This is a genomic window from Rhodococcus sp. GQ147, from assembly GCF_059759155.1.
In genome coordinates this window covers 173015-229261 of the sequence record NZ_JCAXDU010000004.1, presented here as the reverse complement: position 1 = coordinate 229261, position 56247 = coordinate 173015, and the positions used below count along the sequence as shown (strand labels likewise).

54 protein-coding genes, 1 tRNA gene, 1 other RNA gene and 2 pseudogenes (2 of these 58 only partly in view) are annotated in these 56247 nt (G+C 68.7%); 24 read left to right on the top strand and 34 right to left on the bottom strand.

What is annotated here, in order from left to right:
- Positions 1-462 carry the 3' end of a helix-turn-helix transcriptional regulator gene (locus tag AC6CID_RS07070; protein WP_064061327.1) on the top strand. 504 nt of this gene lie to the left of the window's left edge, so 462 of the gene's 966 nt are visible here — the last part of the coding sequence; the start codon falls outside the window, past its left edge; the stop codon is at positions 460-462.
- A gap of 40 nt (positions 463-502) precedes the next feature.
- On the top strand, positions 503-1468 hold the full coding sequence (locus AC6CID_RS07065; protein WP_064061326.1) for an endonuclease/exonuclease/phosphatase family protein: 966 nt from the start codon (positions 503-505) through the stop codon (positions 1466-1468).
- Between the two features lie 68 nt (positions 1469-1536).
- Here the strand turns inward: AC6CID_RS07065 and AC6CID_RS07060 are convergent, their stop codons facing one another.
- The 5 genes and pseudogenes from AC6CID_RS07060 to AC6CID_RS07040 form a co-directional block, all read right to left on the bottom strand.
- Positions 1537-1815: an alpha/beta hydrolase gene (locus AC6CID_RS07060; RefSeq protein ID WP_230810182.1), complete on the bottom strand. Its 279-nt coding sequence runs from the start codon at positions 1813-1815 to the stop codon at positions 1537-1539.
- Positions 1745-2575: an alpha/beta hydrolase gene (locus AC6CID_RS07055; protein WP_248846271.1), complete on the bottom strand. Its 831-nt coding sequence runs from the start codon at positions 2573-2575 to the stop codon at positions 1745-1747. Before AC6CID_RS07055 ends, AC6CID_RS07060 begins: the two co-directional genes overlap by 71 nt.
- A gap of 201 nt (positions 2576-2776) precedes the next feature.
- Positions 2777-3616 (bottom strand): annotated as a pseudogene (locus AC6CID_RS07050) (thiolase family protein); the annotation flags it as partial.
- 37 nt (positions 3617-3653) lie between these two features.
- Positions 3654-3858, bottom strand: a pseudogene (locus AC6CID_RS07045) (Zn-ribbon domain-containing OB-fold protein); the annotation flags it as partial.
- Between the two features lie 66 nt (positions 3859-3924).
- A complete protein-coding gene (locus tag AC6CID_RS07040; protein WP_064061324.1) occupies positions 3925-5577 on the bottom strand; it encodes an MBL fold metallo-hydrolase in 1653 nt (550 codons plus the stop codon).
- 167 nt (positions 5578-5744) lie between these two features.
- On the opposite strand from AC6CID_RS07040, the gene AC6CID_RS07035 reads away from it, so the two are divergent.
- The 3 genes from AC6CID_RS07035 to AC6CID_RS07025 all read left to right on the top strand — a co-directional run bounded on the left by AC6CID_RS07035 (position 5745) and on the right by AC6CID_RS07025 (position 8367).
- Positions 5745-6872 (top strand): NDMA-dependent alcohol dehydrogenase, encoded by a 1128-nt coding sequence (locus AC6CID_RS07035; protein WP_019289833.1) that lies wholly within the window; start codon positions 5745-5747, stop codon positions 6870-6872.
- A 52-nt stretch (positions 6873-6924) separates the two neighbouring features.
- Positions 6925-7737: a serine hydrolase domain-containing protein gene (locus tag AC6CID_RS07030; protein ID WP_064061323.1), complete on the top strand. Its 813-nt coding sequence runs from the start codon at positions 6925-6927 to the stop codon at positions 7735-7737.
- A gap of 123 nt (positions 7738-7860) precedes the next feature.
- A complete protein-coding gene (locus tag AC6CID_RS07025; RefSeq protein WP_006554444.1) occupies positions 7861-8367 on the top strand; it encodes a DUF3145 domain-containing protein in 507 nt (168 codons plus the stop codon).
- Between the two features lie 112 nt (positions 8368-8479).
- On the opposite strand, the gene AC6CID_RS07020 is transcribed toward AC6CID_RS07025, so the two are convergent.
- From AC6CID_RS07020 to aceE, 6 genes are all read right to left on the bottom strand, one after another.
- Entirely contained in the window at positions 8480-9913 is a 1434-nt protein-coding gene (locus AC6CID_RS07020; protein WP_064061322.1) for an acyl-CoA carboxylase subunit beta, read from the bottom strand.
- A 91-nt stretch (positions 9914-10004) separates the two neighbouring features.
- Complete coding sequence (locus AC6CID_RS07015) at positions 10005-11261, bottom strand: KasA/KasB family beta-ketoacyl-ACP synthase (RefSeq protein ID WP_162836414.1); 1257 nt, start codon at positions 11259-11261, stop codon at positions 10005-10007.
- Positions 11258-11536: a meromycolate extension acyl carrier protein AcpM gene (gene acpM / locus AC6CID_RS07010; RefSeq protein WP_006554441.1), complete on the bottom strand. Its 279-nt coding sequence runs from the start codon at positions 11534-11536 to the stop codon at positions 11258-11260. Before acpM ends, AC6CID_RS07015 begins: the two co-directional genes overlap by 4 nt.
- Positions 11537-11656: 120 nt before the next feature.
- On the bottom strand, positions 11657-12574 hold the full coding sequence (locus tag AC6CID_RS07005; protein WP_024101330.1) for an ACP S-malonyltransferase: 918 nt from the start codon (positions 12572-12574) through the stop codon (positions 11657-11659).
- Between the two features lie 128 nt (positions 12575-12702).
- The gene (locus AC6CID_RS07000) at positions 12703-14016 is read right to left on the bottom strand and encodes a PucR family transcriptional regulator (RefSeq protein WP_006554439.1); all 1314 of its coding nucleotides are present in this window, start codon (positions 14014-14016) and stop codon (positions 12703-12705) included.
- Positions 14017-14082: 66 nt separating this feature from the next.
- On the bottom strand, positions 14083-16932 hold the full coding sequence (gene aceE / locus AC6CID_RS06995) for a pyruvate dehydrogenase (acetyl-transferring), homodimeric type (RefSeq protein ID WP_033097778.1): 2850 nt from the start codon (positions 16930-16932) through the stop codon (positions 14083-14085).
- Between the two features lie 325 nt (positions 16933-17257).
- On the opposite strand from aceE, the gene AC6CID_RS06990 reads away from it, so the two are divergent.
- From AC6CID_RS06990 to AC6CID_RS06980, 3 genes are all read left to right on the top strand, one after another.
- Positions 17258-17680: a DUF3052 domain-containing protein gene (locus AC6CID_RS06990; protein WP_006554437.1), complete on the top strand. Its 423-nt coding sequence runs from the start codon at positions 17258-17260 to the stop codon at positions 17678-17680.
- Between the two features lie 31 nt (positions 17681-17711).
- Complete coding sequence (locus AC6CID_RS06985) at positions 17712-18176, top strand: peroxiredoxin (RefSeq protein ID WP_006554436.1); 465 nt, start codon at positions 17712-17714, stop codon at positions 18174-18176.
- Between the two features lie 32 nt (positions 18177-18208).
- Positions 18209-18283, top strand: a tRNA-Val gene (locus AC6CID_RS06980).
- Between the two features lie 58 nt (positions 18284-18341).
- Here the strand turns inward: AC6CID_RS06980 and AC6CID_RS06975 are convergent.
- The 5 genes from AC6CID_RS06975 to AC6CID_RS06955 are packed head-to-tail and all read right to left on the bottom strand — an operon-like array spanning position 18342 to position 21370.
- Positions 18342-19070, bottom strand: a complete 729-nt coding sequence (locus tag AC6CID_RS06975; RefSeq protein WP_120283343.1) for a CBS domain-containing protein — start codon at positions 19068-19070, stop codon at positions 18342-18344.
- A 34-nt stretch (positions 19071-19104) separates the two neighbouring features.
- Entirely contained in the window at positions 19105-19506 is a 402-nt protein-coding gene (locus AC6CID_RS06970) for a DUF5655 domain-containing protein (RefSeq protein ID WP_006554434.1), read from the bottom strand.
- The gene (locus tag AC6CID_RS06965) at positions 19503-20339 is read right to left on the bottom strand and encodes an SURF1 family cytochrome oxidase biogenesis protein (RefSeq protein ID WP_037216851.1); all 837 of its coding nucleotides are present in this window, start codon (positions 20337-20339) and stop codon (positions 19503-19505) included. The genes AC6CID_RS06970 and AC6CID_RS06965 overlap by 4 nt, the downstream gene beginning before the upstream one ends.
- A gap of 28 nt (positions 20340-20367) precedes the next feature.
- Positions 20368-20682 carry an arsenate reductase/protein-tyrosine-phosphatase family protein gene (locus tag AC6CID_RS06960; protein WP_064061320.1) on the bottom strand — a complete coding sequence of 105 codons (315 nt, stop codon included), beginning with the start codon at positions 20680-20682 and terminating at the stop codon, positions 20368-20370.
- Positions 20672-21370 carry an HAD hydrolase-like protein gene (locus AC6CID_RS06955; protein WP_498353727.1) on the bottom strand — a complete coding sequence of 233 codons (699 nt, stop codon included), beginning with the start codon at positions 21368-21370 and terminating at the stop codon, positions 20672-20674. The genes AC6CID_RS06960 and AC6CID_RS06955 overlap by 11 nt, the downstream gene beginning before the upstream one ends.
- 75 nt (positions 21371-21445) lie before the next feature.
- Between AC6CID_RS06955 and AC6CID_RS06950 the strand changes: the two genes are divergently transcribed.
- The 3 genes from AC6CID_RS06950 (at position 21446) to AC6CID_RS06940 (ending at position 24563) form a co-directional block, all read left to right on the top strand.
- Positions 21446-22594, top strand: a complete 1149-nt coding sequence (locus AC6CID_RS06950; protein ID WP_064061318.1) for a Nif3-like dinuclear metal center hexameric protein — start codon at positions 21446-21448, stop codon at positions 22592-22594.
- 74 nt (positions 22595-22668) lie between these two features.
- Positions 22669-23406, top strand: a complete 738-nt coding sequence (locus AC6CID_RS06945; protein WP_006554428.1) for a zinc ribbon domain-containing protein — start codon at positions 22669-22671, stop codon at positions 23404-23406.
- A complete protein-coding gene (locus AC6CID_RS06940) occupies positions 23403-24563 on the top strand; it encodes a bifunctional RNase H/acid phosphatase (RefSeq protein ID WP_064061317.1) in 1161 nt (386 codons plus the stop codon). Before AC6CID_RS06945 ends, AC6CID_RS06940 begins: the two co-directional genes overlap by 4 nt.
- A gap of 133 nt (positions 24564-24696) precedes the next feature.
- Here the strand turns inward: AC6CID_RS06940 and AC6CID_RS06935 are convergent, their stop codons facing one another.
- The 3 genes from AC6CID_RS06935 to AC6CID_RS06925 form a co-directional block, all read right to left on the bottom strand.
- On the bottom strand, positions 24697-24930 hold the full coding sequence (locus AC6CID_RS06935; protein ID WP_498353726.1) for a hypothetical protein: 234 nt from the start codon (positions 24928-24930) through the stop codon (positions 24697-24699).
- A complete protein-coding gene (locus tag AC6CID_RS06930; protein ID WP_259443689.1) occupies positions 24900-25448 on the bottom strand; it encodes a lipase family protein in 549 nt (182 codons plus the stop codon). The genes AC6CID_RS06935 and AC6CID_RS06930 overlap by 31 nt, the downstream gene beginning before the upstream one ends.
- Before the next feature lie 84 nt (positions 25449-25532).
- Positions 25533-26054 carry a DUF1697 domain-containing protein gene (locus AC6CID_RS06925; RefSeq protein WP_019289801.1) on the bottom strand — a complete coding sequence of 174 codons (522 nt, stop codon included), beginning with the start codon at positions 26052-26054 and terminating at the stop codon, positions 25533-25535.
- Between the two features lie 55 nt (positions 26055-26109).
- On the opposite strand from AC6CID_RS06925, the gene rnpB reads away from it, so the two are divergent.
- From rnpB to AC6CID_RS06905, 4 genes are all read left to right on the top strand, one after another.
- An RNA gene (gene rnpB, locus AC6CID_RS06920) (RNase P RNA component class A) lies at positions 26110-26517 on the top strand.
- A 245-nt stretch (positions 26518-26762) separates the two neighbouring features.
- Positions 26763-26945: a hypothetical protein gene (locus AC6CID_RS06915; RefSeq protein ID WP_006554424.1), complete on the top strand. Its 183-nt coding sequence runs from the start codon at positions 26763-26765 to the stop codon at positions 26943-26945.
- 43 nt (positions 26946-26988) lie between these two features.
- A complete protein-coding gene (locus AC6CID_RS06910) occupies positions 26989-28398 on the top strand; it encodes an RNB domain-containing ribonuclease (RefSeq protein ID WP_498353725.1) in 1410 nt (469 codons plus the stop codon).
- Positions 28388-28993 (top strand): CHAP domain-containing protein, encoded by a 606-nt coding sequence (locus tag AC6CID_RS06905; protein WP_006554422.1) that lies wholly within the window; start codon positions 28388-28390, stop codon positions 28991-28993. Before AC6CID_RS06910 ends, AC6CID_RS06905 begins: the two co-directional genes overlap by 11 nt.
- 6 nt (positions 28994-28999) lie before the next feature.
- Here AC6CID_RS06905 and pip read toward each other — a convergent pair whose 3' ends face one another.
- From pip to panB, 3 genes are all read right to left on the bottom strand, one after another.
- Entirely contained in the window at positions 29000-29911 is a 912-nt protein-coding gene (gene pip, locus AC6CID_RS06900) for a prolyl aminopeptidase (RefSeq protein WP_498353744.1), read from the bottom strand.
- A gap of 51 nt (positions 29912-29962) precedes the next feature.
- A complete protein-coding gene (locus AC6CID_RS06895) occupies positions 29963-30421 on the bottom strand; it encodes a hypothetical protein (RefSeq protein WP_019289796.1) in 459 nt (152 codons plus the stop codon).
- 119 nt (positions 30422-30540) lie between these two features.
- Complete coding sequence (panB, locus tag AC6CID_RS06890) at positions 30541-31401, bottom strand: 3-methyl-2-oxobutanoate hydroxymethyltransferase (protein ID WP_033097787.1); 861 nt, start codon at positions 31399-31401, stop codon at positions 30541-30543.
- Between the two features lie 185 nt (positions 31402-31586).
- Here panB and AC6CID_RS06885 point away from each other — a divergent pair, with 185 nt between their 5' ends.
- The 3 genes from AC6CID_RS06885 to AC6CID_RS06875 all read left to right on the top strand — a co-directional run bounded on the left by AC6CID_RS06885 (position 31587) and on the right by AC6CID_RS06875 (position 37586).
- A complete protein-coding gene (locus AC6CID_RS06885; protein ID WP_094980374.1) occupies positions 31587-33137 on the top strand; it encodes an alpha/beta hydrolase in 1551 nt (516 codons plus the stop codon).
- 85 nt (positions 33138-33222) lie between these two features.
- Positions 33223-34560: a type I glutamate--ammonia ligase gene (gene glnA, locus AC6CID_RS06880; protein WP_006554416.1), complete on the top strand. Its 1338-nt coding sequence runs from the start codon at positions 33223-33225 to the stop codon at positions 34558-34560.
- A gap of 14 nt (positions 34561-34574) precedes the next feature.
- Positions 34575-37586, top strand: a complete 3012-nt coding sequence (locus tag AC6CID_RS06875; protein WP_498353724.1) for a bifunctional [glutamine synthetase] adenylyltransferase/[glutamine synthetase]-adenylyl-L-tyrosine phosphorylase — start codon at positions 34575-34577, stop codon at positions 37584-37586.
- Between the two features lie 7 nt (positions 37587-37593).
- Here AC6CID_RS06875 and AC6CID_RS06870 read toward each other — a convergent pair whose 3' ends face one another.
- The 4 genes from AC6CID_RS06870 to glnA (AC6CID_RS06855) form a co-directional block, all read right to left on the bottom strand.
- Positions 37594-37929 (bottom strand): hypothetical protein, encoded by a 336-nt coding sequence (locus AC6CID_RS06870; RefSeq protein WP_033097790.1) that lies wholly within the window; start codon positions 37927-37929, stop codon positions 37594-37596.
- Positions 37930-38176: 247 nt separating this feature from the next.
- A complete protein-coding gene (gene katG / locus AC6CID_RS06865; protein WP_498353723.1) occupies positions 38177-40360 on the bottom strand; it encodes a catalase/peroxidase HPI in 2184 nt (727 codons plus the stop codon).
- 37 nt (positions 40361-40397) lie between these two features.
- Positions 40398-40838, bottom strand: coding sequence for a Fur family transcriptional regulator (locus AC6CID_RS06860; protein WP_052040105.1), 441 nt, complete (start codon positions 40836-40838; stop codon positions 40398-40400).
- Between the two features lie 222 nt (positions 40839-41060).
- The gene (gene glnA, locus AC6CID_RS06855) at positions 41061-42497 is read right to left on the bottom strand and encodes a type I glutamate--ammonia ligase (protein WP_006554411.1); all 1437 of its coding nucleotides are present in this window, start codon (positions 42495-42497) and stop codon (positions 41061-41063) included.
- Positions 42498-42707: 210 nt separating this feature from the next.
- Here glnA (AC6CID_RS06855) and AC6CID_RS06850 point away from each other — a divergent pair, with 210 nt between their 5' ends.
- Positions 42708-43184 (top strand): RDD family protein, encoded by a 477-nt coding sequence (locus AC6CID_RS06850; RefSeq protein ID WP_033097791.1) that lies wholly within the window; start codon positions 42708-42710, stop codon positions 43182-43184.
- 87 nt (positions 43185-43271) lie between these two features.
- Here the strand turns inward: AC6CID_RS06850 and AC6CID_RS06845 are convergent, their stop codons facing one another.
- From AC6CID_RS06845 to AC6CID_RS06825, 5 genes are all read right to left on the bottom strand, one after another.
- Entirely contained in the window at positions 43272-44012 is a 741-nt protein-coding gene (locus AC6CID_RS06845) for a DUF4191 domain-containing protein (RefSeq protein ID WP_006554409.1), read from the bottom strand.
- 83 nt (positions 44013-44095) lie between these two features.
- Positions 44096-45106 (bottom strand): lipoyl synthase, encoded by a 1011-nt coding sequence (lipA, locus tag AC6CID_RS06840; protein ID WP_024101310.1) that lies wholly within the window; start codon positions 45104-45106, stop codon positions 44096-44098.
- A gap of 54 nt (positions 45107-45160) precedes the next feature.
- The gene (gene lipB, locus AC6CID_RS06835) at positions 45161-45940 is read right to left on the bottom strand and encodes a lipoyl(octanoyl) transferase LipB (RefSeq protein ID WP_064061308.1); all 780 of its coding nucleotides are present in this window, start codon (positions 45938-45940) and stop codon (positions 45161-45163) included.
- A 127-nt stretch (positions 45941-46067) separates the two neighbouring features.
- Positions 46068-48194, bottom strand: coding sequence for a 2-oxoglutarate dehydrogenase, E2 component, dihydrolipoamide succinyltransferase (gene sucB / locus AC6CID_RS06830; RefSeq protein WP_498353722.1), 2127 nt, complete (start codon positions 48192-48194; stop codon positions 46068-46070).
- Between the two features lie 298 nt (positions 48195-48492).
- Positions 48493-50004: a leucyl aminopeptidase gene (locus AC6CID_RS06825; RefSeq protein WP_033097581.1), complete on the bottom strand. Its 1512-nt coding sequence runs from the start codon at positions 50002-50004 to the stop codon at positions 48493-48495.
- 155 nt (positions 50005-50159) lie between these two features.
- On the opposite strand from AC6CID_RS06825, the gene gcvT reads away from it, so the two are divergent.
- Both gcvT and AC6CID_RS06815 read left to right on the top strand, forming a co-directional pair.
- Positions 50160-51260, top strand: coding sequence for a glycine cleavage system aminomethyltransferase GcvT (gcvT, locus tag AC6CID_RS06820; protein WP_064061307.1), 1101 nt, complete (start codon positions 50160-50162; stop codon positions 51258-51260).
- Positions 51261-51292: 32 nt separating this feature from the next.
- Complete coding sequence (locus AC6CID_RS06815; protein WP_498353721.1) at positions 51293-52399, top strand: branched-chain amino acid aminotransferase; 1107 nt, start codon at positions 51293-51295, stop codon at positions 52397-52399.
- A gap of 76 nt (positions 52400-52475) precedes the next feature.
- On the opposite strand, the gene AC6CID_RS06810 is transcribed toward AC6CID_RS06815, so the two are convergent.
- Together AC6CID_RS06810 and cobT are read right to left on the bottom strand one after the other, a co-directional pair.
- Entirely contained in the window at positions 52476-53240 is a 765-nt protein-coding gene (locus AC6CID_RS06810; RefSeq protein ID WP_064061305.1) for an adenosylcobinamide-GDP ribazoletransferase, read from the bottom strand.
- Positions 53240-54331 carry a nicotinate-nucleotide--dimethylbenzimidazole phosphoribosyltransferase gene (gene cobT, locus AC6CID_RS06805; RefSeq protein WP_064061304.1) on the bottom strand — a complete coding sequence of 364 codons (1092 nt, stop codon included), beginning with the start codon at positions 54329-54331 and terminating at the stop codon, positions 53240-53242. Before cobT ends, AC6CID_RS06810 begins: the two co-directional genes overlap by 1 nt.
- Positions 54332-54454: 123 nt before the next feature.
- Between cobT and AC6CID_RS06800 the strand changes: the two genes are divergently transcribed.
- Complete coding sequence (locus AC6CID_RS06800) at positions 54455-54688, top strand: hypothetical protein (protein WP_121209167.1); 234 nt, start codon at positions 54455-54457, stop codon at positions 54686-54688.
- Positions 54689-54702: 14 nt separating this feature from the next.
- Here the strand turns inward: AC6CID_RS06800 and AC6CID_RS06795 are convergent, their stop codons facing one another.
- Complete coding sequence (locus AC6CID_RS06795; RefSeq protein ID WP_024101301.1) at positions 54703-55377, bottom strand: DUF3043 domain-containing protein; 675 nt, start codon at positions 55375-55377, stop codon at positions 54703-54705.
- Between the two features lie 141 nt (positions 55378-55518).
- On the opposite strand from AC6CID_RS06795, the gene AC6CID_RS06790 reads away from it, so the two are divergent.
- Both AC6CID_RS06790 and AC6CID_RS06785 read left to right on the top strand, forming a co-directional pair.
- Positions 55519-55869: a HesB/IscA family protein gene (locus tag AC6CID_RS06790; RefSeq protein WP_006554400.1), complete on the top strand. Its 351-nt coding sequence runs from the start codon at positions 55519-55521 to the stop codon at positions 55867-55869.
- Between the two features lie 134 nt (positions 55870-56003).
- A protein-coding gene (locus AC6CID_RS06785) for a carbohydrate kinase family protein (RefSeq protein ID WP_033097585.1) crosses the window boundary here: on the top strand, positions 56004-56247 show its start. It continues 731 nt past the right edge of the window; only the first 244 of its 975 coding nucleotides appear in the window; its start codon is at positions 56004-56006; its stop codon lies off the right edge, out of view.

The window sequence follows — 56247 nt, the reverse complement described above, 5'->3', positions numbered from 1 at the left end:
GACGAGCGCACCGTCGAACCGGTGCGGATGGTCGCTGCCGGACAGCGCTGGTACCTCATGGCATGGGACGTCGATCGCGACGACTGGCGCACCTTCCGGCTCGACCGGATGCGCGACGTGACACCCACGACGTGGCGGTTCCGGCCGCGGCAGCATCCCGATCCGGTGTCGTACGTCCAGCGGTCCGTGACGGAGTCGCCCTACCGGTACATCGCGCGGATCCGCCTGCGGGCGGACGCCGACCAGGTGCGCGACATGGTGCCGCCGCAGGTCGGGCGGGTCGAGGACGACGAGGACGGGTGGTGCGTGCTCGTCGTCGGCGCGGACGACCCGGACTGGGTCGTGATGCACGTCGCGCGAATGGGTTTCGAGGCGGTCGTCCTCGAGCCACCGGAACTTCGGGCGGCCGCGGACCGGCTCGCGACGCACCTCGCCGCGATCGCCTCCCGCTCCGATCGGTGACGGGTCCTCGCGCACGCGACCTGCGGCATGGTTGTGTGGCGTGGTGACGGCGAAGTGGCTCCGGCTCGGATCGGACGTTCTCGGGTGGACGGCAACCGCGACAGGCGCGGTCGGTCTCGCGCTCCACTTCGGTAGGTGGTCGGCCCAACCCTTGGTGCTCGCAGCGTCCGGCGCGTCGTATCTGATGGCCGGTGCGGTGATCGGGCTGATCGCCTTTGCCGTCCGTCGACGCCTATTCGGGGCCCTCGTTGCGGGTGCGATTGCTGCGACTGCGGTCTGGACCCAGGCGCCTCTCCACGTCGCGACGGCTGCGGCCGGTGCGGGTCCCGATATCACCGTGATGCACGCGAACATTCTGTTCGACAGGGGTGCCGATCCCGAGGTCGTCGTGTCCCGGGTCCGGGACCGCGACGTCGACCTGCTCACGGTGAACGAACTCACCTCTGCGGGGGTCGATGGACTCACCCGTGCCGGTCTCGACGAGCTGTTACCCCATCGGTATCTCGTCCCCGGAGAGTTGGCGTCGGGAACGGGGATCTGGAGCCGATTTCCGCTGTCGGACACCGTCGAACACGACGGATTCGTCTTCCGTCAACTCTCTGCGCTCGCGGACGTACCGGGAGCGGGACCGGTCGCGGTCCACGCGTTCCACCCGGTCCCACCGGTGTTCGACGCGCAGGACTGGGCTGCCGAACTGTCACGGTTGCAGAACATCCTCGATCGATCTCCGGCCGACGTCCCCGCAGTCGTGGGTGGCGATTTCAACGCCACCTACGACCATGCGCAGTTCCGCGCGTTGCTCTCGGGGCGTTTCGCCGATGCCGCGGAGCAGGCGGGAGCGGGGGCGGTGCGTACCTATCCGACCGACAAACCCGGCCCGCCGCTGGTGGCGATCGATCACATCCTCGTCGGGAACGGGACGGCCGTCGCGTTCGACTCCGACGACCTTCCCAGGGCGGATCACCGTTCGGTGGTCGCCCGGATCCGGTTGGACCCCGGCGAGTGACGCCTCGGGATCAGGCCCCCCGCGAGCGAAGCCTCGCGATCAGGCCCCCCGCGAGCGAAGCCTCGCGATCAGGCCTCAGCGCCCATCGACTCGGCGAGGATCGGCCACGCCTTGCGCGGGTCGTCCTCCCAGTAACCCCACGAATGCGTTCCGTCGGCATCGAGTTCGGCCGTGACCGGGATGTCGAGCGCTTCGAGCCGGTCCACCAGCTGGTGCGTGCAGGCATTCGTGGCGGCCTCGATCGCTCCGCCTGCGACGATCTGCGTGGCGAACGATTCACCCGCCGCGCGTTCCTGACCGGGGACGTCGTACGTGCCGGGCAGACCGTTGCGGCTCGACAGGTACAAGGCCTTGCCGCGCAAGCCTTCCGCATTGAGGTAGACGTCGTGCTCGGCCCAGCGCGGACCCGTCGGCCGGACCCCACATGCTCTCGACGTCGCCCTTGCCGCGGCGCTCGACGACGAGCCTCACGTACAGCTGACCGACCGGATCACTGGTGCGCACGCATCCGCTGAGGGATGCGACGCCGGAGTACAGGTCGCCGCTCCGGATCGCGAGGTCCAGCGCGGAGCCGGCACTCATGGACATCCCGATGATCGACTGCTTGCCGTCGGTGTCGAGCAGTTCGTCGACGACGGGCGGCAGTTCCTCGAGGAGGAAGGTCTGCCACTGGTTGCGACCGAGAACCGGATCGTCGAGATCCCAGTCGGTGAAGTAGCCGAAGTTGCCGGTGGCGGGGATGACCACGTTGACATTCTTGTCCGAGAAGAACTCGGCGATGTCGCTGCTCTCCATCCACCCGGTGCCGTCGATCACCCCGACACCCGCGCCGCCGAGGGCGTAGACGACCGGCCGCGGCTCGCGCGGATCGGCCGGACGCAGGACGTCCAGGGGGATCACGGTATCCACGGCCGGGGAATAGACGCGGACCGTCCAGTGCTGGTCGGTCACCTCGTCGACGCCCTCGACGTAGGCGGTGGCGGGCTCGGCGTCGGGTTGCTCGGGATCGGCGTGCGCGGTGGCGGTGCCGAACACGAGCGACGAGAGGCCTGCGAGACCGACCGCAAGGCTGCGGAAGCCACGACGGGACACGACGGATCGACGCACGGATGAACGCCTCGACTCGAAGTGATGCCGAGAGTCGTTCCCCGCGTTCGACTCGCTGAGCTGGACAGTACCTTCCTCCGGTTGCGAAAAGTGCCTCGGGGTGCTGTGATTCCGGCCTCGCGGTGTCCCTGAGACGAGTTCGGCCACCGCACTCGGGATCTCGTGCGGCGACCGAACTTTCGTGCGGTTACGTGGTGCTCGGAGTGACAGGATCGATGCGGCTGCGGTGCCGGGGCACCGTGGACTTGGGCGAGGCCCACCTTCGGCTCGCCCGGAATCTGCCGCTCGCCGGCCGGACCGCGCAGCTGCAACACCAGTTCGTGGACCTGGCGGATGCCGGAGACGTCGACGGGTTCACCGTTGACGATGAGACCACCCGTCGGTGTTCGCAGGGAGGGATCCGCCGATCGCGGTGGCTCCCTCGACGCCCTCGGGGCCGATGCCGACGCCCTCGGGGCTGGTGCCGACGCCCTCGAAGGCGGCCTTGGCTGCGTAGACGGTGGGGGAGACGTCCTCCTCGACCGACGCCCACGTCACACGGACCTCGTACGCGCCGTAGGTGCGCGTGCGAATCGCGTTGGAGCGCAGGTAGACCGGCGTTTCGGTAGTGTGCTTCGACACCAGATCGCCGCAGCACATGATCACCGCTGCGGCAGTCTCGTCCGGCGCGCAGAACATCTTCGCCGTGAGCGGGTAGTTGAGCATCGGCGACGACAGAATGTCGTCGATGTTGAACTCCGTGCGGCGGAAGGCATTCGGGTTGAGGCCGCCGTTGCGGTAGTTCTTCGCCGCGACCCGTGCGAGCGTCTTGTGCGAGATGTTGTGGTCGATGGCGTAGCGGTTCGCCTTCATGCCGAAGAACTTGGTGGTGACGAACTGTCCGTTCTCGGCGTACCAGGCGGGCAGACCGAGCATGGCGGGATCGGCGGTGAAGCGGACGTCGCGCACGTGTTGAACACGTTGGTGAAGGGAATGCCGGTTGGCGCCGAATCTACCGAACGGGTGAAGGCCCACCCCGATGATGGCAACGTCGTTCACGATGTCGGGAACTCCTCGATGGGATGTGTGCGGATCAGATCGGCACGAAGCCCTGCGTGGTCCATGCCACGAGCGTGCCGCGACGCGGCAGCAGCAGCTCCGAGAAGTTCGCCCCGCTGCACCGGGGGGCAACGCGGCTGGGTGGGCCATGTGGTCGCGGAGCAGTCGTCGCAGCGGCTGCCGATGAGCTGCGGGTTCTCTGCCGGCCACGTGGATACGTCGGGCGCGAGCGCCTTCGTCGTCATGGTTCGTCCTCCGTTGTCCGATGCCGATGCGGCGGCCCTCGCCGCGGTCGAACATGAGGATCACGCTCAGAAACGGCGCCTCCGGCGGGGCGGAGGCTTGCGCCGGCCCGGCCTCGAGTGGCGCCGGTGCTCCTCCGGGGTCTGGGCACCCGTGCGGTATTCGTCGAGCACCTTCCGCATCGCAGCGATCGCGCGCTCCCGGGTGCGCGGGTCGTCGATCTCGAGCAGCTGGTCGCGCAGACCGGTAGCGAACTCGGCGTACTCGTTCTGCCAGTCGCGGCCGACGTGCACCGGCGCCGGGGGTGCGACCGTGGCGATGTGCTCGGGCGGACCGCCCGCCACGAGCCGGTATCGGGCGCCGATCTCCGGGACGACCACGTTCAGTCCGGCATCGAGGTCGTGCAGCGCCGCCGTGAAGGCGGCGAGCGCATCGGGTTCTCCGTGGTCGAGGAAGACTGCACCGGAGATCGGCGCGCGTTGCCCGACCCAGCGCACCAACTCGCCGCGATCGGCGTGCGCGGAGTAGCTGTCGATCCGCCGGATCCGTGCCCGGACATCGATGTCCTCACCCGAGATCCGGACCTTCGAGGCACCCTCGAGGATCACCCTGCCGAGCGTGCCTTGCGCCTGATAGCCGACGAAGAGCACCGTCGAGTCGGGGCGGGCGAGGTTGTTCCGCAGGTGGTGCCGAACCCGTCCCGCCTCGCACATCCCGGAGGCCGCGATGATGATCGCGCGATCGTAGCTGTCGATCCGCATCGATTCCTCGGCCTCGGCGGTGTACCGGATGCCCGGATGGCGGAAGACGTTCCGGCCGTCGAGATCCTCGAGTTCTCCGGCATGTGCGGCGAAGACGTCGGTCGCGCGGATCGCCAGCGGGGAGTCGACGAATACCGGCACCCCCGGAATACGCTCGTCATCGAGCAGATATCCGATGTCGAGCAACAACTCCTGGGTGCGTTCGAGCGCGAACGACGGCACGATCAGGTTGCCGCCCCGCCCGAGCGCCTCGTTCACCTCCCGGGCGAGGAGGTCGCGGCGCTCGGCGATCGTGAGTCGAGGGCGTGAGCGGTCCCCGTAGGTGGATTCGCAGACGACGTAGTCGAGTCCGGTCGGACCTTCCGGATCGGCGTGGAAGGCCTTCTGTTCCGGCCCGAGATCCCCCGAGAACAACATCCGCACACCGCCGGCCTCGATCTCCGCCGAGGCCGATCCCAGGATGTGTCCGGCATTCCACAGGCGGACCCGGAAACCGGGCGCCGGTTCGAACCACTCCTCGAGCGGTATCGGCCGGGCGCGCGAGGCGGCGAGCCGGGCGTCCTCCTCGATGTAGATCGGGTGGAATTCGGCGCGGTTCGCGCGGTCGCGTCGCCGATTGCGGCGCTGGGCCTCGAACTCCTGGATGTGAGCCGAGTCGGCAAGCATGAACGAGAGCAATTCCGCTGTGGGGGCCGTGCAGAAGATCGGGCCGTCGAAGCCGCGGGCGACGAGCTTGGGGAGCAGGCCGCAATGGTCGATGTGGGCGTGGGTGAGGATCACGGCGTCGACCGACTCCGGGGGGAACGGGAACTCTGCGACGTTCAGGTTCTCGAGGCTGCGGGAGCCCTGGAACAGTCCGCAGTCGATCAGGATCCGTGCGTCGCCGAGTTCGACCGTCGCGCACGAACCGGTGACGGTTCTCGCCGCCCCGTGGAAAGTGAGTTCCGGATTGTCGGACACGGCATCTCCTCGGACGCTCGGGCGGTGGTGACCCGCGGGACTGCCTCTCACCGTATCGAGCGCGGGTGTCCCACCGGACCGGGAAAGGATGTAGAACCTGTTCCAATTCTGTGCGATTGTGGCTATCGTCACGTGCACAACCGGCAATGCGATGGAAGGCGAGCCAGATGAAGACCAAGGGTGCAGTGCTGTGGGGCATCGACGAACCGTGGTCCGTCGAGGAGATCGACCTCGGCGATCCCGTCGCGGGCGAAGTGCAGATCCGCATGGAAGCCGCCGGCATGTGCCATTCCGACCATCACATCGTCACGGGCGCAACCCCGATGCCGTCCTTCCCCGCCATGGGTGGTCACGAGGGCTCGGGCGTGATCACCAAGGTCGGTGAGGGTGTGGTGGGTCTCGAGGTGGGCGACCACGTCGTGCTGTCCTTCATCCCTGCGTGCGGACGGTGTCCGTCCTGTTCCTCGGGGCACTCGAATCTGTGCGACCTCGGGGCGGGACTGCTCGGCGGCCAGGCGATCTCCGACGGCACCTACCGCATCCAGGCCCGCGGCGAGAACGTGATCGCGATGTGCCTCCTCGGCACCTTCTCGCCGTACATGACGGTCAACCAGAGCCAGGTCGTCAAGATCGACAAGGACGTACCCTTCGAGCTCGCGGCGCTGGTCGGCTGCGGCGTGCCCACCGGCTGGGGTTCGGCGACGAACATCGCCGAGGTCAAGGCCGGCGACTCGGTCGCCATCATCGGCGTCGGCGGTGTCGGCATGAGCGCTCTGCAGGGCGCCGTCGCCTCGGGTGCGCGCCACGTGTTCGCGATCGACCCGGAGCCGTGGAAGCGGGAGCAGGCGCTCAAGTTCGGTGCCACCCACACCTACGCCTCCATCGAGGAGGCCATCGTGCCCATCATGGAGATCACGTGGGGCCGCATGTGCCACTCGACGATCATCACCGTGGGCGAGATGAAGGGCGAGCTGGTCGATCCGGCACTGACACTCACGGCCAAGGGCGGCCGGTGCGTCGTCACGGCGATGGGCTACATGTCCGACATGGACGTCAAGCTCAACTCGTTCCTGCTCTCGATGCTGCAGAAGGACCTCAAGGGCAACATCTTCGGTGGCTGCAACGCGCGGGTGGACATCCCCAACCTGCTCGACCTGTACAAGTCCGGTCAACTGAACCTGGCCGACATGGTCACGCGTACCTACACCCTCGAGCAGATCAACGACGGATACCGGGACATGCTCGAGGGCAGGAACATCCGCGGCGTCATCCGCTACACCGAAGCCGACTGGTGACCGGTACCGACCGGTGACCCCGCGCCGCCGGGGCGTCTCGTAGGCTGATCGCGTGCACAGCCTCGATCTGCTCAGCGACTGGCCTGTCGACCGTTCCGCCGCCGCGGTGGTGACCCGCGACGGCGGAACGGTCGCGTCCAGGGGAGACCTCGACGAGGTCTTCCCACTCGCATCCGTGACGAAGCCGCTCGTGGCGTACGCCGCGCTGGTGGCCGTCGAGGAGGGCGCGATCGAGCTCGACCAGCCCGCGGGCCCCGCGGGGTCGACGGTGCGCCACCTGCTCGCCCACGCCTCCGGTCTGGCGTTCGGTGAGCGCACCGTGCAGACCGAACCCGAACGCAAGCGGATCTACTCGAGTGCGGGCTTCGAAGTGCTTGCCGAACTCGTCGAGACGGAAACCGGTATCGAGTTCCCGGAATACCTCCGGCAAGCGGTCTTCGAGCCGCTCGGCATGCCGTCCTCGTCCCTGCCGGGGCCGGCGGGTCACGGGGCGCAGTCGTCGGTCGCCGATCTCGCGTTGTTCGCGCGCGAGCTGCTCGACCCCGTGCTGGTCTCGCGCGAAACCCTCACCGAGGCGACCAGCGTGCAGTTTCCGGGTCTGAACGGACTCGTGCCCGGCTACGGGATGTTCAAGCCCAACGACTGGGGTCTCGGATTCGAGATCCGGGGCGAAAAGAACCCGCATTGGACCGCTCCCGGTAATTCACCGCGTACTTTCGGTCATTTCGGTCAATCGGGCACATTCATTTGGGTAGATCCCGAAATTTCCGTCGCCGCTGTGGTACTTACTGATCGTGCGTTCGGAGACTGGGCCAAACCGCTCTGGCCTGCCCTCGGAGACGCGATCATCACCGAATTCACATGAACCTCTCTGGTTCGCTGGCGAAACACACGCCACACGGGCACACTTGTACGCAGCCTGCATGGAGAAGCCTTGGTCGACGAAGGTCGTTGGGGAAGACGTCCTGGTCGAACCGGAGGTGAATGTATGCGCGCATCCAACCAATTCGCGGATGCCACGGCGGGGGTGATCTATGTCCACTCCTCACCGGCGGCGGTGTGCCCGCACATCGAGTGGGCACTGGCCGACATCCTCGACTGCCGGCCCGATCTCTCGTGGACGGGCCAGCCCGCCGCACCGGGGCTGCTGCGCACCTGCGTCGACTGGGTCGGGCCCGTGGGCACGGCCGCGCGACTGGCCGACGTGCTGCGGTCGTGGCCGATGCTCCGCTTCGAGATCACCGAGAATCCCAGCGAGGGCGTCGACGGCGAACGTTTCAGCTACGCCCCCCGACTGGGTCTGTGGCGCGGGTGCACCAGCGCCAACGGCGACATCGTCGTCGGAGAGATGCGTCTGCGCGCCATGCTGTCCTCCGCCGATGTCACGAGCGAACTGCACCGCGCCCTCGGAACGGCATGGGACGAAGAGCTCGAGCCGTACCGCAGCGGCGACGAAGGCGCGCAGGTGACGTGGCTCCGCCGGGACGTCGGCTGACCGCGGTCCGCCGCCCCGGCGACGCGACCGGAACGCACCCCACATCTTCCTGATACGAGAACACCGGCACCGCTCCGAGGAGCGGTGCCGGTGTTCTCGTGCTGTGTCCGGATCAGAGCGGAATATTCTTGTGCCGTCCGCGAACCGCGGGTGCGGCGGCGAGCGCGGCGGCCAGGGTGCTGCGCGTGGTGGCGGGATCGATCATCTCGTCGACCACACCGATGGCCATCGCACGACCGACGCCACCGGCGATCGCCTCGTGTTCGGCGGCGAGACGGTCGTGCAGCGCCTCACGCTCTTCCTCGGGAGCCGCGGCGAGGGCCTTCTTGTGGAGGATGCCCACAGCGGCCTTCGCGCCCATCACGGCCACCTCGGACTCCGGCCACGCGTAGACGGCGGTGGCCCCGAGCGCCCGGGAGTTCATCGCGATGTACGCGCCGCCGTAGATCTTGCGCGTCACCAGCGTGACACGGGGAACCTTCGCCTCGGCGAACGCGTGGAGCAGCTTGGCGCCGCGTCGCACGACACCCTCCCACTCCTGGCTCACACCGGGAAGGTAACCGGGAACGTCGACGATGACGACGAGCGGAACACCGAAGGCGTTGCACATCCGCACGAAACGCGCTGACTTCTCGGCGCTCTCGGAGTTGAGGCAGCCGCCGAGGCGCAGCGGGTTGTTGGCGATGACCCCGACCGTGCGGCCGCCGAGACGGCCGAAGCCGGTGACGATGCTGCGGGCCCAGCCGGCCTGCAGTTCCTCGAAGGAGGACTCGCCGTCGACGTTGTCGAGCAACTGGTGGACGATCGGCCGCACGTCGTATGCGCGTCGCGGCGAGGCGGGCATCAGCGCCCGCAGGTCGGTGTCGCCGAGTGTCGCTGCGACGACGTCGAATTCGCCCTGCTCGGCCAGCATCGACACCAGGCGGCGGGCCCGGTGCAGGGCGTCGGCCTCGTCGTGCGCGGCGATGTGCGCGACACCGGACTTCTTGGTGTGCGTGTCGGGGCCGCCGAGCGACTCCATGTCGACCTGCTCACCGGTGACGCTGCGGACCACGTCCGGTCCGGTGACGAAGACACGGCCCTCGGGGGCCATGATGACGATGTCGGTCAGGGCCGGGCCGTAGGCGGCACCGCCGGCCGCGAAGCCGAGAACGACGGAGATCTGGGGGATCAGACCGGACGCGCGGACCATGGCCTCGAAGACCAGGCCGACGGCGTGGAGGGCTTCGACGCCCTCGGCCAGACGCGCGCCACCGGAGTGGAAGATGCCGACCACGGGGATCTCGTGGTCGATGGCGTGGTCGATGGCGGAGACGATGTGCTTGCATCCCTCGACGCCCATGGCTCCGCCCATGACGGTGGCATCGGAGCAGTATGCGACGGTGCGGATGCCGTCGACCTCGCCGACGGCGGCGAGGACGCCCGACTTGTCGCGGGTGTGCAGCAGTTCCAGGCTGCCCGGGTCGAACAGTTTCTCGAGACGGGCCAACGGATCTCTCGGGTCCACCGTCGTCTCACGCAGGGTGGCTGGATCCAGGATGGTCATCGGGTGCTCCTCGGGCAGACGCGGTGGTGGTGGGCTGCGGTGGAGGCTCCGGGTGGAGCCTCCACCGCATGGGGCGCAGCGGCGTCGACGGTCAGGCGCGACCGAATGCGAGCGCCACGTTGTGCCCACCGAAACCGAACGAGTTGTTCAGCGCGAAATCGATCCGGCCGGAACGTGGTTCGCCCTTGACCACGTCGAGATCGATCTCTGGATCCTGGTTCTCGAGATTCAGCGTGGGCGGGATGACCCCGTCACGCAGAGCCAGGACCGTGAGTACTGCTTCGAGTGCACCCACCGCACCGATCGAATGACCGAGCGCGGACTTGGGGGCGTAGATCGCGGCGTGGTTGCCCACGGCCGCGTTGATGGCCTTGGCTTCGGCCACGTCGCCGATCGGGGTGGCCGTCGCGTGCGCGTTGACGTGCCCGATGTCGGCCTTGGTGAGCCCGGCGGTCTCGATCGCTCGCCGCATGGCCCGAGCCGCTCCCGTACCTTCCGGATCGGGGGCGACGATGTGGTAACCGTCGGAGGTGATGCCGGCGCCGAGGATACGAGCGTGGATGGTCGCTCCGCGTGCCTTGGCGTGCTCCTCGCTCTCGAGGACCATCAGTGCGCCGGCCTCGCCGAAGACGAAACCGTCGCGGTCCTTGTCGAACGGACGCGAGGCGCCCTTCGGGTCCTCGTTGCGGGTGCTCAGCGCCCGCATCATCGCGAAGCCCGCGGTGGCGACCGCGTCCAGCTGACCCTCGACACCACCGGTGACGACGATGTCGGCGTCGCCGAAGGCGATCATGCGGAACGCGTTGGCGATCGCCTCGGATCCGGACGAGCACGCCGAGACCGGGGTGATGACCCCTGCGCGAGCACCGAGTTCGAGCCCGACGGTGGCCGACGGTCCGTTCGGCATGATCATCTGCACCGCGAAGGGCGAGACCTTGCGGTAGCCGCCGGCACGGAGCTTGTCGACGGCGTCGATGAGCGACTCGCCGCCACCGAGGCCCGTACCGATGACCACACCGAGACGGTCCTGGTCGACTTCGGGGCTGCCGGCGTTCTGCCAGACGGTGCGCCCGAGGGTGAGCGCGAGGCGCTCGACGAAGCTCATGCGACGGAGTTCCACCCGGGACAGTCCCTCGTCGGGGCTGACCTTCAGGGTTCCGCCGATGCGCACCGGGAGGTCGAACTCGTCGACGAATCCGCCGTCGATGGTGCCGATCCCGCTCTCACCGGCCAGCAGTGCTTTCCAGGTGGCGTCCACGTCGCCGGCGATCGACGTCGTAGCCGCGAGGCTGGTGACGACGACGTTGCGGAGTGCCCGAGGAGAAGGGGAGGTCACAGCAGAACTCATTCGTTGTCGTTCGTGGCCTGAACGCCTGCGGCCTCGAGCTTCTGGATGTAGTTCACGGCGTCACCGACGGTGCGCAGACCGGCGAGATCCTCGTCAGGGATCTTCACGCCGTACTTGTCCTCGGTCTGGACGGCGATCTCGACCATGGACAGCGAGTCGATGTCGAGGTCGTCGACGAAGGACTTGTCGACGGTCACCTCGGAGGGCTCGATGCCGGTGACCTCTTCGATGATCTCCGCGAGACCGGCGATGATTTCTTCCTGGGTGGCGGCCACGATGTGGCTCCCTTCTCGATCTGTCGACTATGTCGTTCGAAACCGGCCGGATGTTTCCGGTCGGGGGTCCGGGGAGGTCCCGGTGAGGTGCCCGTGCTGTGCGACGGCGCGCGCAGCAACCTAACCGAGTTGAAGACTTTCGGCCAGAGCGGAGATCTCCGCGGGGGTCTTGAGGGCGACGGTGGGCGTGCCGCGCATCTCGCGCTTGGCGATGCCCACCAGCGTGCCGGCGGGGGGAAGCTCGACGATCCGGCTCACCTGCGCCGCGCGCAGGTAGGCGGTGCACAGGTCCCACCGGACGGGCCGGGTGACCTGAGCTGCGAGACGTTCGAGGGCGTCGGCTCCGGAGGTGACGGGCTTGCCGTCGTAGTTCGACAGCAGCGTGTGCGTCGGATCCGATGGTGTGATCTTCGCCGCGGCGGCAGCCACGGCGTCCTGGGCGGGTGCCATGAATCGGGTGTGGAAGGCACCGGCGACCGGCAGGGCGCGGACGCGGGCCTTCTCGGGCGGGTTCGCAGCGAGTTCCTCGAGCGCACTCAGGCGCCCGGCTGCGACGATCTGACCGGCCGCATTCATGTTTGCGGGGGCCAGATCCAACTCGGCGAGGCGCGCGAGCACCTCGTCCTCGGCGCCGCCGAGGACGGCGGACATTCCGGTGGGTTCGAGGGCGCAGGCGCGGGCCATCTCGGCTCCGCGGACGGCGGCGAGGGCGACGGCGTCGTCGGCGCTGATGACACCCGCGATGGCGGCCGCTGCGAGTTCGCCGACGGAGTGGCCGGCGACGATCGTGTCGGCGGGCACGAGGCCGCGACGGTCGAGATCCTCGAAGGCGAGCAGGGCGGAGGCCACCACGAGCGGCTGGGTCACCGCGGTGTCGGTGATCTCCTCGGCGGTGGCAGTGGTGCCGAGACGCGCGAGATCCAGTCCCGCCGTCTGCGACCACCGGTCGATCCGGTCGCGCGCTCCGGACTGCTCGAGCCACGGGGCGAGCATTCCGGGTGTCTGAGACCCCTGGCCGGGGGCAAGCAGCGAAATCACGATCACCAGGGAACACCGCGAACGGGTGCCTGCGAGATGTCGGTAGCGATGAAAGGTTGCCCCTCGATTTGTAGGGTTCCCACAAATCTGCACGTCGGTGCTCGCTATCGGTGGAAAGGCCGGGGACGTTACGTGTCCGATTCGCGAATTGTGAATCGTGTGACAGGTGGTGCAGGCGATCTCAATTCGTTATGGCTTCGTGCCAGGCGGCCTACCGTGGCAGCGATTCGAAGCACGTACGCATCGCGAGGATTTGTGGGATCCCGACCCGTTACTTCTGTGATCCGCTTCAATCGATACCGCACGGTATTTGGATGAACAAACAGCTTCCGGGCGCAAGTCTCGACAGCGCCCCCACTGTCGAGGTATGCGTCCAGCGTGTCCGCGAGGGACGGCCCGGCGGCTGCGAGCGGGGCGACGACGAAGTCCTCGAGCGCGGCGATCGCGCCGGGATCACCGAGCAGCGCACGTTCGGGCAACAGCTCGGCGGCGTGCACCGGCCGGGGAGCCCCCGGCCACCCCACGACCGCCTCCATGCCGGCGAGCGCTTCGACGGCGGAGACGTGTGCGGTCGCCAGCGTCGGTGTCGTCGGACCGATCACCACCGGATCGTCGGAGAACGCGCGCATCAACTCGGAGCGGAAGTCCGCCGCGTCGACCGTCCCGTGCAGTTCACCGCTGACCACCATCACCAGGCGTTCGCCCTGCACCACCGCGAGAGCCGCGCGACCGTGCTCCTGGGCGACGGTGTGCACGGTGGTGATCACCGAGACGCCCTGGTCGGGCGGGGGAGTACCGACGATCACCGTCGCCGGGGCGGTCGCGTCCCAGTTGAGGGTCGCGGCCCGCGACTGCATGTCGGGCCCGGTGTCCCCACGCACCACGGCGTCGACGACGAGGGCCTCGAGCCGCGTGTCCCAGGCGCCCCGCGACTCGGCCGCCCCCGCGTACACCGCCGCGGCAGCGAAACCGAGCTCGCGCCCGTACCGCAGGATCGCCTCGGTGAGCGCCACGAGCTGTTCCTCGTTGCGGGCGAGGGCCGGCAGCCACTGCTCGAAGAACTCCATCGCCGCGCGGACCATGTCCACCGTCTGGCGCAGCGTCAGTCGCCGGGCGAGATCCTGCGGGATCATCTGGAAGGCGTCGAGGCTGAAGCGCAGGTCGCTGTCGGGATTGCGCACCCACTCGAGGAAGTCGACCACCGACGTCTGGATCACCAGCTGCACGGTCGACCGCTGCGACGCGTCGAGATCGGCGAAGAAGGGCAACTGCTCCTGCATGACGTGTACCGCTTCGGTGGACAGTCGCCCCGAGAACTGCTTGACCCGACGGAGCAGCGCGTCGGGCAGCGGTGCCCGCTCGGGACGGGACGGCGGTACCGGGCGTTCCCTGTGAACGCCCGGTACCTGCCCGGTCCGGCGGGGTTGCGGCTCGTCGACCATGGGACGAAAGTACCCGGCGCCCGCGACCCGGCCGGTCACGCCACTCGGACGTGACCGGCGGACGGATCAGGCGACGCCCGGATCCGCCATCGAGACCGGGGCGGCCGTCACGTCGTCGATCTTGTAGGTGCGGGCCGCCTCGACGGCCTTCTCACGATCGATCGCGCCTTCGCGGCCGAGTGCCGAGAGCACCGCGACCACCGTGGACTCGGCGTCGATGTTGAACACGCGGCGGGCGGCGCCACGGGTGTCGGAGAAGCCGAAGCCGTCGGCGCCGAGCACCGTGTAGTCGCCCGGAACCCACTTGCGGATCTGATCGGGCACCGCGCGCATCCAGTCGGACACCGCGACGAACGGACCCGCCGCGTCGTTGAGCACCGACGCGACGTACGGCACCGAGGCTTCCTCACCGGGGTTCAGCAGCGCCTGGCGGTCGCACTCGACGCCGTCGCGGCGCAGCTCGCCCCACGAAGTGACGGACCAGACGTCCGCAGACACTCCCCATTCGTCGGCGAGCATCTTCTGCGCACGCAGCGCCTCGGGCATCATCACGCCCGAGACCAGGATCTGCGCCTTCGGACCCGACTCCGGTCCCCGCTTGTACAGGTAGATGCCCTTGAGAAGGCCCTCGACGTCGAGATCCTCCGGCTCGGCCGGCTGCGAGTACGGCTCGTTGTAGATGGTGATGTAGTAGAAGACGTCCTCACCGCCGAAGCCGTCGACACCCTCCGTGCCGCCGTACATCCGCCGCAGACCGTCGCGGAAGATGTGGGCGATCTCGTAGGAGAACGCCGGGTCGTAGGTGACCGCGGCCGGGTTGGTCGACGCGAGCAGCAGCGAGTGCCCGTCGGCGTGCTGCAGGCCCTCACCGGTCAGCGTGGTGCGACCGGCCGTCGCGCCGAGGGCGAACCCGCGTGCCATCTGGTCGGCCGCCGCCCACAGGCCGTCGCCCGTGCGCTGGAAACCGAACATCGAGTAGAAGATGTACACGGGGATCATCGGCTCGCCCTGCGTTGCGTAGGACGTCCCGACCGCCGTGAACGACGCCGTCGAACCGGCCTCGTTGATGCCCTCGTGCAGGATCTGCCCGACTTCGCTCTCCTTGTAGGCAAGCATCAGATCGGCGTCGACCGAGGTGTACAGCTGACCGTTGCGGTTGTAGATCTTCAGCGACGGGAACCACGAGTCCATACCGAAGGTGCGGGCCTCGTCCGGGATGATCGGCACGATGCGCTTGCCGATCTCCTTGTCGCGCAACAGTTCCTTGAGCACACGGACCGTCGCCATGGTGGTGGCGACCTCCTGCTTGCCCGAACCCTTGCGGACGACGTCGTAGGTCTTCTCCGCGGGCAGCGCCAACGGCTTCGCGGTGGTGCGGCGCTCCGGAAGGAAACCGCCGAGGGCCCGGCGACGCTCGAGCATGTACTGGATCTCGGGCGACTCGAAGCCGGGGTGGTAGTACGGCGGCATCTTCGGATCCTTCTCGAGCTCTTCGTCCGAGATCGGGATCCGCTGGATGTCGCGGAAGTACTTGAGGTCCTCGAGGGTGAGCTTCTTCATCTGGTGGGTCGCGTTGCGGCCCTCGAAGTGCTTACCGAGCGTGTAGCCCTTGATGGTGTGCGCGAGGATCACCGTCGGCTGACCCTTGTGCTCCATCGCCGCCTTGTAGGCCGCGTAGATCTTGCGGTAGTCGTGGCCACCGCGCTTGAGGTTCCAGATCTGCTGGTCGGACAGGTCCTTGACCAGTTCCTTCGTCCGCGGGTCGCGGCCGAAGAAGTGCTCGCGCACGAACGCGCCGTCGTTGGCCTTGTAGGTCTGGTAGTCGCCGTCGGGGGTGGCGTTCATGAGATTGACCAGTGCGCCGTCCTTGTCGGCGTGCAGCAGGGCGTCCCACTCGCGGCCCCACACGACCTTGATGACGTTCCAGCCGGAGCCGCGGAAGAACGACTCCAGCTCCTGGATGATCTTGCCGTTGCCGCGCACCGGGCCGTCGAGACGCTGCAGGTTGCAGTTGACGACGAAGGTCAGGTTGTCGAGACCCTCGGTGGCCGCGACGTGCGCCAGACCGCGCGACTCCGGCTCGTCCATCTCGCCGTCGCCGAGGAACGCCCAGACGTGCTGATCGGAGGTGTCCTTGATGCCCCGGTCGTGCAGGTAGTGATTGAACCGTGCCTGGTAGATCGCGTTCATCGGGCCCAGGCCCATGGACACGGTCGGGAACTCCCAGAAGGTCGGGAGCAGGCGCGGGTGCGGGTACGAGGGCAGGCCGCCGCCGAGCGAGGCGTGGCTGTGCTCCTGACGGAAGCCGTCGAGCTGCTCCGTGCCGATGCGGCCCTCGAGGAAGGCTCGGGCGTAGATACCGGGGGAGGCGTGGCCCTGGATGAAGACCTGGTCGCCGCCGCCGGGATGGTCCTTGCCGCGGAAGAAGTGGTTGAAGCCGACCTCGTACAGGGCGGCGGACGACGCGTAGGTGGAGATGTGACCACCGACGCCGACACCCGGGCGCTGCGCGCGGGTGACCATGATCGCCGCGTTCCACCGGATGTACGCGCGGAAGCGACGCTCGACCTCCTCGTCACCGGGGAACCACGGTTCGCTCTCGGTGGGGATGGTGTTGACGTAGTCGGTGGAGGTCAGGGCGGGAAGGGAGACCTTGCGCTCGTTGGCACGCTCGAGCATGCGCAGCAGCAGGTAGCGCGCGCGGGTGGGGCCCGCGGCCTCGAGCATCCCGTCGAACGACTCGAGCCACTCTTCGGTCTCCGCCGGATCGATGTCCGGCAGATAGGAGGCCACACCCTCGCGGATCACCCGGACACGGTTGTCCTTGGTCGATGCCGGCTTGGCCGAGGAATCCGGTCCCGACGCGCCCGGTGCGGCGCCTTCTCGGGAGTCGGATCCGTGGATCAGGTCTGTCAACGTCTGCTCCTCATCGTGGTGGGCGCGTAGGTGGAGCGCCCTCTCCGTCGGCCGGCTCTTGTGGGAGCCGACGCAATCGACATCTGAACATGATGCACCCCTCATCTTCCCCCATCCGCGACGAAGGATCACGCCGTGGCCCGGCCAACAGGACGGAACGGACACCGTGCGAGGCGGTGCAATGGGTCCCTCTGGAAAGATTCTCCCGCTTTTCCCAGCGATTCGGGTTGCGTTGAGGCCCGCAACGATGTTCGCTTTGACCAATTGATCGTCACGCCGGTACGCGGATCCGATTCGCGCACCACAACCCTTAGGAGGAGCCACCGTGGTCGCCGCGGCGGATGCCAAGAACTATGTCTCCAAGCTCGGTATCACTCACGACCACGTGGTGCAGGAACTCGGTTGGGACGAGGACACCGACGACGAGTTGAGAGCTGCGATCGAAGAGGTCACCGGTACCGAGCTGCTCGACGAGGATTCCGACGAGGTCGTCGACGTCGTGCTGCTGTGGTGGCGCGACAGCGACGGCGACCTGGTCGACGCCCTCATGGACGCGATCGGCCCCCTCGCCGACGAGGGCGTCGTGTGGGTGCTCACCCCCAAGACCGGGCGCCCCGATCACGTCGAGCCCAGCGAGATCGCCGAGTCGGCCGCCACAGCCGGCCTCACCCAGACCACGGCCACCAACCTCGGTGACTGGATCGGCAGCCGCCTCGTCCAGCCCAAGGCCGGCCGTCCCCGCCGCTGAACCGGCTCCCGGAACGTAAGGATCCATACGCATGCCGATCGCCGTGGGCGCCGAAGCCCCCGATTTCACTCTCAAGGACCAGAACAACCAGGAGGTGACGCTGTCGAGCTTTCGGGGCAGCAAGAACGTGCTCCTGGTCTTCTACCCCCTCGCCTTCACCGGCGTCTGCCAGGGCGAGCTGTGCGCCGTCCGCGACGACCTGCCCACCTTCGAGAACGACGACACCGCCATCCTCGCGGTGTCGGTCGGCCCGTCGCCGAGCCACAAGATCTGGGCAGCCGAGCAGGGCTACACCTTCCCGCTGCTGTCCGACTTCTGGCCGCACGGCGAGGTCGCGCAGGCCTACGGTGTGTTCAACGAGAAGTTCGGTTTCGCCAACCGCGGCACGTTCGTCATCGACAAGGACGGCATCGTGCAGTTCGCGGAGGAGAACCAGCCCGGAGAGGCCCGTGACCAGGGAGCTTGGGCCAGAGCGCTCGCCGCGCTAAAGTCCTGATGCGAAGTCGGCGGCACCTGCCGCCGTCTTTCGGGCGTGTAGCTCAGTGGTAGAGCTCTGGTTTTACACACCAGCGGTCGGGGGTTCGAAACCCTCCGCGCCCACCATCCCATGTGCGATTCCGGTGGATCGAGCCCCGCTCAGCGGGGTCGGATCCACCCGGATCTAATGTCCCGTATTCACTGCCGCGACGAGCGTCGGCAGATCGTCGGCGACGACGATCATGAGCGGCCGTTCCTTCGCGCTGCCGCTGTGCGTGACGATCAACGCCGTCGGCGGCAGTTGCCCGCCCGCGGGCGGGGACAGTTTCTTGATCGCCTGCGGCACCGTGATGGTGCGGGGCAGGTGCGCAGCCCGCTCGTGCGGTTCGGCGAACTCCAGGGCCGCTCCGACGGTCTCGCCCTCGACGATCTCGTCCGTCGCGAGACGATGCGCGAGCCAGCGGGCGATGCAATTCGTCGTCAGCAGCCCGAGATAGGTGTCGTCCTCGTAGATCGGGAACTGCGAGTAGTCGTGGCGTCGGATCTCGTCGAGCACCCGATTCAGTGGTGTGTCCGTCTCGAACACGGCGGGTGCCCGCCTCGGCAGGACCTGCAACACCTTCGGCGGATCGATGATCCTGTCGCGCAGTCTCTCGATCGCCTCGACGACCTCCGGGACCGGATCGGCAACCGGCTTGCCCCCGTAGTAGTCCTGGTGCACGAGCGCGTTGCGCAGGTCCGCGAAGGCCCGGAGCGCGGGCAGATCGACTTGTGTGCGATGGCGCCGTGCGTACTCCTTGGCCATCCGGACGAAGCTCATGTGCTCCTCGTCCGTCTGCAGTTGCCACTTGAAGTGGTTCTCGATGGCCGTGAAGGCGGACAGGAACCGGATCGCGCCGCTCACCTCGTCCATCTCGTCTCCTTCGTGCGGAAGGGAGTCGTGGGGGTCAGTCGCGCGGTTCCGCCGCGGTGCGGTAGGCGACGTTCAGCAACTCCACGAAGTGGTCGTCGAGTTCGTCGACCGACGAGACACTCAGCCGGTGCGTCGTCACCGTCCCCTTCTTCGGGAACGCCTCACGCAACGTCGCGTGGTGGATGCGCCGCGGCAGATCCAGAGCCACCTCGAGACGCGAGGCGTAGACGAACGCCGCCGCGAACGGACGGCCCCGCGACCACGAGATCTCCGACGCGTGGACGTGCTCGGTGACGTCGCCGCCGAGGTCGAGGATCATCGCGCGCACGTGCCGGAACACATCGACGGCGGCCGGATCCTTGTCGGCCAGATAGTCGTCGACGGTCGCGTACATCGGGAGCTCCTCGAATCGGGGCAGAGTGGTCGGCTCGGTCACCGCGGCCGGCCGTATCGATCGGCGAGCTTCTCGCTCGCGGTGCGCGGTGCCGCTTCCGCCGGGGCCTCGGCTGCGTCACCACCGTCTTGCGAACCCTTGGACTTCCTACGCTCCCGCAGCTCGGCCCACACAAAATAGCCCAGACCCAGCGGAGCCATGATCCCGAACGCCAGCCACTGCAGGCCGTACGACAGGTACGGGCCCGAATCGAGCTGGGGGAGCGGGATCACGCCGAGACCGCCGGGCTGGTCGGCGTCGAGCTGCAGGTAGACGTCCTCGAGATCAAGACCAGTGACGGATGCGACCTGCGGGGCGTCGATGAAGTAGACCTGCTGGTAGCCGTCGTCGACGAAGGGGGCTTTGTCCTCGACCGTTCCCTCGGACATCCGGATGCGGGCGTCGAGCGTGACGGGGCCGGACGGCGCGGGCGGGATCTCGGGGATCTCGGTGCCGCGGACCGGCCGCACGTACCCGCGGTTGACGAGGATCGTTCCGCCGGAATCGAGTGCGAACGGAGTCAGCACCTCGTAGGCCGGCTGCGACTCGACGCTGCGCAACCGCACGAGCACGTCCGACTCGGGCAGATAGGAGCCCTGCGCGAGCGCACGGCGCCACTCGTCCTCGATGGTCGGACCGTCGCCGCCCAGTAGGTCACCGACGGGAACCGGATCCTGTGCCATCGACGCAGCGATGCGACCGTTGCGGTCCTCGGTGCTCGTGTTCTTGCCCAGCTGCCACGGCGCGAGGACCGTGAAGCACGCGTAGGCGAAGCCGACGACCACCAGTGCCAGGACCAACCAGCCGGGGCGTAGGAGAAATGTCAATCGGCGCACAGATCCACGGTAGCCGGTGAGGTGCGTCTCACTGCTGCCGCACCCGCTCGAGCAGGCCCGGAACGGCGGTTTCGATCTGCTCGCGGACCTGCTCGAACTCGTCGAGAGAGCCGTAGTACGGATCGGGCACGGAATCGTCGTCGGCGTCGGGATCGAACGAACGCAGCAGCACACGGCGATCGGACGGGACACCGAGCTGCGCCAGCGCCCGCTCGTGAGTGGTGGTCATGGCGACGACGAGGTCGGCCGCCAGGTGCTCGGCGAAGATCTTCTCGGCCATCGGCGACCGGCAGATGTTGCCGGTGCACACGAAGGTCACGTGGAAGCGGTCGTCAGCGTCCACCCGTGAGTACCTCCCGCAGTTCCTCGGCCGAGGCGGTCGTCCGCGCCGCCGCACGACCCTCGGTCTCGGTCCCGTAACCCCACTCGACGAAGACCGTGGGGATGCCGAACCGGCCCGCACCGTGGATGTCGTGCTCGCGGTCGCCCACCATCACCACACCGGTCGTGCCGCCCGCCTCGGCATCCTGCGGATCGATCCCGAGAGCGGCGAGGCTGTGCGCGACGACCTCCCACTTGTGCCGCCGGGCGCCGTCGTCGCTCGCACCCCCGATGAACTCGAAGTATCCGGTCAGACCGAAGTGGTCGAGGATCCGTTCGGCGAACGTCTGGGACTTCGACGTCGCCACCGCCAGGCGGCTACCTGCCTCACGGACGGCCTCGAGCACTGCTTCGATGCCGTCGAAGACGGCGTTCTCCGCCCAGCCGGTGGCGGAGTAGTAGTCCCGGTAGGCCGCGAGTCCCGCAGCGACCTGCTCCTCGTCGAGCCCGAGATTCTGCAGGGTGTCGCGCATGGGCGGTCCGAGCAGCCACTGCAGGTTGCCGTCCGGTGCCTCGAAGCCGGTCGTCTCGGCGGCGTGGAGGAACCCGTTGATCACCCCGGTCGCGGAATCGGTGAGCGTGCCGTCCAGATCGAAGAGGACGACGGGAGCAGGGAGCACGAGCGGCTGGGTGGCAGCAAGAACGGTCACCGGGCCATTCTCCCCGTTCGTTCGGTCTTCCGCCGCGTAGGGTCGTGCGCGTAGGAGAGAGCGGATCGGCTGGAGGTGGACGTGACGGCGGCGACGCTGCGTGAGGTGATCGACGTTCTGGAGACGGCCTACCCGCCGTCGCTGGCGGAGAGCTGGGACTCGGTGGGACTCGTCGCCGGCGACCCCGACGAGCCGGTGCGCAAGGTGCTGCTCGCCGTCGACGCGACCGCGGCTGTCGTCGACGAGGCGATCGAATGGGGCGCGCAACTGCTGCTGGTGCACCACCCGCTGCTGCTGCGCGGAGTCGACACGGTGGGCGCGCACACCCCCAAGGGCGCGCTGATCCACCGCCTCATCCGCGGCGGCTGCGCTCTGTTCACCGCGCACACCAACGCCGACCGTGCGAACCCCGGTGTCTCGGACGCCCTCGCCGGGGCGCTGGGCCTGACCGGCCTGCGACCGCTCGAGTCCAAGCCCGAACCCGCGACCGACAAGTGGGTCGTGATGGTGCCGTCCGACGCCGCCGACACGGTGCGCGCGGGACTGTTCGCAGCGGGCGCGGGTGCTCTCGGCAACTACCGCGAATGCTGCTGGTCGACCACGGGCACCGGCCAGTTCCGCCCGGTCGACGGCGCGGACCCGGCTGTCGGCTCGGTCGGCGACCTCGAACGCGTCCCCGAGGACCGGATCGAGGTCATCGCGCCGCGCCGGTCGCGCGCGGCGGTACTCGCGGCCCTGCGCGACGCGCACCCGTACGAGGAACCGGCCTTCGACATCATCGAACTCGCCGACCTGCCGAGCGATCGCGGGCTCGGCCGGGTGGGGGAGCTGCCGCAGACCCGCACGTTGCGCGAGTTCACCGCCGACGTCGCCGCCGCGCTGCCGGCCACCGAATGGGGTGTGCGCGGTGCGGGCGACCCCGACCGGCCGGTGCGGACCGTGGCGGTGTGCGGCGGATCCGGTGATTCTTTCCTCGGGCTCGCCACCGCGCAGGGCGTCGACGTCTACGTCACCGCCGACCTGCGGCACCATCCCGCCGACGAGCATCTGCGCGCCGGGGGTCCCGCGCTGGTGGACGTCGCGCACTGGGCGAGCGAGTACCCGTGGTGCGCGCAGGCCCGCGACGTCCTCGATAGGGCGTTCGCCGATCGGGACGGCTGGCAGGCGCGGGTCAGCGAGTTGCGCACCGATCCCTGGACGACCGCGGCGGGCGCGGTACGGTAATCAGCTACGACACGTCCCGCGTGGCCGCCGACTCCCGGTCCACCGACACACCATCGAAAGCAGGAACCACCCGAGTGAACGTCGAACCCACCGTGCAGGCCAAGCTGCTGTCCCTCGCCGCCGTGGACGCAGAGCTGAACCGCCTCGCGCATCGCCGTCGGACACTGCCCGAACAGCAGGAGGTGGACCGCTTGCAGACCGAGCGCAACGCGCGCAAGGACGCCGCGGTGGCAGTCGAGATCATCCTCGACGACCTCGACCGGGACATCCGGAAGCTCGAGGGCGAGATCGAGGCCGTGCGCATGCGCGCCGACCGCGACCGGTCGATGCTCCAGAGCGGCTCGGTGGGATCGAAGCAGCTCACCGAACTGCAGCACGAGCTCACCAGCCTCGAGCGTCGCCAGGCGGCACTCGAGGACGACCTGCTCGAGGTCATGGAGCGTCGTGAGGCGTCGAAGGCCGACCACGACCACGCCGGTGCGCGGGTCTCGCAGGTCGACGACCAGCTCGGCGACGCCGTCCGGGCCCGCGACGAGGCGCTCGCCGACATCGAGGTGGCCGAGCAGCGGTGCCGCAGCGACCGCGAGGCACTGCTCGCCGTCTTTCCTACGGAACTGGTGACGCTCTACGAGAAGCAGCGCGAGAAGTCCGGCATCGGCGCCGCACTGCTGCAGGCCCGCCGCTGCGGCGCGTGCCGTCTCGAACTGGACCGCGGTGAGATCGCCCGGATCGCCGCCGCACCCGCCGATCTGCTCGTCCGGTGCCCGGAGTGCGACGCGATCCTGGTTCGCACCAAGGAATCCGGACTGTGACGACGGTCGTCGTCGAAGCGGACGGTGGTTCTCGCGGGAATCCCGGACCGGCCGGTTACGGTGCCGTGGTCTTCGATGCCGACCATCGGACCGTCCTCGCCGAACGCCAGGCGAGCATCGGGCGCGCGACGAACAACGTCGCCGAGTACAAGGGTCTGATCGCCGGTCTCACCGCCGCCGCCGAGCTCGGCGCCGACGAGGTGCACGTCCGCATGGATTCCAAGCTCGTCGTCGAGCAGATGAGCGGACGGTGGCAGGTCAAACATGCCGACATGATCCCGCTGGCCGCGCAGGCACGTGAGCTCGCCGGCCGGTTCCGCAGCGTCGACTTCACGTGGATCCCGCGTGCGGAGAACGCCCACGCCGACCGGCTGGCCAACGCCGCGATGGACGCGGCGGCCGAAGCGCTGCTGGACGTCGCGTCCGACACTGTGACGCGTCCCGTGGCGCCGTCGAATGCGGGGACCGAGAACGTCGCCACCCCGCCGGCCGTGCCTGTGCCCGATCCGGCAGTGCCGCCTTCACCCGGCTGGACCGGTGCGGTCGGATCACCGACCCGTCTTCTGCTGCTGCGTCACGGGCAGACCTCGCTGTCGGTCGAGCGTCGCTACTCGGGGCGGGGCAACCCGGAGCTGACCGAACTCGGTCGCGACCAGGCGGTCGCCGCGGCCCGGCGACTCGGTGCCCGCGGCGGGATCACCGCCGTGCTGGCGTCACCGCTGGGGCGAGCGCGGGAGACGGCCGCTGCGGCCGCCGACGCCCTCGATCTCCCGGTGACGGTGCACGACGGGCTGATCGAGACGGATTTCGGCGACTGGGAGGGTCTCACCTTCGCCGAGGCCGCGCGTCGCGATCCCGAACTGCACCGCCGCTGGCTCGGCGACACCTCCGTGCGACCCCCGAACGGCGAGAGCTTCGACGAGGTCGCCAAGCGGATCGCCTCGGTGCGCGACGACCTGCTGACCGACTACGCCGGCTCGACCGTGCTGGTCGTCTCGCACGTCACGCCCATCAAGACGTTCCTGCAGATGGCGCTCGAGTCCGGCCCGTCGCTGCTGTACCGCCTGCACCTGGATCTCGCGTCGCTCAGCATCGCCGAGTTCTACGCGGACGGCGGCTCGTCCGTGCGGCTCGTCAACGACACCTCGCACCTGTGAACCCGTAGCGGTCGCGAAACGACAAGTGGCCGCGCAGACATGTCGGGGGGTTGCCTGCGCGGCCACTCATCAGGTCTATCTGTCGGCCGACCGAGGGTGTTACACGGTCCCGAGAAATTCTTCCGGCGGGATGTCAGGCGGTGCAGCCGGACTGGGATTCCCGGCCGGAGAACCGCTGATCGAGCCAGTCGAGGCCTTCGACGACGGCCGGGAACATGCCGATCAGATGGCCCGTCCCGGTCTTCGTCAGAACGGGTCCGACGTCGTAGCGGCGGTAGGTGACGTCGGCGCCGGCCGAGCACCACTTGTCGACCATGGGGTCGACCCCTTGGACGATCACGAAGTCGTCGCCCGTGCTCTGCGCCACGAAGACCGGCATTGCCGGGGCGCGGTTGCTGAGTTGCTGCTCGACGACCAGCGACGCCCACGGCTCGTCGCCGAGATGAAACCGTCGACGACCCAGCCGATCCCGCCGGAGAGGAGGGATCCGTCGCCGGCCACGGCGAGGTCGCCCAGGTCGGCGGGCGGTGAACCGGCCACGGCGCCGACCACCGACAGTTCGGGGGCGTACGTGGCGGCGAGTTCGGCGGCCGAGGCGGATGCCATGCCGCCCTGCGAATATCCCCAGAACGCGATCGGGTCGTCGGGGTCGAGACCGCTGCGGTACATCACGCGGGTGACGGCCGCGTCGAGGACGGCCGGGGTTTTCGGGACGACGGCGGCGACCGACGATGCGGTGCGCAGGACGTCGCCGAGCGGCGCCGTCTCGAAGGCCCGGGGGGACGTGTAGAAGTCGGTATCGGACTCGGCGGTCTCCACCGTCGGTGTGGTCGCGAGGAGTGCAGCCGCGGCGATCGAGGCGAATGCTCCGGTGCGTCTGCGCATCCTGGACCTTCCGGCGGGCCGAATGTCGAGGAGGGACGCTACCTGCAGTCTGTACGCAGGTGCGATGGCCGGCGACGTGCCCTGTCAGGCCAGTCGACGCAGCGTGTTGAGGTTCCGGACGGTCGTCGTCGCCTTGTTCCGGGCCGAACCCGACTGTTTCCCCACGGCACTGTCGAGCGTCGAGCCCTTCACGACCTGCCAGTAGAGGACCCTCTTGCCTACCTCGATGCACTCGAGATTCGGATCGAGATCGTCCGACAGGGCGGCCAGCGATTCGAGTACGGCGGGATCGGAGACGAACACGACGTACGAATGCCGGTCGGCGCGTGCGTCGTCGAAGGGATACGCCTCGACGACCCGCGCGAGATACGACTGCTCGACGACGAAGGTGTAGGCCTCGTAACCGAACCGCTCGGTGAGTGCGGCCTCGATCCGGGCCTTCGCGGTGGCGGGGTCGTCCTCGGAGTCGAAGAGCACGTTGCCGGACGCGAGTACGGTGCGGACGTTCTCGAAGCCGAGGCCGACGAAGACCTTCTTCAGATCGGCCATCCGGATGCGGATGCCGCCGACGTTGATTCCGCGGAGCAGGGCCACGAGTCGCGTCATGAGTGCACCGTAGTTGGCGGCGCCGATACGCCGCGGGATAGTCTGGTCGAGCGAACGAGTCGGCCGGGCGGCCGCGGAGCAGGGAACCGGTACCGGATGGTGCCAGGCCCTGAATCGAGGAAAGTCCGGACTCCACAGAGCAGGGCGGTTGCTAACGGCAACCCGAGGTGACTCGCGGGACAGTGCCACAGAAAGCAAACCGCCTGCCGTACGGCAGGTAAGGGTGAAAGGGTGCGGTAAGAGCGCACCAGCGCCCCGGGTGACCGGGGCGGCTAGGTAAACCCCGCCCGGAGCAAGGTTGAAGGTCGCACCGCGTGCGGTGCGGCTGCGCAGGTGTTCGAGGGCTGCTCGCCCGAGCCTGCGGGTGAACCGCTCGAGGTACCCGGCGACGGTGTGCCCAGATGGATGGTCGCCACCCCGTTTCGGCGGGGGACAGGATCCGGCTTACAGGCCGGCTCGTTCGCCCGGCGTCTCCCGATCCCACCGCGTTGCTACCGGTCGGGTCAGATCGGATAGATGACCAGCAGGTGCGCCCAGTAGGAGGCCGCATCCGGACCCAGCCAGGGCAGCAACGCGTCGTAGAGGATGTAGGACATTGCTTGCTCCTTCGTTCGGACGTCGAGCACATGCGTGCGGCCCGACAGTACCGCGCCACGCCAACCGTCGGGTTGTCCGTACAGACAGATGCGATTCGGGCACACTGAGACCATGAGCGACGACGGCTGGTACTACGACGTGCGCACTGGGAAGGTCTCCCAGGGCAAGGATCCGCACGCCCTCAACCGCATGGGTCCCTATCCGGACAGGGAGACCGCTCAGCGGGCGCTGGAGATCGCGGCAGAACGGAACAAGGCGGCCGACGCCGCCGATGACGACTGGAAGAACGGCTGAGTCCGACGACGAGCACCCGAACCACCAGGAGTTCACGAGCATCGTGGTGACCACTCCCATCGTCGTCGCGCCCGCGATCGACTTCGCCGACGTGCGCGCCGAGTTCGACCTCGTCGACGAGTTCGCGCCGGAGGCCCTCGCCGAGGCGCGGCGGGCGGGCGACCGCTTCGCGGACGTACGTGAGGACCGCACCGATCTGCCTCTCGTGACCATCGACCCACTCGGGTCGATGGATCTCGACCAGGCGCTGCACCTCGAACGCACTGACGACGGCTTCGTGCTGCACTATGCGATCGCCGACGTGTACGCACTCGTCGAACCGAGTGGCGCACTGGACGCCGAGACGCACCGCCGCGGGCAGACCTACTACCTGCCCGACGGCTCGGTGCCGTTGCATCCGCGCGAGCTGTCCGAGGGCACCGCGAGCCTGCTGCCGGACGCCGTCCGTCCGGCGGTGTTGTGGCGCATCGAGACCGACCACCGCGCCGAGCCCGTCGCGGTGAGCGTGCGTCGTGCCCGCGTCCAATCGGTCGCACGTATGCACTACGCCGGAGTGCAACGCGACGCCGACGCGGGCCGGTTGCATCCGTCCGTCGAGGCGTTGCCCGATTTCGGGCGGTTGCGGGAGGCCGCAGCGCTCGCCCGTGGAGCGATCGAACTGCGCCTGCCCACGCAGGACGTCGTGCAGGACGGCGACGGCTGGACGCTGCAGATCGAACCGCGCACCGAGGCCGACGAGTGGAACTCCGAGATCTCGCTGCTCACCGGGATGTGCGCCGCGCAGATCATGATCGGCGCGCGGGTCGGGCTGCTGCGCACGCTCCCACCCACCGATCCCGCCGCGGTCGATGCTCTGCGCCGCACCGCGCGGTCGCTCGACATGCCGTGGCCGACGGGGCTGGGTGTCGGTGCCTTCCTCGCCTCGCTCGACGCCAACGACCCGAAGACGCTCGTGCTGATGAGCGAAGCGCCGACACTGCTGCGCGGTGCGTCCTACGCGGCCTTCGACGGTGACCTGCCCGAGACGATCCTGCACGGCGCGATCGGTGCGCCCTACGCGCACGTCACCGCGCCGCTGCGCCGGTTGTCCGACCGGTACGCCACCGAGGTGTGCCTCGCGGTGTCGTCGGGCCGGGACGTCCCGAACGAGGTCCGCACCGCACTGGCTGCGATGCCGAAGATCATGTCGTCGACCGATTCGCTCGCCGGCAAGGTGAACCGCGCGTGCATCGACCTGACCGAGGCCGTCGTGCTCGCGCCACGGGTGGGGGAGACCTTCGAGGCGACGGTCCTGAAGGAGGCCACCGAGCGGCGCGACGCGGAGGTGTTCGTCGCCTCCGAGACCGTCATCGGCCCGTGCGGCGGGGCACCGGAGGAGGGCAGCACGGTGCGGGTGCGGCTCACCCTCGCCGACCCGCAGGCACGCAAGATCCGTTTCGACCATGACCGGTGAGACGCCGCGGCGGCGGCGACGGCCGGTCGCTGCCGTCCTCACCGTCGCGGTCGCGGTGCTCGCGGTGCTCGCGGTGCTCGTGTGGTGGATCCTGCCGGACCGGCTGTTCCCGTGGGACAGCGCGGCATTCCCCGAGATCGACACGTCGGCGTTGTCGCCGGCGCAGGTGCGGATCGTCGAACTGCTCGAGGAGCAGCACGAGGCGCAGAATCCCGGCACGTTCTACTCGGAGGGTGTCCGCGAACCGTGGTGCGCCGACTTCGTCAGCTGGATCATGCGGGAAGCCGGTGTGCCGCTGTCCAATCCGCATTCGGGCCACTGGCGGATCCCCGGCGTGTTCACGCTCGGTGAGTTCTACGAGCAAGCCGACCGCTACGAACCGGCGGGCACGGGGTACCGGCCGGAGGTCGGCGATGTGGTGCTGTACCACAACAGGATCGGTGTCGGTCAGCGCGAGCACACGAACATCGTCGTCGCCGTCGACGGTGATTCCGCGATCACCGTCGGCGGAAACGAGATGGGCCGCATCCGCGTCCACGAACTCGACGTGACCGGGGACGACGCCGTGGTCGGCTTCGGGCGGTTGCCGGGCTGATCCGGGTCAGCGGAAGGTGTCGGTGGCCTCGACGAGCCGGTGCACGATTCCCGGTTCGGTCGCCGCATGGCCCGCGTCGTCGACGATGTGCAGGCGGGAGAACGGCCACGCCTCGTGCAGGTCGTGCGCGCTGCGCGTCGGGCACACCACGTCGTAGCGGCCCTGCACAATCACGCCCGGGATGTCGTGCAGCAGATGCGCGTCGCGCAGGAGTGCCCCCTCGTCGAAGAAGCCACGGTGGTGGAAGTAGTGGTTCTCGATACGAGCGAAGGCCAACGCGAACCGGGGTTCGGCCGTCTCCGCGACGCGATCCGGGTTCGGCAGCAGTGAACTCGTGGCGCCCTCCCAGGTGGACCACGCGATCGCCGCGTTCAGGGCGACGTCCGGATCGGTCGAGTGCAGCAGGCGGTGGTAGACGTCCACGGGATGCTCGCCGGGCCCAGTGGTGGCGAGCGGGGCACAGAATCCTTCCCACGCCTCAGGGAACAGCTGCCCGGCGCCGCCGTTGTAGTACCAGTCGATCTCGCTGCGGCGCAGCAGGAAGATCCCGCGCAGGACGAGTTCGGTGACGTGCTCGGGGTGCCGCTGGGCGTAGGCGAGGGCGAGCGTCGAGCCCCACGACCCGCCGAAGACCATCCACCGGTCCACACCGAGGAAGGTGCGCAGCCGCTCGATGTCGGCGACCAGATGGTCGGTGGTGTTGACCGACAGATCGGCGCCGTCGGCCACGTGGGGCTGCGACCGGCCGCAGCCGCGCTGGTCGAACAACACGATCCGGTAGGCGCCCGGATCGAAGAAGCGCCGGTGCAGGGGTGCGGTGCCGCCACCCGGACCACCGTGGAGGAAGACCACGGGCTTGCCTTGCGGGTTGCCGCTGACCTCCCAGTACAGCTGCTGGCCGTCACCGACGTCGAGCATGCTCGTCTCGTGCGGCTCGATCGGCGGATACAGTTCGCGTCGCTCCACGGGTCAGAACCCGACGAGACCCGACGCGAGATCGGGAATGTCGAGGCCGCGCAGGGCCTCCTCGCGCACCTGCGGGCACTGCGAGGAGGTCGCCGCGTCGATGCGGCCCCGGTCGCCCGCGAGCACGACGAGATCGACACCGTTCGCCGCACCCCATTCACCGACGAGGATGTTGAGGCCGCCGCGACCCACCGACGGGGTGTAGGTGCGCCAGTTCGACAACTGACCTTCGAGACGAGCACACAGGTCGGCGGTCTGCGCTTCGGTGAAGCCCCCGGCTCCGGCTTCCGAGGGTGAGCCTGCCGCGGACGGCGAACGCGTGGGCTCCGTCGACCGCGACGTCTCGACCGTGGCGTCGGTCGACGTTCCGCTGGGTGCCGGATCCTGAGCCGGTGCGCAGCCGACGAGAACACCGGCCAGTGCGGCGGTGACGGCGGGGACGAGACTGAAGCGGAGCTGCATGGACACCTCGTGGTTTCGTACGGTCGGGTCGTCGTCGAGTCTGCCACCGATCCGGAAGGTGCCCGAAGAATGCGACGGGCACCACCGAACTCGTCGATGGTGCCCGTCGTCGCAGATCCTCAGAAGGAGTGCTCGGGCCCCGGGAAGGTGCCCTGCCCGACCTCTGCTGCGTACTGTGTTGCGGCGCGGCGCAGTTCGTCGCCCACCTGTCCGAACTTCTTGACGAACTTCGCGGTCTTCCCGCTCGTGTAGCCGGCCATGTCCTGCCAGACGAGGACCTGGGCGTCGCACTCGTTGCCGGCGCCGATGCCGACGGTCGGGATGCTCAGCTTGCGGGTGACCTGCCCGGCCAGGTCGGCCGGCACCATCTCCATCACGACGGAGAAGGCGCCTGCCTCCTGGACGGCGATCGCGTCGGCGACGAGCTGCTCGGCGCCGTCGCCGCGGCCCTGCACCCGGAACCCGCCGAGTGTGTTCACGGACTGCGGGGTGAAGCCGATGTGTGCCTGCACGGGGATGCCGGCGGCGGTGATCGCGGCGATCTGCGGAGCCATCCGCTCGCCACCCTCGAGCTTCACCGCGTGGGCGCCGCCCTCCTTCATGAACCGCACGGCCGTGGCGAGGGCCTGTTCAGGCGAGGCCTCGTACGAGCCGAACGGCAGGTCGGCGACGACGAGCGCGTGCGGAGCACCGCGCACTACGCCGCGGACGAGGGGGAGGAGTTCGTCGACGGTCACGGGCACCGTGGTGTCGTAGCCGTAGACGACGTTGGCTGCGGAATCGCCCACGAGCAGGACGGGGATACCCGCCTCCTCGAAGATGCGGGCGGAGGAGTAGTCGTAGGCCGTCAATTCTGCCCAGCGGCGGCCTTCGGCCTTCATCGCCTGCAGGTGATGGACTCGTGTCTTGCGCTTGGGGGTGTCGGCAGGGGCTGAAGCGGAGGCCGCGCCGCCGTATACGGACGTCACGTTGTCGGACATCACTGTCCCTTTCTTCCTCGAGGCCCTCGGGGTCCCCGGGTCGGGTGATGACTGTCTCAGTCTGCCACTCGGCCCGGAGAGCGCGAAGGCCGCGCAGCGGTGCGATTCGTCACACCGAACGACCGCTCGGAAGAGAGTGCAGGTCGTGTCGCTGCAGGTTGACCGGGGCATGGCACGATCGGATCGTGCCCCACCCTGCTCGCGCGCGCATCCGTCGTCTGTCCGTCCTGGCGCTCGTGGCCGCTGCCGCGGCGACCGCGTGCGGTGACACCGCGCAGGAACAACGACAGCCGTCGGCGGTCGGAGTGGTTCCGGGCCTCGAACGGTTCTATGAGCAGGACGTCGACTGGGAGTCGTGCGGGCCGTACGACGCCGACGGGCCGATGATGGTGCGGCAGGGTGTGGAGTGCGCACGCATCGAGGTTCCCCTCGACTACGAGGACCCGGACGGTGAGGTGATCACCCTCGCGGTGTCGCGACTGCCCGCCGGCGGCGACCGGATCGGTTCCCTGCTGGTCAACCCCGGCGGCCCGGGCGCCTCGGGACTGTCCACCGCGCTCGCGGCCGACGGCACCGTCCTCGCCGACCGCTTCGACGTGGTCGGCTTCGACCCCCGCGGTGTCGGATCGTCCGAACCGGCGGTCCGCTGCCTCACCGACGCCGAGTTCGACGCCGACCGTGCTGTGGACGACGGGGACACGAGCCCTGAGGGCATCGCCGCGACGGAGAAGCGCAATCGCGAGTACGCGCAGTTGTGCGCCGAACGCAACGGTACGGATCTGCTCGCCCACGTCGGCACTCGTGAGGTCGTGCAGGACATGGACGTGCTTCGCGGCGTTCTGGGCGACGACGCGCTGACCTATCTCGGCTACTCCTACGGCACCCGGCTCGGCACCCTCTATGCCGAGGCCTTCCCGGGCCGGGTGCGGGCGATGGTGCTCGACGGTGCGATCGATCCGGAGCAGGACCCGGTCGAGGAGATCGTGCTGCAGGCCGTGGGCTTCCAGAAGGCCTTCGACGAATTCGCGGCGTACTGTGCGCAGTACGCGGGGTGCCCCCTCGGGGCCGATCCGGCCCGGGCCGCCGAGCGGTTCCGGGGGCTCGTCGACCCGCTGCTCGACGCTCCCGCACCCACGACCGACCCGCGCGGACTGAGTCACCGCGACGCGATCACCGGCGTGCAGCAGGGCCTGTATTCGCCGACCCTGTGGGGTTCGCTGCGCGGTGGGCTGGAGGCGCTCGCGACCACCGGCACCGGCGACACCCTGTTGCGGCTCGCCGATCTCTACGAAGGGCGCGGCGAGGACGGCACCTACAGCAACATCACCGACGCTTTCAACGCGATCCGGTGCGTGGACGACCCACCGGTGACCGACCGGGCGCTCGCGGGCGAACTCGACACGCGGTTCCGCGCGGCCGCACCCTTCCTCGACGACGGCCGCGGCACCGGATCGGCGGCCCTCGACGTCTGTGCCTTCTGGCCGGTCCCGGCCACCGGGGAACCGCACACTCCCGACGTTCGCGATCTGCCGCCCGTGCTCGTGGTCTCGACGACCGGGGATCCCGCGACCCCCTACGACGCGGGGGTCGAACTCGCCGCCCGGCTCGGTGGTGTCCTGGTGACCTTCGAGGGAACGCAGCACACCGTCGCCCTGGACGGCAACGAGTGCGTGGACACCGCTGTGACCAGCTATCTGGTGGATCTCGAGGTGCCCGCGCGGGATCCTCGCTGTTGACCGGAGGGGCGTGTGAGCGACACGCCATCCGGATGCGCCTGCCGATGTAACACGGAATTAACGGATTGTGCCTAGTCTCGCGGGTATGGATCGCCAGAAGGAGTTCGTGCTCCGCACCCTCGAAGAGCGCGACATTCGGTTCGTGCGTCTGTGGTTCACCGACGTCGTCGGCACTCTCAAGTCGGTGGCGATCGCGCCTGCCGAACTCGAAGGGGCCTTCGAGGAGGGCATCGGCTTCGACGGCTCGGCCGTCGAGGGCTTCTCCCGCATCTCCGAAGCCGACATGGTTGCGCGTCCCGACGCCACCACCTTCCAGGTGCTGCCCTGGAGCGACGACCGGGGCCACCAGTACTCGGCCCGGATGTTCTGCGACATCACCATGCCCGGCGGCACCCCGAGCTGGGCCGATCCCCGCCACGTGCTGAGGCGTCAGCTCAACAAGGCCTCCGATCTCGGGTTCAGCTGCTACGTGCACCCCGAGATCGAGTTCTTCCTCGTCGAGGACGGCCCCGAGGGCAGTGCACCCGTGCCGGCCGACATCGGCGGCTACTTCGACCAGTCCGTGCACCGCTCGGCCCCGCACTTCCGGCGTCACGCCATCGACGCGCTCGAATCCATGGGCATCTCGGTGGAGTTCAGCCACCACGAGACCGCGCCCGGCCAGCAGGAGATCGACCTGCGCTACGCCGACGCGCTGTCCATGGCCGACAACGTCATGACCTTCCGCTACGTGGTCAAGGAGATCGCGATGCAGGAGGGCGTGCGGGCCACCTTCATGCCCAAGCCCTTCCGCGACCACGCCGGTTCGGCGATGCACACCCACATGTCGCTGTTCGAAGGTGAGACCAACGCCTTCCACGACCCGGACGACCCGCTGCAGCTCTCGGCGACCGGCAAGGCGTTCATCGCCGGCATCCTCGAACACTCCAACGAGATCAGCGCCGTCACCAACCAGTGGGTCAACTCGTACAAGCGTCTCGTGCACGGGGGAGAGGCACCGACGGCCGCCTGCTGGGGTCCGTCCAACCGCTCCGCGCTCGTGCGTGTCCCGATGTACACCCCGAACAAGGCGTCGTCGCGGCGCGTCGAGATCCGCACCCCCGACTCGGCGTGCAATCCCTACCTCACCTTCGCGGTGTTGCTCGCGGCCGGTCTGCGCGGCATCGAGAAGGGTTACGAGCTCGCACCCGAGGCCGAGGACGACGTGTGGTCGCTGACCTCCGCCGAGCGTCGCGCCATGGGTTACCGCGAACTGCCCACCGATCTCGACATCGCGCTGCGCGAGATGGAGAAGTCCGAACTCGTCGCCGAGACTCTCGGTGAGCACGTCTTCGACTACTTCCTGCGCAACAAGTGGCGGGAGTGGGAGAACTACCGCAGCCAGGTCACCCCGTTCGAACTCGAGCAGTACCTGGGGTTGTAAGCGACGATGGAAACGTGGTGAGACCGCCCAGCGCGCGTTCGGTAGTTCCCGGCCCCGGTCGGCTCGGCCTCGTCGAGCCGACCGCCCCTGCCGAACTCGCTCGACTCGGATGGAACGACGCCGACAGCGTCGAACTGCTGTGGTCGCTGTCCCGTGCCCCGAACGCGGATCTGGCGTTGCGCACTCTCGTGCGACTGGCCGACGCGCTCGGTGACGACTGGGCCGAGCTCGACTCGGCGCTGCGCTCCGACACACGCCTGCGCGGCCGGTTGTTCGGGCTGTTCGGGGCGTCGTCGGCGCTCGGCGACCACGTCGTCGCCAACCCGGATCGCTGGAAGATGCTCGCGGGCAGCGCGGCACTGCCCGACAAGCACACCTTCACGGCGCGGATGCTGGACAGCGTCGACGCCGAACCCGAGCCCGACGGACGTCCCGGCCGGCTGATCCATCGGGCCGGGCTCATCGGTCCGCACGCGGTCGCGGCGCTGCGCATCACCTACCGCGACCAACTCATGCTGATCGCCGCCGCCGATCTCGCGGCGGTCGTCGAGAACGAACCGGTGCTGCCCTATCTCGAGGTCGGGGCTCTGCTCGCCGACCTCGCCGACGCGGCGCTCACCGCAGCCCTCGCGGTGGCCGTGTCCACGGTGATTCCGGAAGGCCCGTGCCCGATCGACCTCGCCGTCATCGCGATGGGCAAGTGCGGTGCGCGCGAACTGAACTACGTCAGCGACGTCGACGTCGTGTTCGTCGCCGAACCCGCCGACGCCCGCGCGAGCCGGATCGCAGGGGAGATGATGCGCATCGGCACGTCGGCCTTCTTCGAGGTCGACGCCGCGCTGCGACCGGAGGGCAAACGCGGCGAGCTCGTCCGCACCCTCGAATCCCACGTCGCCTACTACAACCGGTGGGCCAAGACCTGGGAGTTCCAGGCACTGCTCAAGGCACGGCCGATGACGGGGGACCTCGACCTCGGCCGCCGGTACATCGACGCCCTGAGCCCGATGGTGTGGACCGCCTCCGAACGCGAGGACTTCGTGCCCGACGTGCAGGCGATGCGCCGCCGGGTCGAGGAGATGGTGCCCCCGGAATTACGCGAACGCGAACTCAAGCTCGGACGCGGCAGCCTCCGCGACGTCGAGTTCGCCGTGCAGTTGCTGCAACTCGTGCACGGCCGCGTCGACGAATCGCTGCGCGTGCCCAACACCGTCGAAGCGCTGTGCGCGCTCGCCGACGGCGGTTATGTCGGGCGCGACGACGCCGCGAACATGCGGGCGTCCTACGAGTTCCTCCGCCTGCTCGAACACCGGCTCCAGCTCCAGCGGCTCAAGCGGACCCACACCCTGCCACCGCCCGAGGACCGCGAGGCCCTGCGGTGGCTCGCGCGCGCCGCGCACATGCGGCCGGACGGGCGCAAGGACGCCCTCGGCGTGCTCGAATCGGAGATCAAGCGCAACTCGTCGCGGATCCGGAAACTGCACGCGCGCCTGTTCTACCGGCCGCTGCTGGACTCGGTGAGCAAGCTCGACAAGGAAGCGCTGCGGTTGTCGCCCGACGCGGCCGTCCGCCAGCTCGCCGCGCTGGGCTACAACGCCCCGCAGCACGCGATGGAACACCTGGCTGCGCTGTCCGGCGGGGCCTCACGCAAGGCGCGAATCCAGGCGCTGCTGCTCCCGCAACTGCTCGAATATCTCGGGGAGACAACCGATCCCGATGCCGGCCTGCTCGCCTATCGACGGCTGTCCGATGCGCTCTACGACACCGTCTGGTTCCTGCGGGTGCTGCGCGACGAACCGGCGGTGGCCGAACGCCTCATGACGGTTCTCGGCTCGTCCGCCTATGTCGCCGACCTGCTGGTGAAATCTCCCGACGTCATCCGCCTGTACGCCGACGCCTCGACCGGGCCGCGGCTGCTCGAGGCGAACCCGCCCGAGGTGGCGCGCGCCCTCGTCGCATCGTCGTCGCGCTACTCCGACCCCGCTCGCGCCATCGCCGCCGCGCGTTCGCTGCGCCGCGCCGAACTCGCGCGCGTCGCGAGCGCCGACATCCTCGGCATGCTCGACGTGCCGCAGGTGTGCCGGGCGTTGTCCACGGTATGGGCGGGTGTCCTCGAAGCCGCGCTCGACGCGGTGATCCGGGGCTCGGAACAGTCCCGCGGACCGGCGCCGGCGCGTATCGCGGTGATCGGGATGGGCCGGCTCGGAGGCGGCGAACTCGGCTACGGATCCGACGCGGACGTGCTGTTCGTGTGCGACCCGCTGCCGGACGCCGACGAGACCGATGCGGTCAAGTGGGCCACGAGCATCGCCGAGCAGGTGCGGCGACTGCTCGGCGCGCCGAGCACCGACCCACCGCTCGAGGTCGATCTGGATCTGCGTCCGGAAGGTCGCAGCGGTCCCATCGTCCGGACGTTCGCTTCCTACCGGGCGTACTACACGCAGTGGGCCGAGGTGTGGGAGGTACAGGCGCTGCTGCGTGCACACGCCGTCGCGGGTGACCGCGAGCTCGGCACCCGCTTCCTGCACATGATCGACGACGTGCGCTATCCCGAGGGTGGGGTCTCGCAGGAGGCCGTCCGCGAGATCCGGCGCATCAAGGCACGCGTGGACTCCGAGCGGCTGCCGCGCGGGGCCGACCCGGCCACCCACACCAAACTCGGACGGGGCGGTCTCGCCGACATCGAATGGACCGTGCAGCTGCTGCAGCTCCAGCACGCCTACCGGCTCCCGGCGCTCCGCACGACCTCGACGCTCGAGGCGCTCGGCGGCATCGGCGCCGCCGAGCTGCTCAGCGCGACCGACGTCGAACTCCTGCGCACGGCATGGATCACCGCGACGGATGCGCGGAACTGTCTCGTGCTCGTCCGCGGCAAGCCGACCGACCAGCTCCCGGGGCCGGGACGGCAGCTCGAAGCCGTTGCCCGCGTGACGGGTTGGCGTGGTGAGGACGCGTCGGAGTTTCTCGACCACTACCTGCGCGTCACGCGTCGTGCGCGGGCGGTCGTCGAGCGGGTGTTCTGGGACTAGCCGAGCGTCAGTCGCAGAAGACGACGAGTGCGAGTCCTCGCCAGACCTCGACCTCGGTCTTGTCCCACTCCTTGTTCTCGTGGTCCCAGTCGTACTCGACCTCGACGTCGTAGCCACGGTCGCGTTGCTCGGTCACCCGGCAGTTCTGCATGGTGCTGCCGGAACGGTTGAGGATGATGTAGGGGACTCCCGCGTCGGAGAGCACGTGCTGTGCCTGCTCCTGCGACATGCCGACGACGGAAATGTCGGTCTGCGCCGCTGCGGTGCCCGCGAGTGCGACGGATAGAGGGACGGGGGACAGCATGACGGCGGCGCATGCTGCCGAAACCAGGGATCTACGCATGGTGGCCTCCCGAGGAGACGTGTCGTTCGGATACGGACCACGTCGCATCCACTCCCCCGCGAGCGGGCGTGACGAACATCACCAAAGCTGTGTCCTCACGGTACACCCGTGTGCAGTACGGCGGTCCCGTCGGTTTCGGCTCGGCCGACCTGCGCACGACCCCCCTGCACACGACGGAGCCACCCGCCGAATACGAGGGGTGGCTCCGGGACGGTGCGTCAGGCGCGGTCGTGGACCGCCGGCGCGGTCACTTCTTCGGATCGAAACGATCCAGGTTCATCACCTTCGTCCAGGCCGCGACGAAATCGTGGACGAACTTCGGGCCGGCATCGTCGGTCGCGTAGACCTCGGCGAGCGCCCGCAGCTGCGAGTTGTGCCCGAAGACGAGGTCGACGGCGGTCGCGGTGTACTTGACCTGGTCCGAGCCCCGAGCGCGTCCTTCGTAGACGCCCTCGCTGTTCTGCGAGACCTTCCACTCGGTCCCCATGTCGAGCAGATTGACGAAGAAGTCGTTCGTCAGGGTCTGCGGCCGGTGGGTGAAAACCCCGTGCTTGCTGCCGCCGTGGTTCGCGCCGAGCGCACGCAGACCGCCGACGAGCACCGTCGTCTCGGGAGCGGTGAGCGTCAGCAGGTTGGCGCGCTCGAGGAACAACTTCTCGGGCGGGAGCTTCTCGCCGCCGCGCAGGTAGTTGCGGAAACCGTCGTGCTTCGGCTCGAGCACCTCGAACGACTCGACGTCGGTCCACTCCTGCGTCGCATCGGTGCGGCCGGGGGAGAACGGAACCGTGATGTCGTATCCCGCATCCTTGGCGGCCTTCTCCACCGCGGCGTTACCGGCGAGCACGATCAGGTCCGCCAGGGAGACCTTCTTGTTGCCGCCGGAGCCGTTGAAGTCCTGCTGGATGCCCTCGAGGATCTGCAGCACCTGTGCGAGCTGTTCGGGTTCGTTGGCCTCCCAGTTCTTCTGCGGCTCGAGCCGCACGCGCGCGCCGTTCGCGCCGCCGCGCTTGTCGGTGCCGCGGAAGCTCGCAGCCGACGCCCAGGCGGTGGCGACGAGCTGCGGGATCGTCGCTCCCGAGTCGAGGATCTTCGCCTTGAGGGAGGCGGCGTCGCTGTCGTCGATAAGCTCGTGGTCGACCTCCGGCACCGGGTCCTGCCAGATCTGCGGTTCCGGGATCCACGGCCCCCGGTACCGCGAGATCGGACCCATGTCGCGGTGCAGCAGCTTGAACCACGCCTTGGCGAACTCCTGCTCGAGTTCCTCGGGATGGTCGAGCCAGCGCCGGGTGATCTCGCCGTAGACGGGGTCGTAGCGCAACGCGAGGTCGCTGGTGAGCATGCCCGGCGCGTGCTTCTTCGTCGGGTCGTGGGCGTCGGGCACGGTGTCCGCGCCGGCACCGCCTTTCGGCGTCCACTGCCACGCACCGGCGGGGCTCTTGGTCTTCTCCCACTCGTAGGCGTACAGCGTCTCGAGGAAGCTGTTGTCCCACTTGGTCGGAGTGGGCGTCCAGGTGACCTCGAGACCGCTGGTGATCGTGTCGCCACCGACACCGGTGCCGTACGAGTTCTTCCAGCCGAGACCCTGCTGTTCGATCGGGGCACCCTCGGGTTCGGGCCCGAGATTGTCGGCCGGGGCGGCACCGTGAGTCTTGCCGACGGTGTGACCGCCGACGATGAGCGCGGCCGTCTCGACGTCGTTCATCGCCATCCGGGCGAACGTCTCACGGATGTCGCGTCCGGACGCGAGGATCTCCGGGTTGCCGTTGGGGCCTTCGGGATTGACGTAGATCAGACCCATCTGGACGGCGCCCAGCGGGCCCTGGAGTTCGCGCTCACCGACGTAGCGTTCGTCGCCGAGCCAGGTGTCCTCCGGGCCCCAGAAGACCTCGTCGGGCTCCCAGATGTCCTCGCGGCCGAACGCGAAGCCGAACGTCGTGAACCCCATCGACTCGTAGGCGCAGTTGCCGGCGAAGACCAGCAGGTCGGCCCAGGAGAGCTTGCGGCCGTACTTCTGCTTGATCGGCCACAGGAGACGACGGGCCTTGTCGAGGCTGACGTTGTCGGGCCAGCTGTTGAGCGGAGCGAACCGCTGCGCGCCCTTGCCGCCGCCACCGCGACCGTCGGCGATGCGGTAGGTGCCGGCCGAGTGCCAGCTCATACGGATGAACAGACCCCCGTAGTGACCGAAGTCGGCCGGCCACCAGTCCTGGGAATCCGTCATCAGGTCGATCAGATCCTGACGGAGCGCCTCGACATCGAGGGATTCGACTTCCTTCGAGTAGTCGAAGTCGGGTTCCAACGGATTGGACAGCGGTGAATGCTGGTGCAGGACCGTCAAATCCAGCTGGTCCGGCCACCAGTCCTGATTGGTCCTCGGCCGGTGCGGTGACGGCTCGGGGGAGGGGACTGCCGGGTTTTCGCTTTCGGACACTGCGGTTTCCTTCCGGATCAGGGTCGATCGGACCGATTCAGGGCTGTTGTCGTGGATCGTCTGTCGAACAGTCGCGGCACAGGCCCCAGAAGACGACGTCGGCCTCGTCGACGTCGAAACCTGCGTCGTCCACCGGTGACAGGCAACGCGAGTCACCGACGGTGTGGTCGACATCCGAGATCACGGCGCATGACCGGCAGACGAGGTGGTGATGACTGTCGCCGACACGCACCTCGTACCGCGCGTGGAAACCTGCGGGCCGGATTCGTCGGAGCAGGCCGTGTGCCGAGAGTGCGTGAAGGATGTCGTACACGGTGTGCCGACCGATGCCGGGAACGACGGCGCCGACCGCGTCGAAGATGCGATCGGCATCGGCGTGCGGGTGCTCGTGCGCCGCATCGAGCACCGCCAGACGCTGTCGGGTCACGCGAAGACCGGCCGCGCGTAACCGCTCGGAGAAATCCCGCGTCGAGGGCACGTGCCCACTATGGACCACTTTTCTGGAACCGGTCGCGATTTCGCCGGATTCGATGACGAACAAACGATTCTCGCGCGCCGAACCGGGGCTTGCTGCTGCAGCAGGGGCGAACCCCGTTTCGGCGCGCGAGGATGCCGGAGCGGAAGGGGCGCAGACAAGGCGAGAGGCCGCCCGTCCCGGAAGGGACGAACGGCCTCTCGAAGAGTGCTTACCGGACTCGACTCAGCAGTCGAAGTACAGCTGGAACTCGTAGGGGTGCGGGCGCAGGTTGACCGGAGCGATCTCTTGCTCGCGCTTGAGCGAGATCCAGGTCTCGATGAGGTCGGTGGTGAAGACGCCGCCCTCGGTGAGGTACTCGTGGTCGCGCTCGAGGTTGTCGATCACGGCCGACAGGCTGGTGGGGGCCTGCGGGATGTTCTTGGCCTCCTCCGGCGGGAGCTCGTAGAGGTCCTTGTCGACCGGAGCGAGCGGCTCGATCTTGTTCTTGATGCCGTCGAGGCCGGCCATCATCTGCGCCGCGAAGTTCAGGTAGGGGTTACCCGAGGAGTCGGGAGCGCGGAACTCGAGACGCTTGGCCTTCGGGTTGTTGCCCGTGATCGGGATACGCACGGCGGCCGAACGGTTGCGCTGGCTGTACACGAGGTTGATCGGAGCCTCGTAGCCCGGCACCAGACGGTGGTACGAGTTGATCGTCGGGTTCGTGAAGGCGAGCAGCGACGGCGCGTGGTGGAGGATGCCGCCGATGTACCAGCGGGCGAGGTCGGACAGACCCGCGTAGCCGGACTCGTCGTGGAACAGCGGCTTGCCGTCCTTCCACAGCGACTGGTGCACGTGCATGCCCGAGCCGTTGTCGCCGAAGAGCGGCTTCGGCATGAAGGTGGCGGTCTTGCCGTTCTTCCACGCCGTGTTCTTGACGATGTACTTGAACAGCTGCAGGTCGTCGGCTGCGGAGAGCAGCGTGTTGAACTTGTAGTTGATCTCGGCCTGGCCGCCGGTGCCCACCTCGTGGTGGCCGCGCTCGAGCTCGAAGCCGGCGAGCTGCAGGTTGGTGGAGATCTCGTCGCGCAGGTCGACGTAGTGGTCGTACGGAGCGACGGGGAAGTAGCCACCCTTCGGGCGGACCTTGTAGCCGCGGTTCGGGGTGCCGTCGGCGTTGTACTCGGCGCCGGTGTTCCACGAGCCGGAGATCGAATCGAGCTCGTAGAACGCGCCGTTCATCTTCGAGTCGTAGGAGACGGAGTCGAAGATGTAGAACTCGGCCTCGGCACCGAAGAAGGCGGTGTCGGCGATGCCGGTGCTGATCAGGTATTCCTCGGCCTTACGCGCGACGTTGCGGGGGTCGCGGCTGTAGGACTCACGGGTGAACGGATCGTGGACGAAGAAGCTGACGTTCAGGGTCTTGGCGGCGCGGAAGGGATCGATGCGGGCGGTCGTCACATCGGGGAGCAGGAGCATGTCCGACTCGTGGATGGACTGGAAACCCCGCACGGAGGATCCGTCGAATGCCAGGCCGTCCTCGAAGACGTCCTCGTTGAACGCCTTCGCCGGGATCGAGAAGTGCTGTTCGATGCCGGGCAGGTCCGTGAAGCGGATATCGACGTACTCGACGTTCTCTTCCGCGATGTACTTGATGACCTCTTCGGCCGTGGTGAACGCCACGCTTGTGCTCCTTCAGTCGGTGCGCGCCATGGGTGCTGGGCGCCTGCGTCGGATCAGACGTTATGGATCTGGTGTTGCCCGTCCATCAAGCCTATGTTTCGCGGGTGTTACACATGCTTTCGTCCTGCTGTGAGGTCGAAAAGGTGGTATAAGTCACCGCGGCCAACACGGGTCGACGCTGGTCCGCCCATGAGAGCTTATCCTGGTGCCATGGCACGCATGACGGGCAGTTGGCTTTCCGGGCCTGCTGCGGCGCTTCCCAAAGGTCTCCAGCAGGAGCAGGACTATCCCGGACAACTGCTCGGCCTCCCCGAACACGGCCCCGGCTCCATGGTGCCCACCGTCCGCCGGGTACTCGCCCTCGCGGTCGACTGGTTCATGTCCATGGCGATCGCGGCCGGCCTCGTCGGGGGCAACCCGCTCGAGAGTCCGCTGCTGTCGTCGTACACCCTCATCATCTGGTTCGTGGTGGGCGTGGGATGCGTGAGCCTGTTCTCGTTCACCCCCGGACAGTTCGTCGCCGGGCTGCAGGTCGTGCGGGTGGACGCCCCCGCGAGGGTCGGCATCGTGCGCGCGCTCGCACGTCAGGTGCTACTGGTGTTCATCGCCCCTGCGCTCGTCACCGACATCGACGGTCGCGGCCTGCAGGATCGCGCCACGGGCACCGCGGTCGTCCGCTCGCGCTGACCGCGACCACACGCAAACTTCTCCGCATACACCGAAGGCCGCCTTCGTCCCCGGGACGAGAGGCGGCCTTCGGCGTAGTTCGGAAGATCAGCGGCGGCGCATGGTGCGCTGCACGCTGCGCATCTTCGCGCCGGCGGGAAGCGGGCCCTTGGGCATGGCCGGCCCGGACTTCTTCGTGCTCAGCGCGGACAGGCGACCCTCGATGGTGTCCATCCGCTTGGTGTCGATGTTGCGAGGCAGCTTGTTCAGACGCTTCTGCAGCTGGGAGAGCGGAATCTGGCCCTCCTCGTTGCCGACGACGAACTCGTAGATCGGGGTGTCGCCGACGAGACGCGCGACCCGCTTCTTCTCCTGGGCCATCAGGCCCTTCACGCGACCGGGGTTGCCCTCACCGACGAGGATGATGCCGGGACGTCCGATGACGCGGTGCACGGCGTCGAGCTGGGTGGTGCCCGCGACCGCCTGGCTCACGCGCCACGCGCCCTGCAGGTTGTCGAGCGCCCACGCGGCCGCACCGGCCTGACCGTCGGCCTTCGCGTACACGCTCTTCTGCACGCGGCGCCCGAAGATGATGAAGGCCAACAGGACGCCGACGAGGATGCCGACCGGCAGCAGGAACCACTGGATGTCGAAGATCAGGCCGACGAGGAAGAACACCACGATCGAACCGACGAGGGCACCGATCATCCACGGCAGGAGTGCCTTGTCCTCCTTGCGCTGGATCTGGAACGCCTGCCACAGCTGGGTTCGACGCTCCTTCGACGCCTGCTTGCGTGCGGCCTTCGCCGCGGCCTTCGCTTCCTTGTCGGTCTTGCTGCCCTTCGCCATGTACTCAAGGATACGGCCCCGGTGATGGCACGTTTACCACCACCGGGGCCGCCTGAGGACCTGCCGCGACGAGCGGCGCGAGGTCAGTTGCCGAAGCGCGCGAGAACGGCGCCGGCTTCCTGGGACGCCGTGCCCTCCTCGGCGAGATGCGCCTGGTCGGCGGGAAGTTCGCGTCCGTGGTGGGCCATCGCCTGCGCGTACAGGCGACCGGCGCGGTACGACGAACGCACCAGCGGACCGGCCATCACACCGGCGAACCCGATCTCGCGGGCGGTCTCGGAGTGATCGACGAACTCCTGCGGCTTGACCCAGCGCTCGACCGGATGGTGGAGCGGGGAGGGCCGCAGGTACTGGGTGATCGTGATGATGTCGCAGCCGGCGTCGTGCAGGTCGTGCAGCGCTTCGGTGACCTCCTCGGGGGTCTCGCCCATGCCGAGGATGAGGTTGGACTTGGTGACCAGTCCGAAGTCGCGGGCCTGCCGGATCACGTCGAGCGACCGCTCGTAGCGGAAGGCCGGACGGATGCGCTTGAAGATCCGCGGCACGGTCTCGACGTTGTGCGCGAGCACCTCGGGACGCGACTCGAAGACCTCCTGCAGCAGGTCGGGCTTGCCGTTGAAGTCGGGGATGAGGTTCTCGACGCCGGTGCCCGGGTTGAGCGCGTGGATCTGCTTCACCGTCTCGGCATACAGCCATGCGCCGCCGTCGGGCAGATCGTCGCGGGCGACGCCGGTGATCGTGGAGTAGCGCAGACCCATCGAGCGGACCGACTCGGCGACACGACGCGGCTCGTCGCGGTCGAGCGCGGCGGGCTTACCGGTGTCGATCTGGCAGAAGTCGCAGCGACGGGTGCACTGCTCGCCACCGATGAGGAATGTCGCCTCGCGGTCTTCCCAGCACTCGTAGATGTTGGGACAACCGGCTTCCTCACAGACCGTGTGCAGACCTTCGCGTCGCACCAGGCCCTTGAGGTCGGTGTACTCCGGGCCCATCTTCGCCCGGGTCTTGATCCAGTTGGGTTTGCGTTCGATCGGCGTCTGCGCGTTTCGGGTCTCGATCCGCAGCAGCTTGCGTCCTTCTGGGGCCACAGTCACGCACTCGATCGTACGCCGCCGGTCCTGCCCGGACCCGGCGGGTGCGACCGCCCTTCAGAACCGGTGTGTCGTGAATTCCGGGGTGGTGGTGGGAATTCCGGACGCCCCGACGGCGTGCTCGAAGGTGACCCGCTCGATGTCGCACTCGGTCACGGGGATTCGGCCGTCGAGAGCGGCGATGACGGCCTCGGTGACGGCCGGGATCACGTCGTCGACGGTGACCTCCCGGCCGAGTTCGCCGGTGAGCGACGCGACTCCGGCGTCGCGGATGCCGCACGGGACGATCGAGTCGAACGCGTCGAGAGCCGAATTGCAGTTGAGTGCGAAGCCGTGCATGGCGACACCACGTTGCACCCGGATGCCGATCGCAGCGATCTTGCGTTCGGGGAGCCAGTGCCCGTCGCGCAGCTCGGCGGGAAGCCAGACACCGGAGCGTCCTTCCACGCGGCCGCAGTTCAGGCCCATGTCGGTACAGACGCGGATCAGGCCCTGTTCGATGCGACGCACGTAGCCGACGACGTCGATCGGCTCGGCGAGCTTGACGATGGGGTAGCCCACGAGCTGCCCGGGGCCGTGCCAGGTGATCTTGCCGCCGCGGTCGACGTCGATGACGGGCGTGCCGTCGGTGGGGCGGTCGCCGTCCTCGGTGCGGCGCCCGGCCGTGTAGACGGGCGGGTGTTCGAGCAGGAGCAGGGTGTCGGCGCCGATGCCGTCGGCGCGCTCGTTCGCGAGTTCGCGCTGCCTCTCCCAGGCCTCGAGATAACCGAGGGTTCCGAGACATGCGACGGCGACGGGAGCCGAATCGGAACGGGCGGAAGACGAGGGATCACTCATGTTCCTGAACTCTACGCCGCACCGCAGGGGGAGGGCACCCGCTGTGGCGCGGACGCCGACGGGGGCATCACCACTGCGGTGATGCCCCCGTCGGAGGTCGTCGGACGGATAGTCCGGATCCGGAAACCTACAGTCCCAGATCGGACTCGAACGCGCCCTCCTCGAGACGATGCTTGATCGTCTTGAGGAAGCGGCCCGCGTCGGCACCGTCGATCAGGCGGTGATCGTAGGTAAGCGGCAGGTAGCACATCGAGCGGACGCCGATGGACTCGTTGCCGGTCTCGTCGATCACCACGACCGGACGCTTGACGATCGCGCCGGTTCCGAGCATCGCGGCCTGCGGCGGCACGAGGATCGGGGTGTCGAACAACGCGCCCTGGCTACCGATGTTGGTGATGGTGAAGGTGCCACCGGCCAGCTCGTCGGGCTTGAGACCACCCTTGCGGGCACGCTCGGCGATGTCGGCGATCGCGCGGGCGAGCTCGGCCAGCGACAGGTCGCCGGCGTTGTGGATCACCGGGGAGAGCAGGCCCTGCTCGGTGTCCACCGCGATGCCGAGGTGCTCGGCCGCGTGGTAGGTGATCTCCTTCTTGCTGTCGTCGAAGGAGGCGTTGACGTTCGGGTGCGCGCGCAGCGCCTCGACGACGGCCTTGGCGAAGAACGGCAGGAAGGTGAGGTTGACGCTCTCGCGCTCGGAGAACGCCTTCTTCGCCTGGGCCCGCAGCTGGGCGATCTTGGTGACGTCGACCTCGAAGGTCTGGGTGAGCTGCGCGGTGGTCTGCAGCGACTCGAGGGTCTTCTTCGCCGTGATCTGGCGGATGCGGTTGATCTTCTGGGTCGTTCCGCGCAGCTTGGCGAGCTCGGGGCGCACACCCGGAGCCGGACTCGCCGGAGCGGCCGACTTCTGCTGCTCGCCACCGGCTGCCTTGCCACCCTCGGCGGCAGCGAGGACGTCCTGCTTGCGGATGCGGCCACCGACACCGGTGCCCTTCACCGTCGACAGGTCGACGCCGTGCTGCGAGGCGAGCTTGCGCACGAGCGGGGTGACGTACGGGGTCGCACCGCTCGGGGTGGACTCCTCCTGAGGCGCGGGCTTCGGGGTCGTCGCCGCGGTCCCGACCGGCTTCGGTGCGGGAGCCGGGGTGGCCTGCTCGACCTTCGGGGCCTGCTGCTGTGCGGCGGGCTTCTGCTCGGCGGGCTTCGGAGTCTCCTGCTTCGGAGCCTCCTGCTTCGGCGCGGACTGCTCGGCGGGAGCGGACTGCTGGGCCGGGGCTTCGCTGCCGATGACGGCGAGCTGTCCGCCGACCTCGACGGTCTCGTCCTCCTGAGCGGTGATCTCGGTGAGGATGCCGGCGACCGGGGAGGGGATCTCGGTGTCGACCTTGTCGGTGGAGACCTCGAGGAGCGGTTCGTCCACGGCGACCTCGTCGCCGACGGCCTTGAGCCAGCGGGTGACGGTGCCTTCGGTGACCGACTCGCCCAGTGCCGGCATGGTGACCGGGGTGCCCTCGCCGCTACCACCCGAGGATGCGGGCTGCGCGGGGGCGGACGGAGCCGGAGCGGCCTCCTCGGACGGCTCGGTGGTGGGCTCGGCGGCCGGCGCCGACTCCTCGGCCGGGGCGGACTGCTCGGCGGGAGCGGACTGCTGGGCCGGGGCTTCGCTGCCGATGACGGCGAGCTGTCCGCCGACCTCGACGGTCTCGTCCTCCTGAGCGGTGATCTCGGTGAGGATGCCGGCGACCGGGGAGGGGATCTCGGTGTCGACCTTGTCGGTGGAGACCTCGAGGAGCGGTTCGTCCACGGCGACCTCGTCGCCGACGGCCTTGAGCCAGCGGGTGACGGTGCCTTCGGTGACCGACTCGCCCAGTGCCGGCATGGTGACCGGGGTGCCCTCGCCGCTACCACCCGAGGATGCGGGCTGCGCGGGGGCGGACTCCGCGGCGGGCTCCTCCGCGGGAGCCTCTTCGGCCGGTGCCTTTTCGGCGGCGGGTGCGGACTCTTCGCCGGCTTCCTCACCGGCGTCACCGATCACCGCCAGTTCGCCACCGATCTCGACCGTGTCATCCTCCTGGGCGACGATCTTGACCAGCACGCCGGCTGCAGGCGACGGGATCTCGGTGTCGACCTTGTCCGTGGAGACTTCGAGCAAGGGCTCGTCGACTTCGACCGTGTCTCCTTCCTGCTTGAGCCATCGCGTGACAGTTCCCTCGGTGACGCTCTCACCAAGCGCTGGCATCTGGACGGAGAAGGCCATGTCTGTTGACTCCTCGACGGTTGTGTTCGTGTGTGTTGAGTTGTACCGACTCGTGGTCGCCGACCATTGTGTGGTCGTTGACCATTGTGCGCGGGCCAGGAACCCCGTGCCTGCTGGTTCACGTGTTCGGTCGGGCCGATACCGGCGGGGCATGGCCCCTCCCATCCTTGCACCTATCTTTCGGTGATGTTCGGGGAGGGGCGGATCACCTCACACCGGGGTTCCGCTGTTACCGATCACACCGGTCCTCTCCCTCGCCCCGGGCGGGGCCAGGCGGGGAGAGGACCGGTGCGGAAGATCATCCGTTGGCGGCGATGTCCTCGATCACGGCGAGCATGGTGCGCACGGGCACGCCGGTGCCGCCCTTGCCGACGTAACCGAACGGTCCGCCGGTGTTGAAGGCCGGGCCGGCGACGTCGATGTGCGCCCACTGCACACCCTCGGCGACGAACTCCTTCAGGAAGATGCCGGCCGTGAGCATGCCGCCCCACCGGTGGGGGGAGACGTTCGCGAGGTCGGCCACGCGGGACTCGAGATCACCGCGCAGTTCCTTCGGGAAGGGCATCGCCCAGCCGTTCTCGCCGACCTCCTGGGACAGCGCGGCCACGCGGTCGCGGAACTCGTCGTGACCCATGACGCCCGGCGTCCGGGTGCCGAGGGCGACCATCTGTGCGCCGGTGAGGGTCGCGGTGTCGATGAGGTAGTCGGGATCGTCCTCGCATGCGCGCACGATGGCGTCGGCGAGGATCAGGCGACCCTCGGCGTCGGTGTTGATGACCTCGACGGTGGTTCCACCGTACTGGGTCAGCACGTCGCCCGGACGCTGCGCGGTCGACGACGGCATGTTCTCGGCCATCGGCACGGTCGCGGTGACGTCGGCGGCGACACCGAGCTTCGCGGCGAGCACGACGGTCGCGACGACCGCGGCGGCGCCGGCCATGTCGGAGGTCATCGCCTCCATGCCGGCGGCGGGCTTGATGGAGATGCCGCCGGTGTCGAAGGTGATGCCCTTGCCCACGAGCGCGACCTTCGGGGCCTTGCGCTTCTTCGACGAGTAGGACAGGCGCACGAGACGCGGGGGACGCGACGAGCCCTTGCCGACGCCGACGATGCCGCCGAAGCCCTTCTTCTCGAGCACCTTCTCGTCGAGGATCTCGACCTTCAGACCGGCGGCCTCGCCGAGCGCCTTCGCGCGCTCGGCGAACTCGGCCGGGAACAGGTGGCTCGGCGGGGTGTTCACGAAGTTCCGGGCCGTCGCGACGGCCTCGGCGATCGCGACGGAGCGGGAGAGCGCCGCCTTCGCCGCGCGGTCGCGGGTCGAGGGCACGAGCAGTTCCACCCGCGCGACCGCCTGCGCGTCCTTCTTGGGTGCGGACTTCTCCGACCGGAACTCGGTGTAGGTGTAGGCGCCGAGCGCGAAACCTTCCGCCGCGGCACCGAGGTCGACGGCGGACAGTGTGGTCGCGACCGTCTCCACACCTGTCAGTGCGCGTGCCGCGACCCCGGCGGAGCGGCGGATCTGCTCGGCGTCGATCTTGTCGGCGTCGCCGAGACCGACGGCGAGCACGCTCGTCACGGGCAGGGAGGCAGGCGCCGGCACGCGGGTGAGCTCCTCGCCGCGGCCTTTCGCGCCCACGGCGACCAGGGAGTCGAGCAGTTCGCCGAGAACCGCTTCGTCGATCGGGGCGTCGCCCGCGAGGATCTCGGGGGTGCCGTCGGCGGAGGTCACGCCGATCACCAGGACATCGGCTCGTTTGGAAACCGAACCGGCGAGAACGAGTTCGGGAAGATCGGGAGTGGGTGCACTCACAGGGCATCTCCTTGGAGCTTGGTCGGGAACGAGCGAGTCGTTCTCTTGCGGCGTCGTTCGGTGCGAGGGGAATCGCCTCGATGTAATCGACCCTAATGACAACGACGCCCGGCGTCGCTGTCGGACACGGTGGCGGTGGGATAGCGTCGTACGCCATGAGCGACGAGGAACTGAAGCAGGGCCCCATCCACACCGTGCACGTCGAGCTCGGTGCGACCTTCGCTCCGTTCGGCGGCTGGGAGATGCCGGTCTCCTACGCAGGGACGGTCGCCGAGCACACGGCCGTGCGCGAGAACGTGGGACTGTTCGACGTCAGCCACCTGGGCAAGGCACTCGTCGCCGGACCGGATGCCGCCCAGTTCCTGAACACCACGCTCAGCAACGACCTCACCCGCATCGGTCCCGGCAAGGCGCAGTACACCCTGTGTTGCACCGAGAACGGCGGTGTCGTCGACGACCTGATCGTCTACCACGTCTCCGACGACGAGCTCTTCCTCGTTCCGAACGCGGCCAACACCGCAGCGGTCGTCGAGGCGCTGACCGCCGCGGCACCGGCCGGCGTCACAGTGACGAACCAGCATCGCGACCACGCGGTGTTCGCCGTCCAGGGGCCGAAGGCCGTCGAGGTCCTCGAGGCGCTCGGCCTGCCCACCGACATCGCCTACATGGGCTTCGCCGACGCCGAGTACGAGGGTGCTCCGGTGCGCGTGTGCCGCAGCGGCTACACCGGCGAACGGGGCTACGAGGTGCTGCCGCGCTGGGACGACGCCGAACGCGTCTTCCGCGCCCTGCTCGATGCCGTCCGTGCGCAGGGCGGCCAGGCCGCCGGTCTCGGCGCCCGCGACACCTTGCGCACCGAGATGGGCTACGCGCTGCACGGGCACGAGCTGTCCGTCGACATCTCCCCGCTCGAGGCGCGGGTCGGCTGGGCCGTGGGCTGGAAGAAGCCGCAGTTCTGGGGGCGCGACGCCCTGCTCCGCGAGAAGGAGGCGGGCCCGGCGCGGAAACTGTGGGGCCTGCGGGCACTCGACCGCGGCGTCCTGCGTCAGGATCTGACCGTGCGACGCGACGGCGACGAGGTCGGGCGGACCACCTCGGGCACCTTCTCTCCGACCCTCAAGATCGGCATCGCCCTCGCGCTCCTCGACACCTCCGCCGGACTCGAGCCGGGCGACGAAGTGGCCGTGGACGTGCGCGGACGATCGCTGCGTGCCGAAGTGGTGGCTCCGCCGTTCGTCGAGGACCACACCAGATAACGGTTCTGCGGGCGGTTGTACCATTGTCCCCCATGACAGGTGTCCTCGAATTCGCCCGCGTCCAGCATCCTTCACCGAGCTCTGCGGAGCGGCGACAGGAGGTTCTGTCGAATCCCGGATTCGGGCAGCACTTCACCGATCACATGGTGTCGATCACCTACACCAACGGAATCGGCTGGCACGACGCGAAAGTCGAGCCGTACGCCCCGATCCCGCTCGACCCGGCCGCGATGGTCCTGCACTACGGGCAGGCGATCTTCGAGGGTCTCAAGGCCTACCGGCAGGCCGACGGCAGCATCGCGTCGTTCCGCGTGACCGCCAATGCCGCGCGCATGAACCGGTCCGCGGAGCGGCTCGCGATGCCGTACCTGCCGCCGGAGCTGTTCGTGAAGGCGATCACCGAGCTGGTCGAGGTCGACAACGAGTGGGTTCCCGCCGCCGGCGGCGAGGATTCGCTCTACCTGCGTCCCTTCGCGTTCGCGACCGAGCCGGCTCTCGGCGTGCGGCCCGCGAAGGAGTACAAGTTCCTCGTCATCGCGTCCCCGGCGAGTGCCTACTTCCCGCGCGGCGTGAAGCCCGTCAACGTGTGGCTCTCCCGCGAGTACGTGCGCGCCTCCCCGGGTGGCACGGGCGCCGCGAAGTTCGCCGGCAACTACGCGGCTTCGCTCGTCGCGCAGGCGCATGCCGCCGAGCAAGGCTGCGACCAGGTGGTCTGGCTCGACGCCATCGAGCGCAAGTACGTCGAGGAGATGGGCGGCATGAACCTGTACTTCGTGTACGGGTCGGGTGCCGACGCGCGTCTGGTCACCCCGGAGCTGTCCGGCTCGCTGCTGCCCGGCATCACCCGCGACTCGCTGCTCACCCTCGCCAAGGACTCCGGTCTCTCGGTCGAGGAGCGGCGCATCAGCACCGACGAGTGGCGTGAGAAGGCCGGCAGCGGTGAGATCACGGAGGTATTCGCGTGCGGTACCGCCGCGGTCATCACGCCGGTCGGCAGCGTCAAGGACAAGGACGGCGAGTTCACCATCGCCGACGGCGAGCCCGGCCCCATCACGATGGCCCTGCGCGACACCCTGACCGGCATCCAGCGCGGTACCTTCGCCGACACCCACGGGTGGATGACGACGCTGCGCAAGTGACGTAGCCACGAACGACGACGAAGGGGTGCTGCCGATTCCGGCAGCACCCCTTCGTCGTTTCCGGACGCAGTGCGATCTAGAGGAGCCCCGACGCTGCCACCGCGACGGCGGCGACCGTGCCCTCGGTGACTGCGCCGAGCACGTCGCCGTTCATGCCGCCGAAGCGCGCGACGCAGTGCCGGGCGAAAAGCACCGCGACGACCAGTACCACCGTGACGACGAGCGGTCCCGCCCAGAGCGGACCGGGCAGGCACACGAGCGACAGTGCCACCGCGGCCACCGTCCACACCGTGATCGGCACGACACCCTGCGTCCCCGCCACGAGCGAGCCGAAGCCGCTGCCGGGCGCTGCCGGGACACCGCGCCGGCACGCGACGACCACGGCCACACGTCCCGAGAAGACCGCGAACCCGACCGCCCCCCACGCGTCGGTGTCGACGAGCGCACCGAACGAGGCGGCCTGCAGACCGAGGACGACGACGAGCGCCGCGACACCGAAGGGACCCGCGCCGCCGCTGTGCATCACCTCGCGCGCCCGCTCGGGCGGGCCGTAGCAACCGAGACCGTCGGCGGTGTCGCTCAGGCCGTCGACGTGCATTCCCCGGGTGCCGACCGCCAGCACCCCGACACACACCAGGCCCGTCACCAGTGGTGGCGTCTCGACGGCGGAACCGACCAGGCAGACGGCCGTGGTCGCGGCGGCGAGTACGGCACCGGCGATCGGCGCCGCGGAGATCGCACGTCCGGCGACCGTCCGGTCGATCTCCGACGGGCCTCGCGCGGGCAGGACCGTCAACCACGACAGGGCCAGCGCGACCCCGCCGATCCAGGCGCGGATCATCAGTCCGCGGTCGCCGGAGCGCTCTCGTCGCGGGTGCTCACGCCCGCCTCGGAGAAGGTGGCCATCTGCGCGAGGATCGCGACCGCACCCTGCAGTACCGGCAGCGCCGTCACGGCTCCCGATCCTTCGCCGAGGCGCATACCGAGGTCGACGATCGGTTCGAGTCGGAGATGACGCAGCGCGATGGCGTGGGCGGGTTCGGCCGACCGGTGACCGGACACCCACCAGCGTGCCGCGCCGGGTGCGAGTTCCTCGGCGACCATCGCGGCGGCGGTGACGACGACTCCGTCGAGGATCACCGGCGTCCGGCGGACCGCGGCCTGCGCGAGGAATCCCGCCATCGCGGCGAAGTCCGCGCCACCGGCGGTGCGCAGCAGGGCGACGGGATTGCGTACGTGGGGCCGCGCCCGCCACATGGCGTCGCGGATCGCGGTGACCTTGCGCATCCACCCCGCGTCGTCGACGCCGGTGCCGCGGCCGACCGCGGCCACGGGTTCGGTGGCGGTAAGGGTGGCGATGAGAACGGTTGCAGGAGTGGTGTTCCCGATTCCCATATCGCCCGCGACGAGCAGATCGGCACCTTCGTCGACCTCGCGGTCGGCGAGCGCACGGCCGGCCTCGATCGCGCGGACCGTCTCGTCGTGCGTGAGCGCGTCCTCGCGGTCGATGCTGCCGCTCGAGCGGCGGATCTTGAACTCGGACACCTCGGGGGAGGTGTCGCTCTCGACTGCCATGTCGACGACCCGCACTCCTGCGCCCGCGGCGGCGGCGAGCACGTTCACGGCGGCGCCCCCTGCGGACAGGTTCGCGACCATCTGCGCGGTGACCTCCGGCGGATAGGCCGAGACCCCGTTGCGTGCGACGCCGTGGTCACCTGCGAAGACCACGACCCGCGGTCGGCGGAAGGGATGGGGCGGGACCTCGCCCTGGCAGGCGGCGACCCAGCACCCGAGTTCCTCGAGCCGTCCGAGTGAGCCGGCGGGTTTCGTCAGATCTCGCTGGCGTTCCTCGGCGGCGACGCGTGCTTCGAGATCGGGTAGGTCGACGCGCGGGAACTCGACGTCGGCGGGGGAATCGGAACCGCTGGTCACAGGTCACCTCTCGGACGGATCTTCACGCGAGAACGCTATCAACCGCCCGGTCTGGCAGAAATTCGACGTTATGCGTCATCACTGCCACTTTTCGGCGATCGGGTTCAGTCGGAGGATCGAGACATGATCGAACTCACCGTCACCGTCGTGGTCCTGTCCACCCTGATCATCGGTCTCGAGATGCTCCGCCGGCGGACTGCTCCCGCGCCGGCCTGGGTCCGGCGTGCACCCTGGGGGCTCCACTGGGAACGCCCCGCACAGACGACTCGGCCGCGGCACCGCATGTCGCAGGACATGCAGGCCGCGGCCGAGATCTGGCAGCTACCGCCGGTGGTGTGCGGGTCGCCTCACAACTGAGGGTCGCCGGACGGTCAGACGGCGTCGCCCGGGCCGACCCGGGGGAGCGGTGCACGCAGCTTCTTGATCTGGGAGGCGCGCACGAAGGCGTACCAGCCGAGGCCGAAGCCACCGTCCGTCGAATCCGGGAAGCGCTCGCGCACCTTCCTGTTGACCATGCGCCCGAGGTAGATGCCCTCGATGATCATCAGGAACATCATCACGAACATCGCGAGCGTGACGTACTGCTGCACCACCGGCCCGAGGAACATCGACATGATGAGCACGAGCGCGAGCGGCATGAACAGGCCGACGAGATTGCGCCGGCTGTCGACGATGTCGCGCACGTAGGCGCGCACCGGGCCGCGGTCGCGGGGGAGCAGGTACTTCTCCTCGCCCGCGAGCATCCGGTTGCGACGCTCGGACGCGTCGGCGCGACGCTGCGCGGCGGCCGCCTTGCGCTCCTCCTTGCTCTGCGACTTGCGCGCGGCCTTACGGCGCTCGCGTGCTTCCTTCGCAGTCAGGGGAGCGGGGGCGACGGGACCGCGGCGACGGTTCTCGGCGTCGCGCCGTTTGGGCGTCGGACGCCCCTTACCGGTCGTCGCCTTCGCGGACGCGGAATCGTCGGGAGTCGCGGCCGGGGAGTCCTCGGTCGCAGGAACCTGGTGATCGGCGGAGTCGTCGGAACCACCGCGGCGTAGCAACTTCACACCACCAGGCTATGGGATAGTGGAGAGAAGCGGGAAATTCCGCACGCCATACCACGCTCGGCGCAACTCGTCCACGAGGAATAGATTCCGGCGCGGTACCGTTGAACCATCGGGTTTCGACACGAACGACAGGGAGCGCCCATGACTGTGCAGCAAGAGACCGATACTCACGGCGTCATCCTGACCGAGGCCGCCGCTGCGAAGGCGAAGGCACTGCTCGATCAGGAGGGCCGCGACGACCTCGCACTGCGTATCGCCGTGCAGCCCGGAGGCTGTGCCGGTCTGCGGTACCAGCTGTTCTTCGACGACCGCACGCTGGACGGCGACCTCACGAAAGAATTCGCCGGTGTGACGCTCGCCGTCGACCGGATGAGCGCGCCGTACGTCGAGGGTGCGTCGATCGACTTCGTCGACACCATCGAGAAGCAGGGCTTCACCATCGACAACCCGAATGCCACGGGGTCGTGCGCCTGCGGCGACTCGTTCAACTGAACCGAGAACGCACCTCGGAACCCCGGCGCTTCACGGCGCCGGGGTTCCGTCGTTTCCGCGGTAGTACCGTGGGACCGCTCCGGCTCTCCGTGTGAGCAGCCACACCATCGACATCCGCGGAAAGGCTCAGCCACGTGACCATCGCCGTGACCGGCTCCATCGCCACCGACCACCTCATGCGCTTTCCCGGCCGGTTCGCCGAGCAGCTGCTCGCCGACCAGCTCGCGCACATCTCCCTGAGCTTCCTCGTCGACGACCTCGTCGTCCGGCGCGGCGGAGTGGGCGGCAACATCGCCTTCGCGATGGGTGTCCTGGGCGGAACGCCGGTGCTCGTCGGCGCCGTCGGCGCCGACTTCACCGAGTACCGCACCTGGCTCG

Excerpts from the sequence above, each read along its gene's own strand:
- AC6CID_RS07035 (WP_019289833.1), top strand. The coding sequence starts at position 5,745 with ATGAAGACCAAGGGTGCAGTGCTGTGGGGCATCGACGAACCGTGGTCC.
- AC6CID_RS07025 (WP_006554444.1), top strand. The coding sequence starts at position 7,861 with ATGCGCGCATCCAACCAATTCGCGGATGCCACGGCGGGGGTGATCTAT.
- AC6CID_RS07020 (WP_064061322.1), bottom strand. The coding sequence starts at position 9,913 with ATGACCATCCTGGATCCAGCCACCCTGCGTGAGACGACGGTGGACCCG.
- AC6CID_RS07015 (WP_162836414.1), bottom strand. The coding sequence starts at position 11,261 with ATGAGTTCTGCTGTGACCTCCCCTTCTCCTCGGGCACTCCGCAACGTC.
- AC6CID_RS07000 (WP_006554439.1), bottom strand. The coding sequence starts at position 14,016 with ATGGTCGACGAGCCGCAACCCCGCCGGACCGGGCAGGTACCGGGCGTT.
- AC6CID_RS06985 (WP_006554436.1), top strand. The coding sequence starts at position 17,712 with ATGCCGATCGCCGTGGGCGCCGAAGCCCCCGATTTCACTCTCAAGGAC.
- AC6CID_RS06975 (WP_120283343.1), bottom strand. The coding sequence starts at position 19,070 with ATGGACGAGGTGAGCGGCGCGATCCGGTTCCTGTCCGCCTTCACGGCC.
- AC6CID_RS06930 (WP_259443689.1), bottom strand. The coding sequence starts at position 25,448 with ATGCGCAGACGCACCGGAGCATTCGCCTCGATCGCCGCGGCTGCACTC.
- AC6CID_RS06925 (WP_019289801.1), bottom strand. The coding sequence starts at position 26,054 with ATGACGCGACTCGTGGCCCTGCTCCGCGGAATCAACGTCGGCGGCATC.
- AC6CID_RS06915 (WP_006554424.1), top strand. The coding sequence starts at position 26,763 with ATGAGCGACGACGGCTGGTACTACGACGTGCGCACTGGGAAGGTCTCC.
- AC6CID_RS06905 (WP_006554422.1), top strand. The coding sequence starts at position 28,388 with ATGACCGGTGAGACGCCGCGGCGGCGGCGACGGCCGGTCGCTGCCGTC.
- pip (WP_498353744.1), bottom strand. The coding sequence starts at position 29,911 with ATGCTCGACGTCGGTGACGGCCAGCAGCTGTACTGGGAGGTCAGCGGC.
- AC6CID_RS06895 (WP_019289796.1), bottom strand. The coding sequence starts at position 30,421 with ATGCAGCTCCGCTTCAGTCTCGTCCCCGCCGTCACCGCCGCACTGGCC.
- panB (WP_033097787.1), bottom strand. The coding sequence starts at position 31,401 with ATGTCCGACAACGTGACGTCCGTATACGGCGGCGCGGCCTCCGCTTCA.
- glnA (WP_006554416.1), top strand. The coding sequence starts at position 33,223 with ATGGATCGCCAGAAGGAGTTCGTGCTCCGCACCCTCGAAGAGCGCGAC.
- AC6CID_RS06870 (WP_033097790.1), bottom strand. The coding sequence starts at position 37,929 with ATGCGTAGATCCCTGGTTTCGGCAGCATGCGCCGCCGTCATGCTGTCC.
- AC6CID_RS06850 (WP_033097791.1), top strand. The coding sequence starts at position 42,708 with ATGGCACGCATGACGGGCAGTTGGCTTTCCGGGCCTGCTGCGGCGCTT.
- AC6CID_RS06845 (WP_006554409.1), bottom strand. The coding sequence starts at position 44,012 with ATGGCGAAGGGCAGCAAGACCGACAAGGAAGCGAAGGCCGCGGCGAAG.
- lipB (WP_064061308.1), bottom strand. The coding sequence starts at position 45,940 with ATGAGTGATCCCTCGTCTTCCGCCCGTTCCGATTCGGCTCCCGTCGCC.
- sucB (WP_498353722.1), bottom strand. The coding sequence starts at position 48,194 with ATGGCCTTCTCCGTCCAGATGCCAGCGCTTGGTGAGAGCGTCACCGAG.
- gcvT (WP_064061307.1), top strand. The coding sequence starts at position 50,160 with ATGAGCGACGAGGAACTGAAGCAGGGCCCCATCCACACCGTGCACGTC.
- AC6CID_RS06815 (WP_498353721.1), top strand. The coding sequence starts at position 51,293 with ATGACAGGTGTCCTCGAATTCGCCCGCGTCCAGCATCCTTCACCGAGC.
- AC6CID_RS06810 (WP_064061305.1), bottom strand. The coding sequence starts at position 53,240 with ATGATCCGCGCCTGGATCGGCGGGGTCGCGCTGGCCCTGTCGTGGTTG.
- AC6CID_RS06800 (WP_121209167.1), top strand. The coding sequence starts at position 54,455 with ATGATCGAACTCACCGTCACCGTCGTGGTCCTGTCCACCCTGATCATC.
- AC6CID_RS06790 (WP_006554400.1), top strand. The coding sequence starts at position 55,519 with ATGACTGTGCAGCAAGAGACCGATACTCACGGCGTCATCCTGACCGAG.